This window comes from Nitrospirae bacterium YQR-1, assembly GCA_039908095.1.
Taxonomy (GTDB): Bacteria; Nitrospirota; Thermodesulfovibrionia; order Thermodesulfovibrionales; family Magnetobacteriaceae; genus Magnetomonas.
This window is the reverse complement of the sequence record JAMOBJ010000002.1, coordinates 1-57,671: the sequence shown is the minus strand read 5'-3', so window position 1 is coordinate 57,671 and position 57,671 is coordinate 1. Positions and strand designations below refer to the sequence as shown.

The window sequence follows — 57,671 nt, the reverse complement described above, 5'->3', positions numbered from 1 at the left end:
CGCTGATAAATTCATCTGGTATCTGAAGCAAGCTGAGGCAGCAGCAGCAGACAGCCACATTGTCACCTTTGGAATAAAGCCCACCAGAGCGGAAATGGGTTACGGTTATATAAAACGAGGCGCAGAGTTCAGTAAAACGAAAGATGGCGCTCAGGTTTACCAGGTAGCGGAATTCACTGAAAAACCTGATATGGAAACTGCCGAGACGTACCTCAGAGATGGTCAGCACTTCTGGAACTCAGGAATGTTTGCCTTTGGAATAGGTACTATGAAAGAGGAGTTTAACCGCTTTGAGCCTCAGATATCTGTTGCAATAAACACCCCATACCATGAAATGCTCACTAATTTCGTAAACTTACCGGATATTTCCATAGACTACTCCGTAATGGAAAAATCTGATAAAATCCTCACCCTCCCTATGGAAATCTACTGGAATGACATCGGCTCATGGGATTCCATGTTTGAAGTTAGGGAGGCCGATGAAAACGGAAATGTAATTAGCGGACTGGTTAAGCCGTATGATACAAAAAACACCATGGTTTTAGGCGACAGCCGGCTGATTGTTACCCTGGGACTTGAGGACTGCCTTATAGTTGAAACCCCTGACGTTGTATTTATATCAAAACGCGGACACACATGGAAGGTCAAGGAAATTGTAAACCTCCTTAAAAAAGAGGGTAGAGAGGAAACTAACGAACATGTAACCACATACAGACCATGGGGAAGTTACACACTCCTGGAAAGAGGAGAACGCTATCAAATTAAACGCCTGTTTGTTAAACCTCAGCACTCATTAAGCCTTCAATTACACCACCACCGCTCCGAACATTGGGTAGTGGTAAACGGCACGGCAAAGGTGACAATCGGCAGCCAAACAACATTTGTACATCCAAATGAATCGGCATATGTGCCCAAATCCACTCTCCACAGACTCGAAAACCCGGGGAAAATATCTTTAGAAGTCATCGAGGTCCAAAACGGCGAGTACCTTAGAGAAGACGATATTATCAGATTTGAAGATAAATATGAGAGGGAAAAGCCCACTTTGTAAGAGTGGCCGGAGTGAGAAGCCTCCCTTGAGGGAGGTTTGGTGGGTAGAAGTCTCCCTCATGGGAGATTTAGAGGGTGGTTTTTACTGTGTCATACGAATATTATTGGTACATATCGGACAGCTCAAGATTGTCTTACAATTTTGGTAAAGAAGAAAATGATTTTCCCCCGATTCAGTGGACACAAAGTTAAGGTACCCCATTATAGAGTTCGAAGTCAATAGGGCTTAACAATCCATTTTTGGAATGCCTTCTTTGACGGTTATAAAAAGCCTCTATATACTCGAATATACTACTCTTGGCTTGTGACGATGCCAACAAAGTTAGACGATTGAAGGCTACTTGGTATCACGTATCAACTAATTCTTTGTGGATGGGTGTATATATTAAATCTGTTTCCTCTTATGAAACCTACCATAGTTATTCCCAGCCTGTCGGCTATTTCCACTGAAAGTAAAGTTGGTGCGGTGCGGCTTGCCACTACCGGAATGAACCATTTACCGCATTTGGTTGCTATCTCCGATGATAACCTCCCGCTTAAGAGCATTAATTTATCGTCAAGGGCAATATCATTAATTATACAGTGCCCGATGGCTTTATCAACAGCATTATGCCGCCCGATGTCTTCCGTCATAACTAAAATTTCCAGTCCGTCTGAAATTGCGGCACTGTGAATGCACCCTGTAAGATTATAAGAGGTGCTACGGCTTTGAAATTCGTTAAAAAGCCGTTTTACATGCTCACCGTCTATACTAAAATTTTCTGTGTTCAATTTATCCCCAAATACTTTTTTTGTCGTTACTCCCCCTATGCAGCCTGATGTTACAGCCTTGCCCTCAAGCACTACCTCACCATCGGCCTCTATATCCACCTCTATGTCTTCTCTGTGATTTATCCGCATTTTATCCACACACCAACTGCCGCGTATTACCCCCTCTGTCATGATAAAACCAACTACCAGCTCTTTAACCATTAAGGGCGAACAGTACATTGCTAAAACTTCTGTTGCATTTATCCGTAACACAAGTTTTTTCTCTATCGCTATCGGATCAATTATCGGCTCACAGGTTTTTCCGTTTACCCGAAATATCTCTCTTTTTGCATATACTTCCATCAGCTACCCTTCTTTAAAGTGCAACACCATCAGTTATGCTATCAGTTTCATTTCTGATAAGTCAAACAGGTGCAGAGATAAACACGATGAATTTATTCAGGAAAAACAAATTTACTGCAGGAAAAGTAAAGTATGACTTGATTTTACCGATAAAGTTGTTATATGCTACGGCAGTGTGCCGTGATGTAGAGAAATGAGGGAATACCTCATAAAAACAACTGTTTAGTAAAAAAAGGAGGCAGTTAATGTCGGAAGAAAATGACCTTCAGTACGAGATAGAGAGGTTAAAATCGAGATTGGGTGAAATAGAAGCGCAGGGACCACCATCCGCTCCCCCAGCACCCTCATTCAGTGCACCACAACAGCCGCCGGCCTATGACAGGCCCGTGTCGGATGCACGTATTGAATCAGCCTACAGAACTACTGAAAAGGCTACAGTTATCAGTGATAAAGAGCCGGGTGCCGCCGCCGAAAGCCCCTTTGGCCCCATTGGTATGGATATAGGTACAAGTAATATCGTTATGGCACAAAACAAGGGAAACAGTATTCATGTAGTGAAGCAGGTTAATGCTTTTTTCACAATACCACAGTCACGGTTTACTAAATCAATTCTCAATAAAAATGAAGTCACTTTTATAGAATTTGATAAACAATACTATATAATAGGTTATTCTGCGGAAAACTTTGCAAATATGTTTAATACCAATACAAGACGGCCTATGGAAAAAGGCTTTCTTAGTTCACGAGAGAACGAGGGTATAACCCTCATGCAGTCAATAATAAAAACCGTTGTGCAAAAACCTAAGAAATTCGGAGAGATTCTTTGCTACAGCGTTCCGGGTGACCCAATCGGCAGCGCTGTGCTTTCAATAGGGCACCAGTCAATTTTGAAGATGTTTTTTGAAACCATGGGCTACACTCCGGTTCCAATAAATGAGGGGCTTGCCGTGGTTATGTCGGAGCTTGCCGACAATAATTTCACAGGCATAGGCATAAGTATGGGCGGGGGCATGTGTAACATTTGCCTGTCGTATTTATCCGTGCCGGTCATCACCTATAGCATCCAAAAAGGCGGAGATTATATTGATGAGATGGTAAGCAAAGACGTTAACGAATCCGCCACCAAGATAAAGGTAATAAAGGAAGAGGCTCTGGACCTTTCAATTCTGCCGGCCAACAAAGTGGAAATGTCTCTTCATATTTACTATATGGATGTTATTAACTCACTGGTTAAGAGCCTACAGCAGGTGATTGCATCCTCTGACAAGGTACCCAAGATAACGTCTCCTATTCCAATAGTTCTAAGCGGCGGAACATGTATGCCAAAGGGCTTAAGGGAAAGAGTGGAAAAAGCTATAGGGGCTATACGGCTGCCGATAGAAGTATCTGAGGTAAGGTCGGCAAAGGATCCGTTAAATGCCACATCCAAAGGTGCCCTTGTAATGGCAATGAGTGAGGAGCGGTAACTTTTTGAATGCAGGTTCCGGTTATAATTTTCTCGGCAGATGAACTCCGGGGGCATGTTTTATCGAAAGTATTTAAGAAAGGCGGCTGCGAGAGCTCATTATATAAGGCAATAGCGGACTTTGGAGCGTTATTGTTTACCTTGAAACCAGGTGTGGTGGTGTTGGATAGCGGTAGTTTTTTCCCAGGTGAGCTGGAGAGGTTATCCGACACTATCTCACCGGAGATAACCTCGCATATTGTGCTTTTATCTGAACCTGATGACAGTGTTTTAAGCTCTTATGCTTCAGCTTACTGCCCTTTAAGTCCTTTTGATCCAGAGGGAATTCTTGATGTGGCTCTAAAACTCCTTAAAACTGAAAAAAAGAAAGAACACTTTGGCGAATCCACCTCACTCACAGACACCCTGAAACTTTATCTTAAGTTGGATTAAAACAGTCTCACATGGCTTGTCTGTATGGATAAAAAAATAATATGCTCAATACTGGGGCCAAAGGGTGGCGTAGGAAAGTCAAATGTATCGGCAAACCTTGCCATCGCACTGGCACAGATGGGCAAGAGGGTTATTGCAGTTGATCTGGATTTGGGCGGGGCCAATCTTCATGCTATTTTAGGGGTAAAAGAGGTACGTTATACCCTTGAGGATTTGTTATTAAGGAAAGTTAAGACACTTCAGGAGACAGCTATAGATTCCGGCATTAAAAACCTCAGAGTCATATGCGGCGGCACAAATGTTCATAATATTGCAAACATATCGTTTCAACAGAAGGTCAAATTAATAAACCACATTGCGCGTCTTGACTGTGACATTGTTATTTTAGACCTTGCCGCAGGCTCCTCATACAACGTTGTTGATTTTGCCTTTATTGCAAACCGTAACCTTTTGGTGACAACACCGGAGGTCACCTCTTTAATGAAAGTCTATACCTTTATAAAAACTGCGGTTTTCAGGTTACTGACAGTGATCTTTAGGGATGCTAAAGTGGTTGACTTGCTTGACATTGTAGAGAGGGCTAAGGACGTTGTTGAAAATCCACATTTAAAATCCATTGAAAGCGTACTTAATGAGGCGGCAAAATTAAGTCCTGCCACTGCGGCTTTAGCCAGAGAGAAACTGCGTAGTTTCATTCCCGATATTGTGATAAACCGGCTTCAAAGCAAAAACGATGCTCAAGTCGGGAAAGTAATTTCAAAACTCCTTAAAGATTATGTGGGGATTGAGAGTAACGTATTAGAATATATCCCTGAGGATGACGCTGTAAAAAAAGCGATACTTACTCTCAAACCGGTTATGACGACAAGCCCTCAGTCGGAGTTTTCAAAATCAATCCTGAAAATAGCAATGGCACTAACCAGTAATACCAGGTTGCAGTCAAAAGAGTAACGAGGCGGCAAGGAGAAAGCGACACCTCCCTTTACAGGGGAATCCCCTTTTAGGGGAGACGTCAAGGAGGTTTCGACGAAGCCAACAAAGTTAATCGAATGAATGCAACCTGGTATAAGGTGTAGGTTTGAAGGACTAATGATATGCGTCAGCAGTATCATTTTGAGAGGTCATATCGCTCTCCATACCGTGTGTGAGAAAATGTTTTTCGCGGCACTATTAAAGGCTCGGTCATGTCTTTTTTTACAGTAAAAAAACAACCAAACTCAATGACAATTCCCTTTAAGTACTTTATGGCAAAAGGTATCGTAAGCCCTGCCTCCAGAATTTCATTTTCCACAGCAGGCTGGAGAACATAAACAATTTCGTTGAATAGCCATCGTTTTTTACCAAGCATATGATAGAATAAATCTCCGCTTGTAACGCAAAAATTCTCCCACACCAGCTCTGTTAAAAATACTTCATGTCTATACAAAAAAGCCTCATTTGAAAAAGCGTAAGGCGTCCATAACTCAATTGTTGCATTGTCTTTTGCAACCCTGCCCAATTCCGGCAGAACATTGTCAGGATATTTAACATGTTCTAAAAAATGTGAGGAATATATGTAGTCAACAGTGTCGTTATCAAAAGGAAGTTTTTCATGTTCTAAATTGATAACATAATCTACATCAGCTCCTGCCACTATGTCTATGCCGATAAAACCCTCTCTTTTTTTGCTTCCGCAGCCAATGTCAAGCTTCAAGATTCAATCCTTTACAAGTTTTATTTGTTTTTCAGCCAGGCTGAATAATTGTGAAATTTTCATCTGTGTGAGGATTAAAGTAAGGGTCTCTAAATGAATCTATGTTCCATCTGGATCTAAACAATTCCACCTCCCGAGCAAATAGCGTCTTGCAGCGATTGTCATCATCAAGTGTTCCAATTGATACGGATTCATGGTGGTAAAGCCTTGCATAAGGTGTATAAATGTTTGTATAGCCGGCTCTGCGGAGCCTCAGACAAAAATCAATATCATTAAAGGCGATTATAAAATCCGTATCAAATCCATTGACCTCATCAAAGACTTTTCTCTTGACCATAAGACAAGCTCCTGTTACCGCTGTTACATCTCTTACCACGTCTTTTGCGTTAAGAAATGGAAACCCCATCCAGTTCTTGTCATTAAAAAACCTGCCGACGTGAGCCGCCCCTCCCATTAGTCCTACCACAACACCCATGTGTTGAATCCTGTCGTCAGGGTACAGGAGTTTGCATCCTACTGAACCGACATTATCCATTGCGGCATATCCAGCCATCTCTTCTAACCAATCACTGTTTATTACTTTAGTATCATTGTTCAAAAAAAGGAGTATTTCGCCATTAGAATTCATTACGCCGAAATTATTTGACTCGGAGTAATTAAACACGTCTCTGTGAAATTGCACTAATTTAATATGTGAATGGTCTTTTATCGTACTATAGAAAATAAATGTTTTATCCTCTGTACTTCCGGTATCTACTATAATGATTTCATAGTTGTTGTATTTTGTCTTCTCTAAAATGGACTTAATACAAACACTTAAGTAATCAGCCTTATCCTTTGTCGGTATTATTATTGAGATCAAAGGGTTTTTCTTAAGATCATGCTTTAGATGGTAACATCCAAGCAAATTACTGAATTCAGCACTTGCCGGTATATTATTTCTATATAGATACTGATTAATTGCTTTTTTGGCGTTTTCATAAGCATATTTTTTGCTTTCTCCTACAACAGCAACTGAGCCTTGTATCTTCTTCCAGTGATATAAAATCAGAGGAATATGGGCTATTCTTTCAGGTATGGTTTGTTCGATAAATCTGAGTACCAAATCGTAGTCCTGAGAGCCCTCAAAACCTTTTCTAAAGCCACCGATTTTATCAATAATGGATTTCCTGTAAACACTTAAGTGTCCGGTGTACATCATACTAAGAAGTAAATGCAACGACCAGTCAGGCTTAAAAAACGGTTCCACCCTCTTGCCGTCCTCCTCCATTTTATCCTCATCGCTGAATATAAAATCAAGTTGTTGATTTGTATTAAGTGTCTTTGCAAATTCAAAGAGTGCTTGAGGAGCAAGCTCGTCATCGTTGTCAAGCAGAGCTATAAAGTCACCGGTTGCAAGTTTAAGTGCTTCATTAGAGGCCCCTGAAATATGCAGGTTTTTCTCTCCGTAAGAAATCTTTATGCGCTTATCTTTCCCCTCCCAACTCTTTAGACATTCCAGTGTTTCAGCTTTTGAGGAGGCGTCATCATAAAGACACAGTTCCCAATTGTCATAATATTGATTCAAAACCGAATTGATACATTGGTTAAGCCACTTTGGGTCTATATTATAAACAGGAGTTATTATTGAAAATACAGGTTTATAAGTAAAATTAGCTATTTCTCGCTGTGCTGTATCTCTGTCAGGCTCATGTAGATTAATTTTGTATTTGTCATATGAACCTTCAATATCATATATAGTGCAAAAATATTGCTTTTCGTTCAGCAGCCCGTCTTTTGACTTCGCTCTTATCGTAACAACACGGTTGCCGCCTTCAAGTTTTTTAAGCAGGCCGGCATAATAAGAAAATCCACAATCCTTTGAATCTTTGTAACACTTAAAGTTAGCCTCAATGTCAGGTCTTGAGACTGCTGGAAACACTATGCCGTAAGAAATACCGTCTATTAATATCTCCACCGCTGAAGTCCCACCCGGAAATACAACCCATCCTGCTATATAAATCTCCCGCGGCGTGAGGTAAACGAGATCAAGGGACATTAGTTCATTCAGCAGGCTGCTATTAAGATGTTGTTCATAAGTCTGCGACACCACCTTTAGTTGTGACAGCTCTTTTGTATCCCCTCTATTTGTTATTATTTTTAAGGTTAATATACAATCACCCTCCAACAGTTGATTATCCAAATCCTTTAAAATACAAATACCTGATTTTAACGCTTTGGTTTTACAAGGGAAAGACTCTACAACATCAGGTTTATCGAATCCGTAAAAGAGTTTGTCTGTGAATTTACCATTTAAATAAAACTCAACCTCTTTAATTCCGTCAGTGGAGAAAGCCCAACCGTTTATATATATCTTATCCAAACAAATGGTTGATACAAAATCAATGTCTATTTCCTGAGGTGCTTCTGTTGAAATATCTGAGTAGCTTTGGTTTACCTGTTGCGGTATATCAATTTGCCGTACAAATTCACATTCGCTTACGGCTCTTAGTGTAACAATATGATTGCCGGCAGGGACAGGTTCCCTGAGGTTTTTTAATAAACAAAAACACCCTTTCTCTATATCTTTCATACACTGATAGGTTCTCCAGACATCCAACCGGCTGCTGATAAATACAGCCTCTTCAATAAATTCCCCGTCTATATAAACCTCAAGAGTTGCAATCCCACTCTCTGATAACACCCAACCATAAATATCAATAACATCTGTACATAAAATCAAGTTATCGCAATGTAAGACAATATCCGGAGCCGGCATCCGGTCATAGGTCACATTGACTGCTATAAGCTCACTCAGGCAGGTTATAACCCCATGTTCAGTAACGGCCTTTATATCAACTGTGTGAAGCCCGGGTAAAAGCATAGGTTCTATTTTATCCCTGTAGCAAAATCCTGAGATCAAACTGTTTTTGTACGATGGAAATTTCTGATTAATGTCGGCTCTAAATAGTGTATGCTTAGCTTTTCCAATATATGTACCATCAACAAAAATCTGAATACTCTCTATATCACTCAGTGAGAAAGCCCATCCTGATACGCTGATATAGTCCATGGCAAGCACAATTTTTTCATGGTTGCTATAGATATTGGCATCAGTTTTAGATAATAGTGATGCCAGATTTTCACTTATTTTAAAAGGTATCTCTGTGCTTAAAGAGCGACCTGTGTTGGATACAACTGAGACAACTGCACTATGCCGCCCTGGAGCCAGGGCGGTGTCTAAATACTTAAAAAAAACAAAACCACCAATTATACTATCTTCTATTTCAGGGTAGGCCACAGCCAAATCCCTCCGGATTAACCCCAAAGATGCAAGACCAACGGGCTGTCCGTCTATTAAGATTTCAACTCTGTCCACACCATCTTTGGAAAGAGCCCAGCCTGATATCTCTATGGCATCAAAGGCAAACAGGGTTTTATCACAGTGGAAATTTATTCTGTCATCAGGTAACCTCTCTGCAACCTCCTGTAGCTTCTTAGGTTTTATTAACAGTTCTCTAACTTTTGCTTTTAATTTATTTAAACTCATATTGTTATTTAAACACAATGAAGTATGAAATCCCAATGTGCTCATTAAACATTAATATAACAGGGAATAAGAGCGGTGTGAAAACTCTTATCCCCTGTCTATAAAAATTACTTTTTATCAGTTAAAGCTGCAACGCCCGGCAACACTTTTCCCTCAAGAAGCTCAAGGGAAGCGCCGCCGCCGGTTGAAATAAATGACACCTTATCGGCAACACCGGCACGGTTAACTGCTAAAACAGAGTCACCGCCGCCGATTATGCTGGTACTGCCTGAGGCAGCTACAGCTTTTGCCAGCTCAAAGGTACCGCTTGAAAACGCCTCAATTTCAAACAACCCCATCGGGCCGTTCCAAACGATAGTCTTAGAGCTCCTTACGGCATCGGAATAAATCTTTGACGACTCAGGACCGATATCGAGAATCTTCCATCCTGCCGGCACATCCTTTACAGAGACAACCTTAGTGGCGGTTCCAGGCTCGGTATTTTGAGCGATTACGCAATCAACGGGCAAAAGCAGGTCAACGTTGTTGGCCTTCATTTTTTCCATAATGCTCTTAGCCGTATCAAGCATATCATCCTCACACAGTGAGTCTCCGATCTCAAAACCCTGGGCTTTGAAAAAGGTATTGGCCATGCCGCCGCCAACTATGATCTTGTTGACTTTAGAGCTGAGGTGCTCCAGTACACCGATCTTCCCGGATACCTTAGCGCCGCCGACAATAGCCGTAAAGGGCCGCGTCGGGTTTTCCACAGCATTAATAAGATAGTCAAGCTCTTTCTTCATCAGAAAACCGGCTGCCGCCTTTGGAAGGTGCCTTGTGATACCCTCTGTGGTGGCATGTGCCCTGTGGGCTGTGCCAAAGGCATCGTTTACGTAAACATCGGCCAGTTTTGACAACGATTTTGCAAACTCAGGATCGTTTTTCTCCTCCTCTGCATGAAACCTTACGTTTTCAAGGAGCAGTACGTCACCTTCTTTCATGGCGGAGACCATTTTCTCGACCTCCGGGCCGATACAGTCCGGGGCAAAGGCCACAGGTTTTCCAAGGAGTTCCTGAAGACGGGTTGCCACAGGTTTGAGGCTAAACTTTGGATTTATTTTACCCTTTGGTCTGCCAAGGTGTGAGGCTAAAATCACTTTAGCTCCCATCTCTATGGCTTTGTTTATAGTCGGAAGAGCGCTGAGAATCCTTGTGTTATCCGTAATGGCTCCGGCCTCATCAAAGGGAACATTGAAATCCACCCTTATGAAAACTCTCTTACCCTTAAGGTCTAAATCGGTTATTACTAATTTTTCCAGGGCCATATTGATTACCTCTTTGATACGAGATACAGGAGGAGGTCTCTTACACGGTTGCTATAACCCCACTCATTGTCATACCATGAAATTATCTTTATCATATTGCCGCCGATTACCTTTGTAAGGGCAGGATCAAAGATCGAGGAATGAGGATTGCCTTTGAAGTCAGCCGATACCAAAGGCTCGTCACAGTACTGGAGCACTCCCTTCATAGGGCCCTCAGCAGCAGCTTTAACAACTGAATTTATGGAATCTACTGTAGCCTCTTTTTTAAGTTCCGCCGTCAGGTCAACAACTGACACGTTAGGGGTAGGAACTCTTAATGCAAAGCCGTCAAGTTTACCCTTTAATTCAGGTAAAACAAGGCCGATTGCCTTTGCCGCACCGGTGCTTGAGGGGATAATTGAAAGAGCTGCCGCTCTTGCCCTTCTTAAATCCTTATGTGGAAGGTCTAAGAGTCTCTGGTCGTTGGTGTAGGAATGGACTGTGGTCATAAGGCCCTTAACAATACCAAACTCCTGATGTATTGCTTTAGCTACAGGGGACAGACAGTTGGTTGTACAGGAAGCGTTTGAAATGATTTTGTGCTTTGCCGGGTCAAGGAGCTCATTGTTGACGCCCATACATATGGTGATATCCTCATCAGTGGCTGGTGCTGAGATGATAACCCAGCCTGCTCCCGCCGCAAGGTGTTTGGAGGCGCCGTCTCTCTTTGTAAATATTCCGGTTGACTCCACTACGATATCCACACCAAAGCTCTTCCATGGAATATTTGCAGGGTCTCTCTCTGCGGTAATCTTAGTGGCTTTGCCATTTACCACTATTGAGTCGTCCTTGACCGATACGTCAGCTGTTAGGTTGCCTACAACCGAGTCGTATTTTAACAGATGGGCGAGAGTCTTTGTGTCGGTAATATCGTTTACCGCCACTATTTCTATGTCAGGGTTGCCCATACATGCCCTGTAGAAATTTCTGCCGATTCTTCCAAAACCGTTTACACCTACTTTGACTGCCATAAGTAAACCTCCGGAGATACACATAAATTATCAGGAGACAAGGTCTCCTCATCCTCTATATCCGGCACAGACACTATTATATTCAGTGTTTGTCCAGATAATTGATAACTATCCCAGTGGGAATTTTCGGATAAAAATATGTTGACTTTGGCGGCATCCTCACACCTGTCTTTGCTGAGAGCTCTACATCCTCAACCCTCGTGGGGTTTAAAAAAATAGCGGCGTCATATCGACCGCTTTTTACGCTTTCCACAGTTCTCTCCACGCTCATCTCATATCCGAAATCACTAACATTATACAACTTCCCGAGTATAATGTCATGCAAAATCATTACGTCTATACCGGCTAATCCATCCGGCCTGACTCCCTTGTACCTCAGAGCATAGTAGCCGCTCTGGCGCAGATAAAGACCAAAAGTCGTTGCCTTGCCGCTTATATAATCTGTAATTGGCACATCAACCCCAACGAATTGCACATCAAAATATTGGTTAAGACGCTCCAGTGTACTTGCCGTTATTCCGGCTACCATCCTGTGGGTAGGTAAAATGGTAATTCCTCCGTCTCTGATATTTGTTATAAGCATAAGTATGTAGTCACAGGGCTGCGGGCCCCGGGCCTGACCGTTGCTTCCTTTTATAAGCTTTTGATATTCAAGGGCGGTTTCATATCTGTGGTGGCCGTCGGCTATAAAAAAGCTCTCACCCTTAAGAGCTCTTGTTATTTTTGCTACACTGTCGCCGTTATCTATAATCCAGCACCGGTGTAAGATTTCATCTGAACCGGAGTACTGAAAATAAGGTGCAGTGGCGTTACAGGCATCCATAATGCCGATAAGAGTCATATCAGCACTGTTATAAAGGGAGAACACAGGGCTTGTGTTGGCTCTACAGGAGCGCATCAGATTAAGCCTGTCCTGCTTGGGTTTAGAATGTGTCTCCTCGTGTGGATAAATCCCGTCTCCGGGCTTAACCAGTTTCACGGCAGCAAAGAGTCCCCGCATTTTTTTTACCGCTGCCCTGTACTTATAGGAAACCTCATACAGGAAATAAGCCGGTTTATCTCTGAATTTCATAGTACCGGTGTTTATCCAGCTTTTGAGGGTTTCAGCGGCACGAACATACTTGTTAACCTCATCGTTATCTCCGGGCTTCTCCACAGCCCAGTCAACTCGCACTATATTAAACGGGCTCTTGTCGTAGAGCTGTGTCTGCATATCCGGCGTTATGACGTCATATGGCGGCGCAGTTACATCAGAGAGCGACACCCTCTGCGGATCATATAAAAGTCCTCTGAATGGAGCTACTTCAGTCATTTACCATCCTTAACAAAAATTGAATCTTGTCAGTATAACATTTTTTTTTTATTAATTCAAATTTCGGATGTAAAAAAATATCTTGACAAGCTAACAAAAAAGTTGTATAATGGTCCAGCCGTGAGATATATACTACAAATAGGGTTAGCCATGGTGCTTTTTATGTATCCTGCATTTACAGAGGCACTGTACTATTCCAATGAAAAGGCCGCCTTACCGGATACAGATGAGCAAAACATATCTTTCAGAATTCCTCATAAGGTTCTTGAGGACCAAACAACCAATTTAAATCTCAGCTCTAATGGAATCCGTGAATATGCGATACGTATCATGCCTGAGGGTTCCATTTTTGAGAAAGATGAGACTATTCCTTATAGCTTAACAAACACCGGTATAATTACCGGCGATGATAAGGGCTCAGCATCTGTATCCATGTTTCTGTCTTTTTTTTCAGAGAAGATGAAATCAAGTTTCACAAGGTGGATTAACCGGGGATCCAAATATATGCCGATGATGAAGAAGATTCTTGCAGAGAACAATCTTCCGGAGGACTTGGTGTATGTGCCTTTGATAGAGAGTGGCTACAATATGTTTGCGCTTTCACGGGCTCATGCGGTAGGGCCGTGGCAGTTTATGGAGCATACGGCAAGACAGTACAACCTCAAGATAAATCGTTGGGTGGATGAGAGGCGTGACCCTGTGAAGTCAACTCATGCGGCCTCTGATTATCTCAAGTTTCTGTATGCAAGGTATGGTTCATGGAACCTTGCCCTTGCGGCATATAATGCCGGAGAGGGACGCATAGATAAAGCAATGAAGCGCGCCAATACTGACAGCTTCTGGTCACTGGCGGAGACAAACCATATAGCTGAGGAAACCAAGCAGTATGTACCGAAATTCCTTGCCGCCAAGGAAATAGCGGCAGAGCCCGCAAAGTATGGCTTCGATGAATTTGAAAATGCCGCCCCGATTGACTATGATGTAGTATATATAACACCACCGGCAGCAATTAGCTTCATTGCCGCCGCTTCAGGAACCACTGTTGATAAAATATTATCACTGAACCCTGAATTGAAACAGTGGTGCATACCACCAAAAGTATCCCAATATAAACTCCGTATTCCCTATGGCACAAAAGATGCTTTTATGGAGGCGTATAACAACACCACTGATCTTCAGAGAGCTATGCTCAAACAATATCAAACCAGAAAGGCGGAGACGCTGAGAACTATTGCAAAGCGTTTGAAAGTTCCTGTTGACGTGCTCTCAGACATCAATTCCCACGGTATAAACGAAAGGTTAGCTAAAGACACGACCGTATTTGTACCGCCCCTTACGGCAATACCAAAAGCCCCCACCGAAGTGGAAACAGCATCAGTAAAAGGTAAAGCCACTTTGGCAAACAAACGGCACAAGGAAGTAGGCAAAGTTATTAAAATCTCTGATTCTAAGACAACTTCCTTTACAACAGCGTCCGTATCACTGAAGGGCAAATCGGGACATGCCGGAAATAAACACAAAGAGACTGTTAAAGCAGCAAAGCGCTCCGTTGATAACGCTAAGGCAAGGAAACCGGCTACCACTGATAAAAATGCCGCTGCAAAAGAACATAAGTCAGAAAAGGTTGCAAAAAGCGAAGCTACAAAGTCAAAACAGCCGTTAAAAAATCAAAACACTATAAAGCTGCACAAGTCATCAAGTAAAAAAGTCTGATTTTTAGAAGCCTTAAATTTCATCCTCATTCCCCCTGATATTTCTGATACCAAGCTGCAGTCAATCGTCTAATACCAAGTAGCAGTCAAAAAAGCAATATAATGATAAAAAGAAAAGACTGGATTGCCGCTTGTAGGCGGCTATGACAGAGGGGGTATCGGTCTGTTTTTTTGTCATTCCCGTGAAAACGGGAATCCAGTTTTAATTAGTAACATTAAACACAACAGATATTTTTTTGATTACATCTATGAACGCAACTCGGTATCAATCTGATAAAAAACCAAATTAACTCCGTGCTGTGGTATTATTAACGGTTGATTACAGATTTTGCTGTAAAAAAAATCTTTTGAGGTGGGAAAATGCCTCTGATAGGCGAATTATTTATTAGTGAGGTACTTAAGAAAACTGTTTATGACCATAAGGGTGAGGAACTTGGCAGGCTGCACGATATGGTGGTCATAAGGGGAACAACACTTCCACTGCTGGATGCTCTTATTGTAGAAGGAACACGGGACATATCTGACAAACGCAAGAAGTTTTACAGGGTTGATTTCAGCAGCCTCAGCATTTTTAACAAGAGAATTATCACAAGCACTTTAAACCGTGAGCAGCTTCAAGGGTATGACTTTGCAGAGGATGACCTCCTTGCCGTACGTGATGTGCTGGATAAGCAGGTGGTGGATATTAACGGAGCAAAAGTGGTCAGGGTTAACGATATAAAAATAGGCGGTTATCAAAGCCACGCAGTGTTGTTTGCCATTGACGTGGGTATAAGGGGAATATTACGGCGGCTGGGATTAGAGAAAAAAGGTGAGGAACTCCTCAAGTTTTTTAAAGCTTCCATCCCATATAATCTTATAGGGTGGAATTACCTTCAAACGATAAACCCAAGGCTTAAGTCCATATCGCTTACGCTTACACAGCAGATGCTTTCCAAAATGCATCCTGCTGATTTGGCTGAAATCATAAGCTCTCTGTCAAGGGAGGAGGGAGCAAACTTCTTTAGTAATCTGGATGTGGAATCCGCAGCCGAGACACTCCCAGAACTTGAACCTGAAACCCAAGCTGATATCATTGCAAGCATGGATACTAAGAAGATTGCCATGATTATCGAGGAAATGTCTCCCGATGACGCCGTTGATACCCTAAGCGACCTGCACAAAAGTAAAATCGGTGAGATTCTCGACACCCTGCAAAGGGATGATGCCGAAAACATCAGGGAGCTGCTGGGGCACGCAGAGGATACCGCAGGTGGTCTCATGACCACTGAGTTCCTGTCATACTCTCCTGATACCAAGGTCATAGAGGTCATTCAAAGCTTTAAGGTTGACGCAAAAGACGTGGAAACCATCTACTACGTCTATGTTGTTGATGATGAGGTGGAAGATAAACTTCTTGGTGTAATATCGCTTAAAGAGCTTCTTCTTTCAGACCCTGAACTAAAACTTTCAGACTGCATGAATACTAACATTAAGTGCCTTAAACCGGACGATGACGAGGACACTGTGGCGGCTATGATTTCAAAGTATAACCTTGTGGCAATACCGGTTGTTGATGATGAGGGCATAATCCTTGGGATTGTAACCGCCGATGACATCATAGACTGGATTTTACCGCCCAGTGCAAGAAAGAAGAGGAAAAAGATTTAAACAATGTCCTTAAAACGTCTGAAAACGTATCTTGCCGTCATAGGGCCGGGATTAATCACGGCGATGATTGATAACGATGCCGGCGGTGTTACCACGTTTTCCGTGGCCGGCGCCAGATACGGTTACGGCCTGTTGTGGACAATAATACCTATAACAGTATCTTTGGTGGTGGTGCAGGAGATGATTGCGCGCCTGGGGGTGGTAACCGGTAAGGGGCTTTCGGATTTAATCAGAGAACACTATGGTGTAAAGACCGCTGTTTTTCTGATGGTTGGCCTCTTTGTTGCCAACCTTGGTACAACGGTTGCTAATTTTGCAGGTTTTGCGGCAAGCATGGAGGTTATGGGCCTTACAAAATATGTTATGGTACCGGCAGGGGCTTTTGCAATCTGGTTGATAGTAACCAGGGGGACTTATAGTTCCGTGGAAAAAATCCTCCTTCTTGTCTGTATCATGTACGCCGGATATATAATCTCCGCCGTGCTTGCCAGACCTCAGTGGGGCGATGTCTTTAAAGCCGTTGTTTTTCCACCGCCGCAGACCATAAAAAATATAACTCATCCCCTTGATCCACAATACATAATGCTTTCAATTGCAATTATCGGCACTACGATAACTCCGTGGATGCAGTTTTATCTCCAGTCTTCAATAGTGGAAAAGGGAGTAAAAAAGGAAAACTTCCCGATGTCAAAACTTGAAATATTTGTGGGAAGCATAGTAACCGATTTAATATCTTTCTTTATAGTGGTGACATGTGGAGCGGTGTTGTTTCCGGCAGGGATTGTAATCAACGACGCCTCTGAGGCTGCCCTTGCACTTAAGCCGCTCTCCGGCCACTACGCCTCCGGTATTTTTGCTCTCAGCCTGGGAAGCGCTTCCCTTTTGGGTGCTATAATCGTGCCCCTTGCCACAGCCTACTACATATGCGAGGCAATGGGCTGGGAAACCGGTGTCAGCAAGAGATACTCCCAGGCTCCACAATTTATCTGGATTTATTCCGTCACGATTTTTCTTGCCGCTTTTTTTGTCATCATACCACACGCACCACTTGTTTTACTCATGGTGCTTTCCTCTTTTGTTAACGGCTTACTCCTGCCATTTGTGCTGGTTTATGCCGTTACGCTTATTAATAAGAAAACTCTGATGGGGGAGTATATAAATCCCACAGGATATAATATCATAACATGGATAACAATTATTCTGATAATTTCACTTACAATTTTGATGTTAATCGCCATGATAGTATAAGAGGGGGTTTTTGACAAAGAATATATGAAAAAGTTCTATAGCGGACATTATACCAAGCTGCTTGGTATAACGCCGCCCGCATATTTATAACTTCTTTCTAAATAATTTATAAAATAAATATTGGAAAAAACACCCGCTTTTATGTTACAATGCGATAGTACTTTGACTTGTAGCTCAGCAATTGTAAAAGGAGACAATAGATAATGAAGATCATTTTAAGAGAGGATGTAAACAACGTAGGGGAGATGGGCATGATTGTCAATGTGGCCCGCGGATATGCAAGAAACTATCTTATACCGAAAAAGTTTGCTGTTGAGGCTAATCCCAAGAACATGAAGGCCTTGCAGCATGAAACACGTATAATTACGGAAAAAGTTAAAAAACTGAAACTCAGCGCCGAGGACATGGCAAATAAGATTGCTGCAACTCCGGTTAATATAGCAGCCAAGGCCGGCGAGGAGGGCAAATTGTTTGGTTCCGTTACAAACAAAGACATTGCCGATGCTCTTGAAGCTTCAGGGTTTAATATTGACAAAAGGAAGATACTACTTGAGTCCCCCATTAAAAGAACCGGTGAGCATATCGTAAAGATTAGGATACACCCTGAGGTACATGCTGATTTAAAAGTGGAAGTTGTGCCGGAGTAACACTCCGGATAATCGGGAAAAGTATTTAAATACCATATATAGCCTCTTAATATAATATTAGGAGGTTTTTTTGTGTGTGTGCAGGAGACCGGTTTAAAATGGTAGAAGCAGCCCCAGATAAGATACAGCCCCAGAACGTCGAAGCGGAAATGTTCGTCCTGGGCGCAATCATGCTTGATAACGAGGCTATATATAAAGTCCTTGATGTTATAACAACAGCTGATTTTTATAAAGATCAACACCGCCGCATCTTTTCAGCTATGATTACCCTGATTGATAAAGCTGAGCCTATTGATCTGGTAACGGTATCAGACTACCTTAGAAACAAAAAAGAAATGGAACAGGCAGGCGGTGAATCATATTTATCGCAGCTCATCAACTCTGTTCCAACTGCCGCAAACATCGCCTATCATGCTAAGATTATGAGGGAAAAAGCCCTTATGAGAAACCTCCTGAGAGCCTCAACGGATATAATGTCCAGAGTCTATGGCCACGAAGGAGAGGCGGACGAATTAGTGGATTTTGCAGAAAAAACTATCTTTGAAATAGCTGAGTTCAGAATAAGGCCGTCCTTTTCCTCTCTTAATGAGGTGATAAAGGACAGCATTACAATGATAGAGGGCCTCTATGACCGGAAAGAGGCTATAACCGGAGTTCCCTCCGGCTTTAAAGACCTTGACGAACTGACAACCGGTTTTCAGCCCGGAGATTTAATCATAGTGGGCGGGCGCCCCTCAATGGGTAAAACAGCCTTCTGCTTAAACATTGCCCAACATGTGGGGATAAACATAAAGGAACCGGTTGCTGTATTCAGTCTTGAAATGTCTAAAAGGCAATTGGCGGTCAGAATGCTCTGTGCCGAGGCGATGGTGGATTCAAACCGGGTGAGAAAGGGACATCTGAGAAAAGATGACTGGCCAAAGCTGACCTCGGCAGCCGGTAAACTGGCGGAAGCGCCGATATACATAGATGATTCATCTGATATCGGTGCTCTGGAGATGCGTTCCAAGGCAAGGAGACTTAAAAAAGAGCGTGGACTGGGGCTTGTGGTGGTTGACTATCTTCAGCTTATGAGGGGCCGCTCCGGTGTTGACAGAAGAGAACAGGAGATATCGGAAATATCCCGCTCCTTAAAAGGTCTTGCCAAGGAGCTTGAAATACCTGTTATTGCCCTCAGCCAGCTCAACAGGCTGGTTGAACAGCGCCGTCCCCCTATTCCTACACTTGCCGACTTGCGTGAATCCGGCGCTATTGAGCAGGATGCGGATGTTATTCTTTTTCTGTACCGTGAGGAGGTATATAACCGTGACAACCCTGAGGCCAAAGGAAAGGCGGAACTCCACATAGCCAAACAGCGTAACGGTCCGGCAGGAATTAAAGTCACGTTATCTTTCCTCTCCGAGTACACAAAGTTTGCCGATTACGCTGAAGGTTACTACGAGGAAACTGATGAGGTATTTTAACAGCTTTAATAAAGATGGAGGTGTGCTATGAAAAGGCTGCCTGTTGTTGCCGGACAGTTTTATAAGGGAAGGGCTGCTGCTTTAGAAGAAGAGGTCGGAAGTTTAACCACTGAGTGTAAAGAAAAAATAAAAGCCATTGGAATAATAAGCCCTCATGCCGGCTTCATGTACTCAGGTTCTGTTGCAGGGGTTGTTTACTCTAAAATAGAATTCCCGGATACTTTTCTGCTCCTGGGACCAAATCACAGCGGGTTAGGCCAAAAGGTTTCCGTTATGAAAGAAGGCACGTGGGAAATCCCTACAAACTCATTTGAAACAGACACAGCGTTGGCGGATGCAATCTTAAAAAGCTCTCCGGTTTTTAACGATGATATTATAGCACACCGCTTCGAGCACTCCCTTGAGGTACAATTACCATTTATTGCTCATTTTTCAAAGACTGTAAAAGTTGTTCCTGTATGTATGATGTATATTTCCGTTGATAAATGCAAAGAGGCAGGGGCGGCGCTGGCTAAAGTGATACAAGAGTCCGGCAAAAACGTTATCATTGTGGCAAGCTCCGATATGAGCCACTATTTACCTGATTCCATTACAAGAGAAAAAGACAAGTTAGCTTTAGACAAAATTCTTGCCCTTGACCCGGAGGGACTCTATGATGTTGTAAAGAAAGAGGAAATAACCATGTGCGGGGTAACACCTGCAACAGTTATGATGTATGCGGCACTGGCTATGGGAGCTGTAGGCGCTGAAATCGTCAAGTATGCCACATCTGGTGAGTCCAGCGGCGACTATGACAGAGTCGTAGGGTATGTCGGCGTTGTAATCAGATAGAAGGGATGACGAATGAATGCAACTTGGTACTTTGGTGCTGTCCTTTTACTGTTATAATAAATCGCTCAATATCAGTATGAGGGATTTTGCACTGTACTATGTCAATCTTATAATCATCGGTATTTTGAGGGATTTCACTTTCATAGCCGGCGGCTTTACCGATTACAAGTGTGCCGTCTGTGTTTAGAAGCGGCAAGGCAAGTTTTATAAAATCTGAGAAACTAAAGAGAGCCCTCACTGTGATACAGTCCTGCGGAGGGAGTTTAACGTCTTGCAGCCTGCTTTCAATTACGTCTGTGCCGGAAAGTCTCAAAAGGTGTATCATATGTCTCAGGAATACGGCACGTTTTTTCCTTGGCTCTAAGAGAGTGGCCGTAAGGCCTGGGTGTACTATTTTTATTGGGATGCCGGGAAACCCTGCTCCACTTCCAACATCAAGGATGGTTTTTGCACCGGCTGGAACTCCTCTGAGGTATAACAGTGAATCAAGAAAATGTGTGGTGACAATACCGGCATCATCTTTAACAGCAGTAAGGTTGTGAATGCCCGACCACTTTTTAAGCTCATGCAGATACGTCAGAAACGAATTAATAATCCTGTCTGAGGGCTCTATGGACAGGGCGGCTAAGCCACCGGCTAAAATCTCTTCAGGGTTGGGTTTATTTTCTTTTTTCAAGGTATGCTAAAATCATTGAAATTGCGGAGGGGGTCACACCTGGAATCCTCTGTGCCTGCCCGACAGTCTCCGGCCTTATCTCAGTAAGTTTCATAAGTGACTCAGTTGAAAGGCCGCCGATTTCCCCATAATTAAAATCATCGGTGATACGTTTGTACTGAAGCCGCTGCATCTTATCAACAAGCATCTGCTGTTGCTTTATGTATCCCTCATATTTTATCTCCGCCTCCACAAGCAGTTTCAGATCAAGGGAAAGCTCAATTTCAGGCGGACTAATGCTCTCAAGAAATGTGTAATCTATGCCCGGCCTCTTCAGTAACTGCTCAAGCGTTGCCGGTTCATTAAGCTGGGACAGTTGCCTTTCCAGAAGCTTGCCGTTTATCATGGAAGGCTTAATACGAGTGCTTTTAAACCTCAGTACCTCGGCATTGAATGAAGCCAGTTTTTTTTGGTAGCGCCCGTACATGGTCTCATCAATTAGCCCTGAGGCAAAACCCTTGTCTTTTAAGCGCAGCTCGGCGTTGTCATTTCTAAGCAGCAACCTGTACTCAGCCCGTGAGGTAAACATCCGGTAGGGTTCGGTAATGCCAAGGGTTACAAGGTCATCAATCATAACCCCAATGTAGGCCTCATGGCGCATAAGTTCCATAGGCGGTTTACCTTTTATTTTCAGGGCGGCATTTATACCTGCGACAAGACCCTGAGCGGCAGCCTCCTCGTACCCTGAGGTGCCGTTTATTTGGCCGGCAAGGTAGAGCCCCCCGATATCTTTAACCTCCAGTGTATGCCTTAAACATGCCGGATACACAAAGTCATACTCCACGGCATACCCCGGGCGCATCAGCTCCGCCCCCTCAAGCCCCTCAATGCTGTGCACCAGCTCGGTTTGCACATCCAGGGGGAGGCTTGTTGAAATCCCGTTGGCATAGTACTCAGAGGTCTTAAGCCCATCGGGCTCCAAAAACACCTGATGCCGCTCTCTTTGTGAAAATCTCACAACTTTATCCTCTATGGAGGGACAATAACGAGGGCCGGCGCCGCTGATCTTACCACTATACAGAGGTGAGCGGTCAAGTGAATCCCGTATTATTTCATGGGTTTTTTCATTTGTGTAGGTGATGTAACAGGGCAGTTGAGTGTTTAGGATTTCCTCCGTGGAAAAGGAAAACGGCACAGGGGGAGTATCGCCCCACTGAGCCTCCATTTTATCAAAATTTATTGTTTTGGCGTCTAATCTGGGAGGCGTTCCGGTTTTAAGCCTGCCGATTTTCAACCCCAGAGCGCTTAACGACTCAGAAAGCCCCGATGATGGAAACTCCCAGGCTCTTCCCGCTGAAAAACTCCTCAATCCGATATGAATAAGACCGTTTAAAAACGTGCCGGTCGTTACAATTACAGCCTTACTCAGGTACTGAGTGCCAAGGGCTGTCACCACTCCGGTTACACGGTTTTTAGTGTTGTCACTGATGAGTTCCGTAACGGCGATTTGTTTGATATCGAGATTTTCCGCCTCCTCAAGTACCCGTTTTATGAATACCCTGTAAAGTACCCTATCGGCCTGTGCCCGTAAGGACCAGACAGCGGGCCCTTTGGAGCGGTTAAGCAGACGGAACTGAATACCTGAAAAATCGGCAGCCTTTGCCATTATACCGCCTATAGCGTCTATTTCTCTGACAATATGGCCTTTGGCAAGGCCTCCAATTGCGGGATTACAAGAGAGCTGCCCTATGGTGTCAAGACTCATAGTAAAAAGACAGGTACTAAGCCCCATCTTTGCAGCAGCAAGGGCAGCCTCAGTGCCGGCATGGCCGCCCCCGACAACTATTACATCGTAAGACTTAAGGTGCGGCACGTTTATTTTTTCTTTTTCTTTGTGAAATCCACCCTAAGCACATTATCGTAAGAGCTCTGCTGCCCGGCTGTCGTCTCATCCTTGCCTGTACCGTTTTCCACTGGGCTGTTTATATCTTCCCTTTGGTACATGGAAACAAACTGAACCTGGATTTCAGGGGAGTATATGGCCAGGATGTGCTCTGACGGAATTGAGCAGGTCTCGGGTTTGCCGTCAAACTGCAACACCGCCTCTATCAAGCCGTTTGCTCCCCATGTAAAGTCCATTCTCTGATTAAATACCAACACCAATCCGTTGTGCTTCTCGGTATCTAAAAAACCCCGCTGCCCGATTACAACATCAGGTGCATGCCGCACTATTACAAACACACGCCCCACGATATTTAAAATATCATAAAATATCCGGCTTTTCAGCCCATCCACGTCTTTTGAGAAATCCACTACCGTCCCATTGCTCATGCTATTTTATCCTCTTTGATATGGCTTTAAAGTTGTCGGTTGCCGCCTGTTTTAATATCTGAAAAATCGCCGTCTCGGCAGTTGTTATCACAGCCCCGGCGTCGTGCATAAAACTCAGGCCTGTTTCCTTATTATAACTCTTCCTGGATGAGACACAATCACTTACAACATGAACTACATAACCCTTGTTTAATAAATCCAGAGCAGTCTGCAGGACGCAGATGTGGGTCTCTATCCCACAGAGCAACACCTTAGGCCTCTTTTGAAGTTTTTCATAGAAATTGTCTATACCACAGGCGCTGAAAGTTATTTTTTCATAAATCTCTGTCCCTTCCAGCGCATCCTTAAGTTTCTTCACAGTATGCCCAATGCCCTTAGGGTACTGTTCGGTTACTATTATCGGCATATTATGAAGCCGTGCCGTCTCAATAAGATGGCCGGTATTAATTATAACGTCCTCCCTGCCCTCTGTAACCGCAGCTAACTTTTCCTGAATATCTACAATCAGTAAAGCAGTGTCGTCTGAGTTTAGCGTAAATATATTCATCGTATGCTAATTTACACAATTACCGGTTATTTACTCAAGATAAATTTTTTCAAAATGTACAACATAAATTCCTATCCTTTCCATATGTACAAAGTTTATTATACCACATTACAGCAGCTTTTTTTATACTTTATATAGCACCCGAAATCCGATATAAATGTTGAAATAATCGGATTTCGGCAGCATTTATCTGAAATAATACCAAGTAGCAGTCAAAAGAGTAACGAGGCGGCAAGGAGAAAGCGACACCTCCCCTTAACAGGGGATTTCCCCTTTAGGGGAGACGTCAAGGAGCTTTCGACGAAGCCAACAAAGTTAATCGAATGAATGCAACTTGGTATAAGTTTCGTGCAAATTCAACAGTATTTCAGATATAATATAAACACTGATGACTATGATGAAATCCACGGATAAGAACACCGATGAACTCATAGAGAGACTAAGTAAAGCTCACGAGGAATTAAAACAAGAGAAAGCATTGCGGCAGTATGCCGACAAATCACTTGAAATCTATCAGAAAAAGCTGCAATCGGTATTGGACACCGCCGGTGATGCGATTATAACAATAGACGGCAACCATGAGATAATCTATTGGAACAGAGCGGCGGAGTATATATTCGGTTATTCTGCACAAGAGGCAGTGAGTAATGATATTACAATAATAATTCCTGAGAAGTTCAGGCAAAAGCACAAAGAAGGAGTAAAGAGAGTATCGCAGACAGGGAAATCAAACCTGATAGGAAAGACCTTTGAGCTGGAAGCGCTAAAGAAAGACGGCAAGGAATTTCCGGTAGAAATATCTCTTGCCCTGTGGCAGGCAAAGGGCGATAGTTTTTATACAGGCATTATAAGAGACATAAGCAGACGTAAGCAAACTGAAGCAGAGCTGCACAAGGCTAAAGAGTCAGCCGAGGCTGCAAACAAAGCAAAAAGTGTATTTTTAGCTAACATGAGCCATGAGCTTCGCACCCCCTTAAACGGTATAATAGGGATGACTAACCTTGCACTGGATACTCTTGTTGATACGCAGCAGAGAGAGTATCTCACTATTGTTAAAAACTCGGCAGCTCACCTCCTTGATCTCTTAAACGGTATCCTGGATTTTTCTAAAATAGAAGCCGGTAAAATGGAGATAAAGGAAGCGGACTTTAATTTGATTAGTACAATAAAAACCACAACAGAGCCCTTAATTATTACGGCTGCAAACAAGGGGGTTATGTTTAGCACTGAAATCTCGCCAAATGTACCGGCAGCATTAAGAGGAGACTCAGGCCTGTTGAAACAGGTGTTGGTTAATCTTATCGGCAACGCAATAAAATTTACGGAGAAGGGTAAAATAGAGTTAAAGGCTGACATGGCACACCATATTACAAAAACAGAACCGCCGTTTGTGAACCAGCCGTATTTGTTACATTTTTCAGTCTCTGATACAGGGATAGGTATTCCAGGAGAAAAGCTGGGCATAATTTTTGACAGTTTTACCATGCTTGAGGAGTTTGCAACCAAAAAATATGAGGGCACGGGGCTTGGGCTTGCAATAGTGAAAAAAATAGTGGCAATGCTTGGTGGTGAGGTTTGGGTGGAAAGCAAACCAGGCAAGGGCAGCACTTTTCATTTCACTGCCGGGTTTTCAGCATCATCAGGGCCTGTTCTTTCAGCCTCGTCAACAGAAAAGATTGATGTAACCGGCAAGCGCATACTATTAGTGGATAGTAATGCCTCCACCTGCAGGAGATTGGCCGATATACTCAGAGGTGAGGGGTTTTACGTTGATACGGCCTCAGGGGGCTATGAGGCCTCCGGTATGCTTACATGGTCAACTGTACAATATAATATAGTTATTGTAGATTTCCAACTGACAGACATGGACGGATTTGCTTTTTCAAGAAATATGAAGTCTATGGAGAGGCTATCACAGGTAAAAGTGATTATGCTCATCTCATCAGGTTTAAATGTAGATGAGGCACAGTGCCGTGAGCTTGGCATTTCAGGGTTTTTAGTCAAACCGATTTACAAGTCTGATTTAATGGAAGTACTTTCTATACTGACTGAGAATTGGGATAACCCCATAGCGTTGCTTTTGAACCGCCACAGAGTGCTTGAGTCAAGAAGGGCACTTAGAGTTTTAATCGCTGATGATGATGTGGTAAATCAAACACTTACAGTGAAGTTGCTGCAGAGGCGGGGGATTTTCCCTGATGTGGCAGGAACCGGACGGGAGGCTATAGATAAGCTCTCTGAGAACTACTTCGATCTCATCATCATGGACGTACAGATGCCCGTTATGGACGGCTTAGAGGCAACACGGCACATAAGGGGTGCAAAAGAGTGTGAGATAAATAAAGATGTCCCGGTAATTATCATGACAGCCCATGCGCTAAAAGGAGATAGAGAGCATTGTCTTGAGGCGGGAGCTTCTGATTATATTTCAAAACCGGTGGATGCCGATGAGTTGTATAACATGATTGACAAGCATACAGCTTCAAGGCATGTAGCTGCTGAAACACCATTTATTAGGCAGCACTCCGGCACTGATTATCTTTCCAGGTCACAGCCCGCCGTTTTACATCAACCGGCTCAGAGAACCTCCGGCATGTCACTAAATGTAAAAAAGGTACTACAGAGAGTTCAAAATGATGAGAGGGTTCTCAGAGACATGTGGCAAGCCTTCACAGAGGATGCACCGGGGCGGATAGCTTTACTTAAATCGTTGTTTGAAGCCCGCAATTTGGAAGGATTAAAGAGTCACATACATTTGATTATTGGAATGTCTGCAAATGTGGGAGCTACAGGGCTCAGAAGTGAGGCTTTTAGAATGGAGCTTGCGCTTAAGGAATTAAAGGGTAGTTTTCAGAATGAAGAGGCAAAAATACTAAATTTTATAGAAAATATACAATTTGAATCAGAGAAAGTTATAAAAGAAATCACAACGCTGCTTTTAAAACCACAAGGTGAAATCCGCTGATGTGTCCTCTTGCATCCTCAGGCTCTGATGCCCCTTATCATCTCGATAAACCGTATTTTTCAAGTATTTCAGTAAGTTTTTGTAAATCAACAGGTTTTGTAGTATAATCGTTACACCTGTTTACCCCCTTGTAGAAAGCGTCAATTAAGTCTGAAGGGGCATCAAGGGTTGTAGTCATAATGATTTTGACCTCTTTGTCCGGTGTAATCCCCATCGCCTTTTCTTTGCTGCGAATGTGTGCTAAAGCGCTGATTCCATCCATCTCCGGCATCATAATATCAAGACAAATGAGGCCATAGGGATATCCGGCTTCAATGGCACTTAGAAAAGCAGCAATAGCTTCGGAGCCGTTTATAGTAACGTCAACATCCCCGTAGTTTTCCAGAAAGCTCTGCAGCATTGTACGGCTTGAATAGTCATCATCAGCTATCAGTATTTTCATAAAACAGACCTCCTGTTTTTATGCCGGCAAACCTATACCGAAACGACATCATAGTCATATAACCCACCATATATTTTATTATATCATAGTGAGCGAAAAAGAGGATACAGTTCAATAAAGGGGTCAAGGGGGCCTCGCTCCCTTGCGGATGGGGTTTAAGGGGAAGGCGGCGCCTTCCCATTCTCTCTCTTCCCTTCTTTTTCTCTCCTTCTCCTATTTACCTATCTCTAACTGCTTATTTGGAATTTCACCGAACATTTCGGGGGCATAGAGGGCTTCTACACGGCTCTCGGGCAGTATGAATGTTCCCTCGTTATTAAACCTGACGTTGTATGAGACGCTGAATTTCCCTTTTGGAACATACTGGTAGTAAGCTCTTAGGCCTTCAAATGAGTTTTCCCTGTAAACCTCTACGGCATATCCCATCGGAGTAGTTCCCTTACCGGAGGAGGTGGAAAGTATGGAGGAATCTCTTTTGAGGCCGGTGCCTAATATTGATGAGCCTGCGGGGATTGGGTCAGAGACAACCACCCAAGTCATATCACTTTGGGCATCTATCTCAAGTGTTACACTTGCAACATCACCCTTTGACCATTTGCTGCTGGTTTTTTGTTCAATCGCCTCTACAGTTTTCTTTATTTTGTATCCGGTTGAAACCGGCTCTTTAAGCGCTATAGCTGCAAGTGATGAAACAGTTACCCACGGTGCACCATCGCCGCTGTGAAGGACTTCTACTTTGCTTCCCTGCGCGGCAGGCCATTCAAAAGACATTGTGCCGCCTTTAGCGGATTTATTGAAGTCAATTTTTTTGCTCTTATCAGCTAAGGATGCAGACGTTGTTCCGGTTACCTTTAAGTTGTCAAATTTCTCTGAAAATCTGTCCATTGCCACAACTCCCCATGCATTGGCAACAGTGGTGCTCCAGTATCCTCGTTTCAGAGCCTGAATTGTACCGTTAGTTAGACGAGGGATGTCCTCCTTCCAGTCATCAAATGGAAGCACCGTAAGCAGGGTTTTAACCGTGTTTGTATCCGGTGAGGACATCAGCCAAAAGAGGTTTTGGTTGACATCCTTTGAAAGCAGCATGACTGTGCCCTGAATGTTCATTCTTGAACGCAGGATGGTTTTTGCCTCTTTAAGGAGTTTATCATGATTGGCAATACTTTGCTCCCTGCGCAGGATGTTTATCCAGTCAAGCAGGGCGGAAATCGGCCACAGGTTGGGCTCTATGGTTATCGGCTTAAGATGTTCGGGTTTAGCCATTGAGTAGCGGGAGAGAGCCTCAATTGCCGCAATCTTTCTTATTGATAAGTCAGCCGCCGGCAGCGCCGAAGTTCGTGTAACCTTTCCCTCAACAAAATTGATTAGTGCGCTAAGCATCTGCAATACAGCAGGCTCAGGGACCTTATATCCTCCCTCGTTAAGTATAGACAGTATGTATGAGGTCAGCACATCGCTGCCCTCAAGCATCGTTGGAAAGAACTTAGCGAAACCGTTAACGTCAAGATATGACGGGAGTGTGTCCATTATTTTGTTTAATTCTTTTTTGTCCCTTAGTGCTACAGCTTTAGATATCCTCTGTTCAAGGCATGTGTAGGGATATGTGTTCATGTAGCTTACAACCCCATCCAGCCCGTTTGACAGCTGCCCGGTGACTTTCACATTTATCCCGCCTTTATCTGAGACGGCATCCTTTGGTTTTTCAACCTCAAGCGTGTATTTCTTATCTTTAAGCTGAGTAAGAACGGCCTGAAATGTTCTCACCTTTACGGCCTCAAGCACTTTGGATGATTTTTTGAGTTTATCCACAGCCTCACCGCCAACTTCTTTGGCTTCAATCTCATAATCAATTTTTTTAACACCATAGGGAACCGTGATTTCCCATGCAGTCTCCTTTGCCTCACCCGGTGTTAACTTTTTTGTTATTTTACTAAGCGGAGTCCTCTCCCCTTTTCCATCCATCGTCAGGCTTAGTGCAACCTCCGTATCCATGTTGCGCTCTGAGCCGTTTCTTATGGTAAAGCCGGCCATGAATTTATCCCCTTCACGCACAATGGCAGGTGTACCGGCAAACAATATTAAATCCTGAGAGGATTTTATTGAGGTCTCACCCGTTCCAAACAGGTTTGCCCCTGACGTTGCCACCGCTACTATTTTAAATGAGGTAAGGGAATCGTTTAACGGAATTTCCACCGCAGCCTCTCCATTAGAGTCAACCTTAACAGTACCCTTCCAAAGCAGTAGTGTGTCAAAAAGCTCTCTGGTAATTTGTTTTCCACCACCGCCGCCATGCGGAAGCGCTTTCTTTCCGAAATGACGCTTACCGATTACCATCATCTGGGCGGTTGAGGTCAACACCTCATAGGGGCGCTCGCCCATCATAGCCTTTAATAAATTCCAACTGGTATTAGGGTAAAGCTCCAGCAGTCCCTCATCCACAGCCGCCACCGCTACCTCGGAACCGGCAGGTACGGTTTTTCCATCTGCTGTTGCCACCTTGATTTTAACATTTGCTTTGGTGCGGATTTTATAAGTCTGCCGGTCTGCTTTAACCTCCACGTTTAACGTGTTTGGTTTCCAGCCAACCCGGATTTTACTGAGGCCGAACTTATAGGCCGGTTTTCCGGGATCAAACAGAAACCCTGGCTTTTCGTCCCCTATGCGTCCCCGTACGGCAAAGACCGAAACATAAACATTCGGTGTATAGTTGCTCTTTACCGGAAGCTCAAACACAGGCTCCTTACCGCTTACTTTCTTTACAAAATATTCGATAACACCCTCACGCTCAACTGAGACCAGTACCGTGGCTTCCCTGAAAGGCATTCTAACCTGAAAGCGGGCAGTCTCACCGGCCTCGTACTTTCTCCTCTCAGGGATAACATCTATCCTGTCGCTGTTGCCTGTGCCGGAGAGCCACCAGTCTGTGCCGTCTGAGACCCAAACCTCAGCGTTTGAAAATGACTTGTTACCGGAGTCGTCCGTTGTCACAGCCTCTATTATAAGATTACCACCAACTGGAGCAACAGCCTCACAGAGCAAAAGCCCCATGTTGTTGGTTTTGCCCTCACAGGCCGTACCGGCTTTCTTTATTTCAGTCACATGGCTATAGCCATAAAACCCGCCGGTTATACGCCGCCTGTGGCTGTAGGTTTTTCTCTGAAAAAGATTGGATTTGACTGAGGCATTGGCTACAGGCTTACCCTGTGGATCCACTACCACAACCTGAAATCTGACCGTGTCTTTGACCATCGCCCAACTCTGAGTCTTTATTCCTGCTAAGTACCGGGAAGGATACACGTTGGTATGCGTGGAGACGGTCTGAACCTCACCGTTAGGATCGTTATACTGTAACTCCGCTGTAAGCATTGCCGGAGCTGTAATTTCAGGGATTTTATCAAAAACCGCCCTGCCTCCCCCTCCACCGTCAAGATTAAAACTCAAGGTCTCAAGTTTAAATGGTTTATCATTTGATATGCTCTCTCTGTGCATATCATCATCAGAGTTCCACTCATCACCCTCAGTTGCCACAATCCCCTCTTTCATCTCAGCGCCTGTGAAAATAAAATCCTCAAACTCAGGGAAATGCAGCAGATAAGCGCTGATCTCGGCTCTTACCTTTACCGGCAGCTTTGAAGCTCCACCACCGGAAAGATACGCAGCAGAGATGTTAAAAGCTACATCCTTTGGTTTTATAAGCGGAGCCCGGGGAGCAGTCAACTGCCCTCTCATAAGCGGCACCCGGAACTCCTCAACTTTAAACGAGCCGGTGGGGAACTCTGTTCCTTTCCCTGTACTTTTAGACAGAAGGGATTCATAATTTCCCAATTTTGCATCTTTTGGGATTTTCCACATACCCTCGGCATGGCCGCCTGGGTTCCACTTTAATGAGATGTTGTAACGTTGCTCGCTTCCACGATGAGTTATAGTCATCTGATTGGGAAGTTCCTCAGGTTTTACAAATCCAAACCCCTGACCGGTTCTCTCCCTGGCAACGTGTTTGAAGTGCACTGTCTCGCCTGCCCGGAAAAGTGTCCGGTCAAAAACCGTGTGAATAGTCATCTTATCCGGTGAAGAATAATCATCTGAATGTAGATTGAATCTCCACGGCTCTATGCCGTTGTCCCAACTGGAATGGATAAAGGTTACATCATTGTCTTTCCTTGCAAAAACAAACAGTCCGCCTCCAATGCTGTTTAGTGAATTGGGATTTTCAGTGTAATTTGATTTAAGGTTATTGTAGGGAAGATTTTTAGATGAAATCTCTTTATTAATTTTAGCAACTCCGCTTCCGTCTGTTTTACCCTGCCACAGGATTTTACCATTACAGTCTCTTAGGGTGACATCGGCGTCTTTAACCGGTTCAGCCGTATCGAGCGTTGTAACCCAGACAACGGATGATTCCCGTCCCCATTTAAAATGTGCCGCTAAATTAGTTACCAGCGCTCCGGCCTGCACATACATGGTTTTTTTATTTTCTAACAGGTGTAGGCCTAAGATATTACTCTGAAGCTCTATTATATGAAATCCGGGTGTTTTAAGAGGAATCCCTACAACTTCAAAATCTTTACCGGCTCCTGGAAGCGGAATTGACAGGTTTTCAGTTTCCTCTTTGCCTGTAAGTATAGGTTTTTCCCTTTCAGCCGCCGATAGAATCCTCAGCCACTTGATTATGGCCTCATCGTCACCTCTGGCAACATTGTGAATCTTACCTTTAACTCCCCCTGCTGCTGAGGCACCCTTAGTAGCGTGGGACATTTTAAGCAGACTTTCCACATTTCTGACAGTTATGGGAAGCGCAGGTGTTGCGTTTAACTCGACAATGCCAAAACGTGAGGCAAATTTCGCTAGTGGCGGGTACTCATCGGTAGATACTTTAAGCGGGAATTTATTAAGATTTGAAAGTACCCTGCCGGAGTCGTCTTTTATATTTGCAGGCAGATTAATTGTAAAGCCTGACTTTTCTGGAAACGGTCCTTCAAAATATGCGTAAGTCACACCTGTATCGTTGTTGTGCTCACCTTTGTCTTTGAGTTTCCATGTTTTACCATTGTCTGCTTTTAGAGTAATCTCTTTGGCCACACTCCACGGTATTGGGGCAGATGATAGTATTTTCATGTTTGTCAGGGGAATACATTGTTTTTCGGGGCGTTCTCTTTGGCACTCAAAAGTGATGGTAAACGGTGGGCGGGTTTTATAGGTAATGACCTGATCTGTAGTTGTGGCCACACCGCTTTTAGATTTTACCCCGGCACCCCACACTATTTTGACCTCTTTGTCAGGAGGCAGTGCCCGTTTGCACTGAAAAATCAGCTTCGGAGTTTTTCTGTCCTCTACCCACATGCTTTTTATAATTTCTTTTTTCTTTTTATCATCTACCGGCATCACACCGATTTTCTCACCTATCCCGCTGACAGAACAATAAACGTGTTCCAAAACCGATTTTTCATCCACTGTGGAATCAAGTAAAAACAGAAATGCTTGTTCCTCTTCTATCAAAGACCCTTCATAGGGGTCAGGCCGCACAACGGCTGGTCCGCCTGTAGAGAAACTAAACTCATTTTTGCCGTCGACGGTCTTACCGGAAAGGGTTTTAAGTCCGTCTTTTAATTTAAAGTCACACTTAACTCCGGCAGGTAAATCAGCGGCAAAATCGTAAGACCAGTTCTTACCGTCAATCCATCTGCCTGTGGCGTTATCCGTGCAATTGGTATCAAAGGGGTCTTTAAGAAAAGGGTCGCCAAAGGGAACAATCTGCTCGGAAAATCGCACCGCTACCTGTCTTATATTTTTAACAGCGCCCTCCGGTGTAAACACATCTACTTTAGCAAAGTCTTCACTATTGACAACACCTGAAAATATTGAAAAAAACAAAACCACAGCAGTCAACATAAATATTTGTAATTTTCTGCGTCCCACCACCATATACCAATCCCCCAATATACAGATAATATTGTTTTCGAAGTTCTGAGCTTTTATTTTATGCGTTTATGCTAATTAATGCAACTTGGTATATGTCACACATCTGAAAAATTGATCCGCACAGAGTTAAAATAAAGGCGGGGTGCATGCTATTGAACACCCCGCCGGTTACCTCAGCCTGTTACCATCTGTTAGTTCTTATTTGAAATCGTTACATATATAAAGGCGCCGTTGCGGTTTATCAGCAGAAGCAAGTCATCATCCTTTTTAATGGCGCTCAATATCTGTTCATAGTCCTTTATACTGTTTATACGTTTCTTGTTTATCTCCTGAATTACATCACCTTGCTTGAGAATTGAGGCGGCAGGGCTTTCATCGGAAACATTAGTAACAATAACACCGGTAACTTTTGCCGGCATATTGAATCTGTCCTTTATGGATTGGGTTAGGTCCTGAACACTAACGCCTTTTAATCTGCTCTGTTGTGATTGCCCTGACGGGGTTGAAAGTGCGGGCTGTTTTTCATCCGGTAACTCACCTACCACCACCTTTACGTTAATCTCCTTACCGTCACGAACTATTATCATTGAAACAGCAGAACCGGGTTGGGTACCAGCCACAGCATTTCTCAGAGCTCTTGTTGACTCAGCCTCTTTACCCTCAAAGGAAATAATAACATCCCCTCGCTTAAGTCCCGCCTTATCAGCCGGGCCTCCGTCCATAACATCTGCAATTAGAACCCCCTTTTGCACTTTCGTACCAAAAGACCTGGCCAGCTCCGGCGTCAGAGGTTGAATATTTACTCCCAGCCAGCCGCGTGTCACCTTACCAACTTTCATCAGGCTTTCCATAACAGTTTTGACCATGTTTGAGGGAATGGCAAAACCAATTCCCTGATAACCGCCGCTTGTTGAAAATATTGCCGTATTAACTCCCACAAGTTCGGCACGGCTGTTAACCAAAGCACCGCCTGAGTTGCCGGGATTTATTGCGGCGTCTATCTGGATAAAATCCTCATAGTCGGCTATACCGACATCTGATCTGCCCACGGCGCTGACTATCCCCATTGTGACTGTCTGGCTTAAACCATAAGGGTTGCCTATTGCCACCACTATCTCACCGACACGCAGCCTATCTGAGTCAGCCATCTTAAGCACCGGCAAATCTGTAGCATCTATTTTAATAACAGCAAGGTCAGTTTTAGGGTCAGAGCCTATCACCTTACCCTTGTACTCTTTCTTGTCAGAGAGCTTTACCATTATCTCATCCACTTCTCTTACCACATGGCTATTGGTTAGAATATAGCCATCCTGACGCACTATTACACCCGAGCCCAGTGCCTTGGATTCAAATTTCTTGTTATGCGGAGCATGAAAAGGGGATTCATCCCCAAAAAACCTCTTAAACATGGGGTCTTCAAAGAAATTTCCAAAAGAGTTCTGCATTGTAACTTTTTTAGTAATGGAGATATTAACAACAGAGGGCTTTGCAGCATCTGAAACCTCAGTAAGGGCGGTGCTGAGCTGCTCAAGAATAGACTTGCTCTGCGGGGATACTTCCTTATATTGAGCGATTGATTGGTTATGGATATTGAGGTTTGACGATAACACTAACCCCGCTACAATTCCGCTTAGTAACAACAAAACCCCAAAAAGGGTTTTTCTTGCAGATGACATCGTTATTCCTCCGTAATTTTTTTAATTTTGGGGTAAACCTCTCAGTCTTCCTCTCTGGAAAAAACTATTCAAGAAAACCCCTCTGAACATTATAATTATCTCAAAACACATCCTTGTGTGTCAACTGATACCAAATTGCATTCATTCGATTAACTTTGTTGGCGTGTGTCAAAAGCTCCTCAACGTCTCCTCTAAAAAAGGGAATCCCCTGTGAGGGGAGGCGTCGCTTGTTCCCAGCCGCCTCGTTACTCTTTTGACTGCTACTTGGTATGAGAGGTAATCTTATTTAAGATAATGGAACCGCTTGAAAAAAAAACATTAATTTGATTATTCTAAGCTGATGGAAATTCTAAACACTTTAGCGATAATTATAATCCTTGGCGGAATACTTGCCATCGTTTATCAGGTATATATATTTATGGAGCATAAGTCAAACCTGACGATAACTTGTGACCACCTGGATGCCGAAGTCTATGTGGATGAGATGCTCTTAGGGGAGCCTCCGGTTGAGACAAAGGTAGCCCCCGGCTCACACAATATTCTAATAAGAAAAACACTGGATGACGGTAGTTACTTCATTTATGAGGGAGTAGTGAATTTAGGGAAAGGAGTTATAAAGAATTTAGATTATAAACTTGAGCATAAGTTCACTGAAAAGTACTACTGGGATAACGCTTTAGCAAACGACGAGGTATCAGCTTATAGGGGTTATATGGAGCGTTTTCCAGAGGGCGCCTTTGTTGAAGAGGCTGAGGCCCGGATAGAGGATATTATATTCTCTAAAACTACCGATTTAAAAGCCTGTGAGGAATATCTACATCTTTATAGTACAGGAAAATATACGATTGAGATAAGAGAAAAAATGGAAGAGATGACCTATGCCTTGTGTGACACAATCAGGGGGTGCAAACTATACATTGATAAATATCCAAAGGGAAAATACACGAATGATCCAAAGATACGGCGGGTAAAGAAACTCATTTTAGCATCACATTATTTATCCACAAAGGTACTTGAGGGGCACAAGGGGCCGGTAAATTGTCTTGCTGTTTCCGAGCAAAGGGTTTTTTCCGGCTCAGACGACAAGTCCATTAAAATGTGGGATGTACCTACCAGTACGCTGATATACAGTTATGAGGGCCACTCAGACGGAGTGTCATCGATAGTGATTTCCGGTAAAACAATGGCTTCTTGCTCAGAGGACAAAAGTATCATTATCTGGAATCTTGAGGAAAACAGTATTCATCGCAGAATAACCGGCCATGACGGCTGGGTTACGTCGGTTGACATCACAGGTGGTTTTGTAGTGTCGGGGTCTGAGGACAAAACAATAAGAATATGGAATATGGAAAGTGGAGCACTTCTGAGGACTATCGAGGCCCATACCGGTACCATATGGAAAGTGGCGGTAGTTGGAGAGAAGATAATTTCCGCTTCAGAGGATAAAACCATAAAGGTATGGAATATAAAAACCGGCGAGTTGATGAAAACATTCGAGGGACATGCCGATAATGTTTGGTCTTTTGAGATAGCCGGTGACAGAATAATTTCTGTTTCATGGGATGATACGATAAGGGCGTGGGATTTAAAAACCGGCACAGCCCTTTATTCGGTAAGAGCGAACTCAGGTAGAATTTATGCTGTTACCGTGCATAACAACAGGGTATTTACAGGCTCATGGGATAGAAAAATACGTGTCTGGGACCTTAAAAGCGGAGACCATCTGAAAACATTGGATGGACATCAGGAGAGCGTTTATGATATTGTCCACATGGGCGAGAAAATAATCTCGGCCTCTTATGACAAAACACTGGTTGTATGGGAGGTTGAATCCGATGAGAAAGAAGAGCCCTCAAGTGACAGTTCATTTGTGTAAGTGTGGTGTTAAGAAAACCTCATCTCTAATGTTTTAGTTCTATGAAATATTTAGATAAGATAAAAGATTTCTTTACAGTAAAACCGGAGTCGGAGGACAGAAAGGAAGCCCTGAGGCTGAAGTATCAGGTGTATCGGGAGCTCCTTGGCCATAATAATGATTTCCTGAGTGTTGTTGCCGACATGGAGGAGAAGCTCTCCGGAGATTATATATTTGACAGGCGGTATATTGTTGATGGTGTGGAGAGTATAACTAATCACATTAAGGAGCTGGTAACTAAGATTAACGAACTTACAGGGGGTAGTTATCCGGGCCTGTACAGCACAATGAGTAACATTGCCGGTGAAATTGAAAAGCTACTGACAAGGAAAAAGATGGTTCCATCCGGTGAATTCACTACCACCTACGATAAACTTTCAAAGGATATGGTCAATCTTGCCGGTGGTAAGAACGCTAATCTTGGAGAGATCAAAAGCCGCCTTGGGCTTCCAATTCCCGAGGGGTTTGCCATAACCTCGGCCTCTTATGCAAGGTTTATGGCCCATAACGGATTTCTGGAAAAAATAAACGAAAAACTTGCAGACTTGTCTATTGAACACATGGATGAGATTACAAAAACAGGCCGTGAGATTCAGGAAATGGTAATAAACGCCGAAATTCCAAAGGATATGGAAGACTGCATCACGCATACTTTTAAGGAGGTTTTCGGGCAGCGTGATGTTAACCTATCGGTAAGAAGTAGTGCTATTGAGGAGGATGATGAGTTTAGCTTTGCCGGAGCATATGCTACTTTTTTAAGTGTGAAGCCTTCCATGATTCTGGAAAAATATAAAAGTGTTATAGCGAGCCTGTTTTCAAGCCGTGCTATCTTTTACTATAAGACAAAGGGATTTAAGGAAACCGACATAGCAATGGCGGTGGGAGTGCTTGAGATGGTAAATGCAAAGGCAGGCGGTGTTATGTATTCCCTGGACCCTAATGATCCCCAAAGTTCAACAATAATAATAAATGCCATACGCGGACTGGGTAAATGTGTGGTTGACGGCTGTGTGGAACCGGAGGCCTATACAATAAAGCGGACGGAACCGCTTCAAATAACAGACAAAAGAATCCCGGAGCAGTACACTATGGTTGTCTGTTCCTTAGACGGCACTATTGAGGAGAGCCCGATGCCGGATGAGCTTATTGGAAGCGCCACTCTTTCAGATGATGAAGTCCTCACACTTGCCCGATATGCCGTTGCACTTGAGGACCACTACGGCACTCCACAGGATGTCGAATGGGCTCTTGACCAAAACGGAAAACTTGTCATACTTCAGACAAGGCCGCTTGCAGGGATTTCATACGATATGGAGGACTCAGTGCCGCCTACCATCAATGGCCGCAATTTAATCATAAGTAACGGTGTCATCGCATGCAGAGGTGTCGGACATGGTAAGGCCTTTTTGTTGAGAACCGATGATGATTTAAAGAATTTTCCGGAGGGAGCCGTTTTGGTAGCCAGGAACACTTCCCCTAAATACGTTACCATTATGAATAAAGCCTCAGCCATCATAACTGATGTAGGAGGTAGCACAGGGCACATGGCCTCACTTGCCAGGGAATACCATGTACCGTCAGTGTTGGATACCGGAAATGCCACAGAGCTGATAAAGCCCGGGCAGGAGGTTACGGTTGATGCCGTTAACTGTAATATTTATGACGGATATGTTGAAGAGCTTATAAAATATGGGGAAAAGAAAAGAAATCCACTTAAGGAAACAGTTGTGTTTAAGACACTCGAGCATGTGTTAAAGCATGTGGTCCCGTTGAACCTGACTGACCCTGAAGCAGTGGAATTCACTGCCGAAAACTGTAAAACCTACCATGACATTACGCGTTTTATCCATGAAAAGGCCATGAATGAGATGTTTAAGATAACAGATGTTGACAGACTGGGCAGCGGCACCGGTGCAGTGAGAATGAATACAGGTCTGCCTGTGGAGATTCTGGTTATAGACCTTGGGGGCGGGTATGAGGGCACACCCAATATAGTGCAGCCGGAGCAGATACGCTCTGAGCCCTTTAACTCCTTCTTTAAAGGCATGGGTACAATGCGGTGGCCACAGGGTGCGCCTCTTGACGTTAAGGGATTTATCGGCCTGGTTGCTCACAGTGCTTCTATCCCTGAAAACCACTACGAAATAATGGCACAGTGCAGCTTTGTGTTTATCTCCGAGCACTATATGAATTTCTCCGTGAGACTGGGGTATCATCTGTCAACCGTTGAGGCTTTCTCATCCGACCACCTTAACGATAACTACATCCGGTTTCATTTCAAAGGGGGTGGCGCACACATAGACAGAAGGCTAAGGCGTGTGCGCCTTATTTCGGAAATTCTAAAGGCTTTGCACTTTGACTCCGTCTCCGTCAGAGACGACGTTATTGACGCCTCTCTTTCCAAATACAAGCGTTCATTTATCATGCGAAAACTCCTGCTTCTTGGAAAACTCACTGCATATACAAAGCAGCTTGATATGGTTATGTACAACGACTCAGTTACCGATATGTATATTAAAAGTTTTATCAAAGACCATATCGCAGAATAATGATTGATTTTGCGGTAAGCTCAAAGAAAAACAAATGGTTAAAAGATCAAATGGAGGCTCTTAACATTAAAGAAGCCGACCTGCTTGAGAAGTTTATCCGCTCATCGGGAAAGGGCGGCCAGAAGGTCAATAAATCCTCAACATGCGTCTATATTAAACATCTGCCATCCGGCATCGAGGTTAAGTGTATGAAAGACAGAAGCCAGTCGATCAACCGTTTTTTGGCAAGGCGCACTATTGTTGAAAAACTCATGGCAAAGACTAACCCTGCCGCCACCGGAGTACTCCAGGTTGAAATACCTGTTGATAAAAAACCGCATACTACTTCATAATAACAACAGGAGATTATTATAGTATATGATGATTGATACCGATTTAACATGGGTTTATAAACTAAAAAAGCGCATTGTTATAGGTTTGGTCTTACTTCTTGTTGTTACTTTCGCTTTAGTATTCAGTATTGTATTTTCCAAGTTAAAAAATAGTTTTCTAAAGGAGTTCAGAGGTAAATCGTCAGAGTTGAGCCATATTATCAAGCCGCTCCTTGAACACTATATGCTTGAGCGATCTACTGAGCTTCAGAGCTCTTTAGATGAATTGCAGGATTTGAAAAACCCGCTTAATTCCATCAAGATCATTGATACAGACGGCAGGGTGGCGTTTTCATCAAACAAAGCAGAGGTTGGAAAAGTGTTTGACAGAAAAACCGACACATCTTGTTTGCCCTGCCATGGAAATTTGAACCGCATCAAAGGTGGTGAGGCATCGGTAGTTGTAACCTCCTCCGGGGAGGATATACTCAGATGTGTGACAGTTATTTATAACGGAAGTAAGTGCTATGGCTGCCATAGCCCGCAAAACAGAATAAACGGTAAACTTATCATAGACCGCTCTCTTTCACAAAGTTCCAGATTTATAAATTCCATGAAAATCATGGTATTTGGCTCTGCTGCTTTTGCCATACTCCTTATTGTTCCATTTATTTCCATTATGATAAACCGGTATATTGATGAAATAATGAGCCAGAAAAAGGAAATAGGGATGCTCTACTCAATGGTTGACTCATTGAGCAAAACCATAGACGTCGAGGAATTAAAATATCTGGTATGCAGGATATTTAAAGAAACCTTCAAAGCTGATGAAATAGACATAATCTTACCTAAGGGAACCAACGATTTCCGGGCTTTTACCCGATATGCCGGTAAAGATGAAATTGTACGCCGAAAAATAGAAGTAAACACCAAACTTTATAATGTTATCATTCTGTGGCTAAGCGGACAATTGCCGGCAATCGATGGAATGAACAACAATAAAAATATCTACATGGACATATCGCTTGGCACTAACCGGCTTGCCCTTATTGTAATAAGAAAACTTATAGGCTCACTTAACCATAAAAAGGAAGAGTTTCTGAGTGCACTGTCAACACATATTGCAATTGCGTTTGAAAATGCACGGCTTTATTCCATTGCTATAGCTGATGAACTTACCGGTCTTTATACCCACAGATACTTCAAATACATAATGGAAAAGGAATATATCAACATAAGGACGAACTCAGGCAGTACCCTCTCCTTGTTGATTCTTGATCTTGATAATTTCAAGAAGGTCAATGACACATATGGCCACCTTATCGGAGACAAGGTACTTGAGGAGGCTGCTCTGACTCTCAGGGAATCTATAAGGGAAAATGACTACGCTTTCCGGTACGGAGGAGAGGAGTTTACAGTAGTTTTACACAACACCTCAATTGATCAGGCAATGGTGCTTGCACAAAGGATACGGGAGGCAATTGAAGAAATGGAGATTCCACATGAAACCGGTATTCTTAAGATAACAGTAAGCATTGGTGTAGCAGAGCATACGGAAAAAGATGAAACTACAAATCATTTAATTGCAAGGGCGGATGGGGCACTGTATGAGGCAAAAAGAACAGGCAAAAATAAGATTGTCAGAGCGGCAATGCCATGAAAAAACTGATACCAACTTGATATAAGCTTTTCGAGGAACAAGCATTTGGGTGGTTGAAACTATTCGTGAACAGCCTCTTTGTTGTTTCCGATATCGGCAGGAATTGTAGTTATCGGCAGCTTGACTGTAAAGGTTGTACCTCTTTTTTGCTTTGTACTGACGGTTATTTGTCCGCCGTGTTTTGCTATTATGCCCTGAGAAACTGAAAGACCCAACCCTGTCCCCTTACCTTTTGATTTAGTTGTAAAGAAGGGATCAAATATATGGTGTAAAATGTGGTCAGGTATTCCCTGACCAAAGTCTGCCACCTTAACGGCTACGAAGTTAGGTTCATCAGCCCTCTCCACCTCAAGGCGAATTTGCCCGCCTTTTATGGTTACATCCAAAGCGTTTAGTATGAGGTTTAAAAACACCTGCTCGAGTTGTTGTCTGTCGCCGTGGATTCTGGGCAGGTTGGGAACTACTGTCAGCTCGGCATGTACGCCTGATAATTTCAACTGGTTACCGGCCAGCTTAAGAGTCTCTCTTACCACGTCGGATATGCAAATCGGCTCCATGATGCTTTCACTTTCACGTGCAAAATCAAGGAGGTTTCTCACTATGGTTCTTGACCTGTCAGCCTCGTCTATCAGGTCTTTTATCATATCAAGACGTTCCTCTTCCTCTAAATCATGATAGTCCTCAAGGAGCATGTGAGCAGTAAGGGTTATGTTATTTATGGGATTGTTCAATTCATGTGCCACTCCGGCGGTAAGTGTGCCCACCGCCCTTAACTTATGCGACTGTGATATGATGTTTTGTTGTCTGTCAAATTCCCTCATCATTTGCTCCAGGGCCGATGCCAGATCGGAAAATTCGTCCTGATACACCTTACCGGGCATGAATTTGATTTGCTGTCCGGTTGAAAGGTGTTTTGCGTACTGCACTATCTGGCTCATTGTCCTTAACACCCTGAAAACCAGCAACTGCACTATAAAAAGCATGAAAACAAATAAAGATAACGTTGCCAAGGCAAAAACTATCTTGAAAAGCCACATGTCTTTTCTCATTGTGTGGCCTGTTTTTTCAGAGAAAACCTTGCCGTAATTGCTTATCACATTGCTCAGAAAGTATAATTCATCACGAATTTTTACTATCTTGGTGTTTGTCTGTTCGGTGGAGGCAAGGCTGTTAATTTCCGCTAAATCGTCTAAAAGTTTGCCGTATCTTTCTATGGTTGAAATCAATTTAGAATTGTCGAAAAATTTCCCGAAATCACTGTAACGCTCAAACACCAGCATTTCAAAAGATTTTATGCTCTCCTTACTTTCTTTAATGTCCTCCCAGCCGGCTACAAAGTTTTTTTCATGAAACATAGCCTTGTTTGAAAGGAGGATATAAGAGTTGGCAAGATTAACGTATTTCATGTCTCTGGTTATTAAATAGACTGTTACACCGAGAGCTGTTGTTATAATGCACGAGAGCACCACAGATACTACAAAGACCATGTAAATGTGGGACCTTATAGTGAATCGCTGATTTGCTTTTTTGCCGGCATCATGTTGGAGATCATTTTGAGCTTCTATTTGTTCAATTTTTTTATCAAGGAAGGTTTTTAACTTTTTAAGTAAACAGTTATACCATTTATCAAGACAGTTGTGAAACAGCATTATCTTATTTGGCTATATCTTTTAAGGCATCTGTTTTACCAAGCACTTCCGCCGCCTTTATAATAACATTGCGCAAATCATCCGGTTTAAAAGGCTTTGCAATAAAATCAAAAGCACCCTTTGTCATAGCCTGTTGTGCTAATTCCATCATAGCATAGCCCGTTATCATAATCACCTTTGTGCCGGTTGATTTATTCATTACGCTCTCCAGCACTTCCAGTCCGTCAAAGTCTTCCATCCTTATATCCGTTACCACTATGTCAAATTTCTTTTCTGATATTCTTTTCATGGCTTTCTTAGGGTCAGTGAACACCTCCACCTCGCAGCCGAGCTTTTCCAGCGCAGGTTTTAACCGTTTACCCACTATCAGTTCATCATCGAGCAAAAGCACATCCAGTCCACTACTCATAATCTAAACGTTAAATGAAAACATCATCGGTTGTCAAGTGCAATTATCTCAAAAGCATAGCCGGTTACTGTTCAGGTTTTTATTCTTTGCAGCATCTTACTCTGAAAATAGAGTCCTCAAGTCCATCATCGTAAGAATTACTGCCGCCACAAAACTGGTCAACATCGGTTTTCACCATAAATCTCTTCTTATCGTACAGAATACACTTGCCTTTTGCCGGTATAAACTTTGCCTTGCTATAGAAGGTCCCTTCATTTTCAAAAATTGTCTTATAGAAATTAACATAGGTTAAGGGCATTTGATGCATCTTAAAATCAGAGGGATTGTAATCTATCCCTTTTCTGAAAGCATATTTAAATCCATAACCATAAAAGGAACTGAGGCTTCTTTGAGGGTAAAGATAAAAATAATCATACAGATAGTAGCAGCACTGTAGAGCCGTCACGGAAAAAACAATCGTAACTAAAAGTATTTTTTTTTTGTACTTTAATATTTCGTTAAATCCGTAGCAGGAAAAAATAAGAATGAAAACACCGGTGAGTAACGCCCTCAGAGTGTGTGGAGCGTCAATGGTCAGAGCGCCGGTTACCGGTGAAACAATCAGAAAAAGAATCAACAATCTGGTAAAGGGTTCGTTACGGTACATTTTTCTTTTAAAAACTATAAAAATCGAAAAAATAAAAAGAATAAACACCGGTATAAAAAGTACTCCCATACTTGCTGTATTAAAAAGGAGATTTACATCACCTTTTAATACGAGAAAGTCTATACTGAAATAAAGCAGGTAGTTTTTTATAAACATGAATATTTTTTCAAAGATACCGGTTGAGTCGTCATACAGGTAGGTTGTGCTGTTAAACCTCGACATCACGGCGTCTGTGTTATTTACGGTAAAAACAAGAAACACTATTAAAGATGGAATGAGCCCTGCAATAAAGAAGAGATTTCTCCGGTAAAAATCCATGCCTCTGTAGGCAAAGACAAGCAGCATGGCCATTAAAAAGGCTAAAAGCCTCATGCTCGTATAAGTGTAGATGGAAAAGCCTAAAATTAAACCGGTTATAAAAGCATATATATGGAGTTTTCCTTTTTCGTATGTGATATAAGTAAAATAAAGAAACCAGACGATTAACGCCAACACTGATACAGCTTCAAAGGCAACTCTCGACACAGCAAAAAAACACGGTAAAAACCCGGCACTTACCAGTGCATAAAAATGAGTAAGCCGGCTTTCAGGAAAAACGGCCTTAACCAACATGTAAAAACCGGAGAGAAAAACCATAAAAAACACAACACTTGCAAGCCTTAAAGTGCCTTCCGAGAAAACTATAAATTTATATAAAAAAGCCGAAACATAAATATACACAGGGTTTTTGTACTCCCCGAACGCCCTAAAATAAAGTGGATACCTAAAGCCATACTCATCAGTGCCGGTTTTTGCTATAGCGTAGGCATTATTAGCTATTGAGGTCTCATCTATGTGAAACCCTGTGGGTATCTGACCTAGCTTGTAAACATGGAAAAACACAATTATTAAGATTAAAGACAGCAAAACCACTTTTCTGAACATCCGATATGTTACAAAAATTTACTGTTTGAGTCAAGAAACCGGTACAACCCGAAATCCGATATAGAAAATCGAGATACTTTACACCGGATGTTCCAGCGATAAAATTAGTAAGTATGTGGAATATATAGACAATATGGATTTTCCTCCATACATGTAGCCACTAATGTATTTAAAAAAGACTTGACAATATAGGCAAAATAGTGATCGGACTTTTGACAGACGGAGAAGGGTTGCCGGTATCAGTGGAGGTATTTAAGGGAAATACTAATGATACGAGCACCTTTTTGAATCAGGTGAAGAAGTTAACGTTAAGTTTTGCCTTCGCAAAACTGCTCCACTGTGTTACGCCCTGACATCCCCTACCTTGCGGCTATGTATAGTGTAGGCGACGGGGGAGGCCGTGGGGAAAGAACCCCAAACCCTGCAAAGGAAGTTTATAATCTTACAGCTCTGGGAAAAGCATGTATCTTAAGAAGGGTAAGGAGCTTTCGACGAAGCCAACAAAGTTAATCGAATGAATGCTACTTGGTATAACATTAGAAACTATTGATATTTTTTAGCTCAGAGTCCGGGATGAATATTTTAACCGTTGTGCCGTCACCCTCTTCACTTTCAAATTTAAATTCCCAGTCGTGGGCACGCACTATGTGTTTGACTATGGCAAGCCCCAGACCAGTTCCACCCAGTTCCCTTGACCGCGATGGATCAACCCGGTAAAACCTCTCCCCTAACCGTGTAAGGCTTTTTCTGGGGATTCCTATGCCAGTATCTTTAACGTAAAGACAACGTTTGGAATTATCCTCACTAAAACCTATTTCTATTGTCCCTGACTGTGTAAATTTTATAGCATTATCTACCAGATTAATCAACACCTGCACTATCCTGTCCTTATCAGCCACAAGCAAAATATTGTCACTTGCAAATGCCGTTTTAATGTTTAAATGTTTATCGGCTGCCTTTGCCCTCAGGGTCTCCACCACTGTATCAACAACCTCCATGAGGCTCATAGTCTGCTTGTTTATCCTTATAACGCCCAACTCTATTCTTGATATAGTGAGCAGGTCCTCAACAAGCCGGTTTAGGCGTTCGCTGTGAAAAACTATAGAGTTTAAAAACCGTGCGGCATTCTTTTTATCTGTCAATGCGCCTCCAATTAGTGTCTCGGCAAATCCCTTAATGGCCGTTACCGGCGTTCTTATCTCATGGGATACGTTTGCCACAAAGTCCTTCCTCATCGTTTCCAGTTTCTTTAACTCCGTAATATCGTGAAACAGGATAACCACTCCGGAAAGATCATTTTTTTTGTAAAACGGCGACATTCTTACCATAAGATATTTTTCCTGCGGATGTTCAAGAAATATCTCTCCTGATTCGCTCTTGTCAAACTTCTTTACTTTATCAAGCATGACATTGAGGTTAAAGCTCCTTATTATCTCTATCAGTTGGCGGGAAACTGTGGTGCTTTTATAATCAAACATATCCCTTGCCCTGTCGTTTAAATAAACAACGCCGTCACGGTTATCTATAATCAGGAGGGAATCAGGAATGCTCTCCAGTATTGCATCCAGTTGCGAGCGCTCCTCCTCGGTTTTTTCAAATTTCTTTTTCAGGTTTTTAGTTATATTATTTATGAAATGATACACCTCCGCCAGATCAGGGTAATCTTCAAAGTAAACCTTATCCTGAAAACTCCCGTGATAGACAATCTCAGAAAACAACTTGATTTCCTCAAGGAAACGTTTCTTTCTTTTATAATCCCTGTAAATAAAGATTATGGTTATACATGCCCCTATAAGCGAAAATGTCACAAAAGAATAGGTCAATATTCCAACCTTAAAACTATTATCATAAAGAGTGTTTTTAACAACTGATAAGGCAATTAAATAAAACAACGTTGCAGAGACAACCATGATGGCACAAACAGTTATGATGCGAAGACAGAGGCGCTTACCGGCTGTAATCATACACCTTCCTCAAAATAATAGCCGATGCCTCTGCGGGTTTTTATGTAGGCAGGACGACTGGTGTTGTCCTCAATCTGCGCTCTGAGTCTTCTGATGTGAACGTCAACAGTTCTGGGCTCAACGTATGCCTCATCACGCCACACGGCATCAAGGAGCATCTCCCGGGTCTGCACCTTGCCCCTTTTCTTTATCAAATGAAGCAAGAGTTTAAACTCTGTGGGACTTAATTTCAAAATCCTTCCATTTTTGGCAACTGAATACATTTCCATGTCTATTTGAAGATTACCTACTTCAAGAGTTTTCTCTGTAATCTCTTCATCGCTGCTTCTTCTGAGCACCGCTTTTATACGCGCTGTCAGCTCTCTTAAGCTAAATGGCTTTGTTAAATAGTCATCCGCTCCGGATTCAAGCCCTGCAACTTTATCAGATTCCTCAGACTTGGCCGTCAACATTATTATAGGAACCGCCGCCGTTTTCTTTGACGCCTTAACTGTCCTGCAGATTTCCATTCCATTGGTGCCAGGAAGCATCAAATCCAATATGATTAAATCAAAAGCACCATTGTTTATAGCCTTAAGCCCGTCTGTGCCGTTATGATAAACGATTACACTAAATCCCTCTTTTTTTAAATTATAGGACAGCAACTCCGCTATGTCCTTTTCATCCTCTATCACTATTATCTTTCTCACCTTTTTACCTTCTATGCTACCTATAATTTAACATAAAATAATTGTTTATACCAAGTAGCAGTCAAAAGAGTAACGAGGCGGCTGGGAGCTTTCGAACAAGCCAACAAAGTTAATCGAATGACTGCTACTTGGTATAAGACTTCAGCTGCCCAGACACATACTATAAACCGGGGGTTTTGGGGAATCGTTCTTCTAACCCTTTCTTGTCTTCTCTTCCTGTAGCTCTTCATTTATTAAATCAACTAAAGCGCTGATTAAGTCGGCTTCTTTTACCTTTCTTACGACGGTGCCCTTTTTAAACAGCAGTCCCTCACCGCCGCCACCTGCTATGCCATAGTCCGCCTCTTTGGCTTCACCCGGGCCGTTGACCTCACAGCCCATTATCGCCACAGTTACGGTGCTTTGCACTGTCTTAAGCCGCTGTGCGGCCTCATGTGCAAGTTTTACCAGATTAACACGCGTGCGGCCACACGTTGGGCACGATATAAAGTTGATACCCTTTTGCCGTATTCCGAGGGATTTTAGTATCTCATAAGCCACGTTTACTTCCAATTCAGGCTCACTTGTCAGAGACACTCTCATCGTATCCCCTATCCCGTCATACAACAGGGAGCCCAGGCCGGCCGCACTTTTTATTATTCCCGTCTCCGGTATCCCCGCCTCAGATATTCCTATGTGCAGGGGATAATCGTGGCGGCTGCTAAAGAGCCGGTATGCCTCTATTGTTATAGGCACGTTTGAGGCCTTAAGGGATACTTTTATCTCCTTAAAGTCCAGATTTTCAAGTATTCCGATATGGCGCTCGGCGCTTTCCACTATCGCCTCCGGTGTTGGATGCCCATACTTAGACAATATGTCTTTTTGAAGTGACCCGCCGTTTACTCCTATTCTTATCGGCACCCCTCTGTCCTTACACGCTGCAACCACCTCTTGAACCTTCCACAGGGGGCCTATATTGCCGGGGTTTATCCTGAGACCGTCCACACCCTGCGCCACCGCCTCCAGTGCCAGCTTCCAGTCAAAATGTATATCGGCTATCATCGGAATGTGGATTTGCTCCTTTATTTTCCCCAGACAACGTGCCGCTTCCATATTGGGTACGGCAAGACGTATTAGCTCACAGCCGGCTATCTCAAGGGAGTTAATCTGATATACGGTACTCTTAATATCGTCTGTTTTGGTCTTTGTCATTGACTGCACCGTTATGTGGGCATCGCCCCCTACAGCCACGTTTGACAGCTTTATCTGTCGTGTTTTTGCTCTCTTTGATATCATTGTTTCTTTCTGCCCCGGTGTTTCTTGCTATGACCTTCGCCGGATTTCCCCTTTTTTGTCATTTTAACAGGGTGCGGCGGCTTTTCTTCAACAGCCGCTTTCACGGTGGTGTTTCTGTATTTTCCAACATTCGTAAGATGTTCATCATAGGTCTCCGAAAACCTGTGAGTGCCGTCTCCTTTTGCTACAAAATACAGGTATGGTACAGCGGCCGGCTCAAGGGCCGCCACGATTGATTTCTGATGCGGCATGGCAATCGGCCCGGGCGGAAGCCCGTAAATTTTATATGTATTATAGGGGGTTACATTTTTTAAATCGTTTTTAGTGACCCCCTCCTTGTAACTCTTCACTCCATATATGGCCGTTGGGTCGGCCTGAAGCTGCATCTGCAACCTTAATCTGTTATGATAAACTGCTGAAATCAAAACACGCTCGCTGTCAACCTTTGCCTCTTTCTCTATTATGGAGGCCAAAGTCAGCACCTGATTTTCTGTCATTCCCAGAGCTGAAGCCTTATTTTTAAAGTCCGGCGGGTAGTGTTTTCTCAGATTGCTCACCATAGTATTTATTGCCTCTGAGGATGAAATCCCCTTTTCTATGACATATGTGTCAGGATACAAATAGCCCTCAAGAGACGGTGCTTTTACGCTTAAGCTGCTAATGAATGTTATGTCCTTTGTGTGTTTTAAAAAGTCCTCAGTCAGTTCATCTTTCTCTGTTACTGTCTCTGTTTTATTCACCTCACCAAACTTACGGGATACATCCGCCAGGGTCTCACCTGGGACAATGCAGATTTTTATTTTAACCGTCTCTCCCATCCCTAATGTGTCTATTACAGAAAGAGGTGACATGCCGCTTTCAAACTTGTAGAAGCCCGCATTAATGCGTCTGTCAAAGCCCTTAAATTTACCGGCAAAATAAATCAGTGAAAATTTTCTTAGTACACCGTTTTTAACAAGTTTATTGACCGCCCCCCTGAAAGAAGTCCCCTTTGCAATGAAAATCTCAACTTCCTTGTCTGCAAACTTAACCGGCATACGCAGTTCGATGTAAAAGTATGCAAAAAACAGCATTGTGCTTACAAGAATTGAAATGATGAGTTTTTTTTTCATCGCCGGGGATACATACAATCACTTACCGTTAATCTGAATGGTGTATCCGGCAAAGATGCCGGCAGTGCCTAGTCTGTCCGCCAGGCCGTCAGGATTAAAATTACCGTATGCCTGAGACGCCCCCCAAAGTGCCAAAAGCCTGTCTCTCTCATCAACTTTCCACATGCCGCCCCCCACCACTTTCCACCTTGTATCCTCTATTTCAAGGTACTTATCAGCCGCATTATGAGTGTATGCTATATCCTGCTGCTTACAGAAAATCACTAATATGTCGGCATGATAGGTGGTGTAGTCCTTAGGAGAGAACACCACAAACTCGGTGGTTTCATTTGTCAACTGGACAAACTTACCGGTGCGCTCCTGTGGAGTTGCCATCTTATGAGTGGTCTGATAAAAAAAATCCGAATAATCGAGAAATTTAAATTCCATAATTTTTCCTTACGTAACAACCCTGTTTTGGTATATACTGTAGCATGAGCAAGTATTTTTTGGCAATTTAACTAAAATGGAAACTAAAGAGAGTTATATATATATACATATACCTTTTTGTCTGAAAAAATGCAGATACTGCGATTTTTATTCCATCCCATATAGTACAGGGTTGGAAACGGCATATGTTAGTGCCCTGCTAAGGGAAATACAGATGCGCCGTAGTGAAATATCAAAAATCAGGACACTGTACTTTGGCGGAGGTACGCCCACGGTTATGTCAAAAGGCTCATTTTCAGCCATAATGAGCACGCTTTATGATAACTTTGATTTCCACCCCGACTCTGAAATCACAGTTGAGGCAAACCCTGTAACTTTAAAACACAGTGCTCATGGCATGACTGAGTGGTTAAGGCTCTCAGGTGTAAACCGGATAAGCCTTGGAGTGCAATCGTTTAATGATAAGATACTGAAATCCCTGGGCAGGCTACACAGCGGCAATGAGGCAAGGGAGGCAATGCGTGAGCTTAAAGATATTTATTCAAATGTTTCACTGGACCTGATGTATGCAATACCGGGGCAGAGTGTGGGTATGTGGAAGGACACCGTGTATGAGGCTCTTAGCTTTAACCCCACCCACATATCGGCATATGAGTTAACTCCTGAGGAGCACACGCCGCTGTGGGCGGAGCTGAGGGCCGGCGATGTCAGTCTTTTGGATGAGGAGACAATCATAGAGATGTATGAGTTTTTGACGGAAACACTAACGGCAACCGGTTTTGACCACTATGAGATATCAAACTATGCACTTAAAGAGAGGCAGTGCCTGCATAATTTAAATTATTGGAGTCGGGGGCTTTATACCGGGCTGGGTGCTGCGGCACACTCACACGTTGCGATAAACGGCTGTTGCTTAACAACAAGATATTCAAATGCGGCAAATGTACGCACATATACAGAGTCCGTTAATAATGGAACACTACCGGTTGAAGAAAAATACATAGTAACCGGTGGGCAGGCGCAGATGGAGAGAATTTTTTTAGGACTCAGAATGTGTTATGGGGTAAGGTTTGATAAGATTCCGGCAGAGGCTGCGGAGCTGATAAGTGCGGGGCTCATTGAAACAGACGGCCGGGTAATAAAACTAACTGAAAAGGGATTTTTGCTGAGTAACTATGTAATCGGACAGTTGAGTGAACAGGGGTTTTCTCATCCTGCTTTAGAGCAAGCCTCTCCCTTAGTAATACCAAGTTGCAGCTGTTGTTCAACAAAAAATTATAACTTAGCATCTTTTAATGTATTTTTGCATGAGCAGCCATAAAGCTCTCCGATTTCAGACACCACCTGAAACAATAGATTGTTCAGTTTCTGAGATACCTTCTTAACAGCATCAATCACCTCGGTAGTGGTGAGTTTTTCCTTGCTGATACCTGCCGCATAGTTAGTAACAGTGGCAATCACAGCATAGCATAATTCAAGTTCTCTTGCTAAAACAGCCTCCGGCATTTGAGTCATCCCTACTATGTCGGAGCCTATTTGCCCGTAGAGTTTGATTTCAGCCCTGGTTTCAAAACGTGGTCCCTCAGTGCAGACGTATGTGCTGCGCGGATAAACCGGTACGCTACAAAGTGATGCATTCTTTAAGATGAATTCCCTAAGTGCCGGACAGTAGGGTTCGGTGAAATCTACGTGATAGACCGCCTCCTCATCAAAGAACGTGGTAGGACGGTTTTTAGTCATATCTATGATCTGATCCGGCAGCACCAGGTCACCCGGGGTCAGAATTGGGCTTACAGAGCCCACCGACCCTGTGGCTATTATGGTTTTAACACCCAGTTTTTTCATTCCCCATATGTTAGCCCGATAGTTAATCATATGAGGCGGGATGTTGTGTGTTGAATTGTGTCTTGGTAAAAAGACCACGTCTTTACCGCCTATTTTCACAATCTTGAAAGAATCCGAGGGTTTACCGAAAGGGGTCTCAAGTGGAATATCTTTTACCTTTTGCAGTCCCTTCATCTCATATATGCCGCTTCCGCCTATAATTCCTATGTTTGCCATTAAACCTCTCCTTTATGTGAATAAACTCTCTGTTTTTATGTATAATTAAGTATTCTAAAAAAATACCTATATATAATATAGTCTAAAAGACGGCAAAAAAGCCAAAGGAGGCGGTTTAATGTTAAAAGAGGAACTTTGCAGTGATCTGATAAGGGCGGCATTGAGCAGCGGAGGGGATTACTGCGATGTTTTTTTTGAGTCCAAAACCCCCCTTTCCATCTCCCTTGAGGACGGCAATATAGAGAAGTTTTTTGTTGGCAATGATACCGGTGCCGGCATCAGGGTGATTAGCCGAGACAGGAGTTGCTATGCCTTCACAAATGATCTAAGCAGAGGCTCCCTTTTAGAGGCGGCAAAAGGCTTAAGCCATGCAGTGAAAGGCAGAGAGCCAAAAGATGTGACAATTAACCTTACGAGGACAAAACCTATAATTGATTTTCAGATAATTAAACCACCGTCTGCAGTCAGGGCGGATGAAAAAACAGAGTTAGTCAAACGAGCCGACTATGCAGCAAGAAAACACGGAACTAATATACGTCAGGTATCGGTCATCTATTATGATTACCTGCAAAGTGTGCTGATAGCTAATTCAGATGGTGCGGTGTGTGAGGATCAACGGCTGCAGTGTTTTTTTGCAGTAACAGTGGTAGCTTCAGACGGGGCGGTGATACAGAGTGCTTATGAGTCTGCGGGAGGGTTTACCGGCTTTGAGCTTTTTGAATCAGTTGACGTTGAGCACTTGGCGCTAAAGGCGGCGGAGCGCGCACTGAAAATGCTCAAAGCCGATAGAGTGCAGGGAGGGCGGATGCCGGTTGTGATATCCTCGGAGGCCGGGGGAACTATGATCCATGAGGCTATAGGGCACGGCCTTGAGGCTGACCTGGCCGGGCAGGGGCTCTCCGTCTATGCCGGCAAGCTTGGACAACAGGTGGCTTCAGAGGCTGTTACAGTCATAGATGACGGCACTATGGCAGGCAAAAGGGGTTCATACCGCTTCGATGATGAGGGAACCCCATCGGCCAGGAATGTATTGGTACAAAACGGAATTTTAACTAAATACATGTACGACCGCCTCAGGGCTACAAAAGACGGTGTGAGTCCTACGGGAAACGGCAGACGGGAATCCTACAGATACCAGCCGATACCGAGAATGACAAACACCTACCTTGCCTCCGGCACAGATATGCCGGGAGATGCCGTCAAGGGCATCAAAGAAGGCCTTTTTGTTACTAAAATGGGGGGCGGACAGGTTAATACAGTAAACGGTGATTTTGTTTTTGACGTTCAGGAGGGATATTTAATCAAAGACGGCCACAGGGGAGAGCTTGTAAGGGGTGCAACCCTTTGTGGAAACGGCCCTGATGTGCTGAAGTCAATAGACTTTATATCAGGAGACTTAGGGTTTTCTATAGGCACGTGCGGAAAGGACGGTCAGGGTGTGCCCGTCACAGATGCCCTCCCTACAATCAGAATACCGGAAATTGTAGTGGGTGGCGCTTCCGGTTGATATTTCCGGCAACTGGAAGGAGCTTTCGACGGAGCCAATAAAGTTAATCGAATGAATGCAACTTGGTATAAGATGTCCAGGACTCTCGGATAAGTGCTACTGTTTTTTTATGAGAAGCTGGTTGTTTGGAGGATGAGATACGTATGTTTACAGGATTGATAGCTAAGCGTAAGACGTTACTCTATGCTTTTGTTATTTTGCTTTTAATTACTACTATCGCTTTTATATTGTACAAAAAACGAGGAGTAACCAAGGTAATAAGGACTCCGAAAAAGGTTGTCATTGCTTACGTCAACACCTTACATAGTACACTTGTTCAGATTGCCTGGAAAAAGGGCTTTTTTAAAGATGAGGCTTTAGATATAACTCTTATGCCACACACACATGGTAAAACCGCTCTTGAAGCAGTGCTTGCAGGAAATGCCGATATTGCCACAGTTGCCGCCACTCCGGTAATGTTTAATATTGTAAAGGGTGAAAAGATATACGTTTTGTCGTCTATTTTAAACTCCGGTAAAGTCAATGTAATGATAGCACTAAAAGACAAAGGAATTTCAGATGTGGCCGGCTTCAGTGGAAAGACAATAGGCATAACAAGAGGAACGACAAGCGAATATTTTTTATATTTATTTTGCTTAATTCATGGTATAAAATATGACGGCCTTAAATTTATTGATAAAAAACCTGAAGAAATGTTAGAGCTGCTTACCGGCGGACAGGTTGATGCTGTATCAACATGGCAACCGTTTGCAACATTAATACTAAAGAAATTATCCAATAAAGTAAAGGTGTTTGATGGTGAAGGGATTTATTCCGAGAATTTTTATTTTGTAGCAAAACAATCTTTTGTTCATAGTGACCCTGAAGTTATTGAAAGGGTTTTGTCTGCAATGTACAAAGCGGAGCAGTATATAAAAAAAGAACCGGAAAAATCTCAGGAAATTATCGCAGACTCAGTCAGGATAGACCAGGCTTTAATTAAAGAAATTTGGGATTTATATAATTTTGAGTTAAATCTTGACCAGTATTTTGTCAGCTCGTTAGAAACTGTAACTCAATGGGCAATTATGGAAAAGAAAGTGAGCATCACAAATATGCCTGACTATCTGGAATACGTGTATCATGATGGTCTGAAAAAAATCAATCCTTATTCAATCACCCTTATACAATAGGCAATATAACCTTATGACGATTAAATCGAAATTATGGATAATAGTGTTATTACCGTTTATATCAGTAGTTACAGTAGGAACGCTGGTTATATTGGATTCATACTATGATGAAATAGCAGTCAATCAAAAATATGCTGTCATTGATTTACTAAAAAAAACCTTTGAGACAAGCATCATTGCAAATGAGATGTTACTCAGATGTGATAAAAACAAACTACAAAGGTTGGAATCTTTAAACAGCATGATAACTCAAATAATTTCCAGGCTACACTTTAAAGAATACCAACAACAGGAGTTATTGAGAGAAATAGCTGTGCAGCATAAAGAGCTTATAAACCTGTATTTGATTTATTATAATCTGTTTTTATCGCAAAATATGACAGACATGTTTTCCCCTGAATACATTAATAAAAAGAATATTATTGCAAATCATTTATTGTTAAAGGCACATACTATTGTAACAAAAGCTATATTCCTCAGAGAGATCGTTGAAAGTAAGCAAATAGAACTACAACGAAGATTTCATGTGTTTATCGTATCTGTTACAGGAGCGTTTGTAATAATTATCTTGTTTGTATCCGTCAAATTGGGTAAAAATATCTTAAGAGGACTAAAAAGACTACAAGAAGGGATAGAAATCATATCGTCCGGGAATCTGCAATACATAATTCCTCACAAGTCAACTGATGAGATAGGTGTGGTAGCTGATTATTTCAATACAATGACTGTAAAGCTCAGGGAAATTTATTTATCATTGGAAAAGGAAATACTCAGACGTAAACTGATGGAAGAGAACCTTAACACAGAAATATCAACACGAATAAAAATTGAGATAAAACTAAAAGAAGTCAGCAATCAACTCCAGTCAATAATGGACAGCTCAACAGCCGTTATTTTTCTTAAAGATATACAAGGCCGTTATATTCTTATAAATAGCCGTTATGAGACGCTTTTTCATATAAACAGACATGATGTCATCAGTAAAACTGATCATGATATTTTTCCAAAGGAAGCAGCCGATAGTTTCAGGGCAAATGATATTGATGTGATAGAAAAAAATATGTCTTTACAGTATGAAGAAATCGTTCCGCATGATGATGGTATGCACACCTATATTTCCATAAAGTTTCCACTGTATGATGTGAAAGGACAAATTTATGCCGTATGTGGCATAGCTACGGATATAACACAACGTAAACGCATGGAAGAGGAGCTGAAAAATTTAAATATAAATCTTGAGACAATGGTAGAGGCGGAAACTAAAAAAAGACATAAACACGAGCAAATGTTGATTCAACAATCCAAAATGGCTTCCATGGGTGAGATGATTGGCTTAATAGCCCACCAGTGGAAGCAGCCAATAAATGCAGTGGGATTAGTTATACAGGATTTGAAAGATTCTTATACTCACGGGGAGATTAATGGTAAATTCATTGATGATGTAGTGGGTTCTACGATGCAGCAAATAGATTTTATGGCAAAAACGATAGATGATTTCAAAAATTTCTTTATACCTTCAAAGAAAAAGGTCTTATTTGATGTAAAAACAACCATAGATGAACTTCTATCAATGTTTAAACATGTTTTTAGCAAAAGCAATATAGATATTTCTGTAAAAGCTGACCACAATGTATTAATGCTCACAGAAGGTTACCCTAATGAATTTAAACAAGTGGTGCTCAATATGTTAAATAATTCCAAAGATGCAATTGTTTCTAAAAAGATAAAAGATTCCGACCTTAAAGGAAGCATATTAATCAATATAGATAATTCTGAAGACAAATCCAGAGTTATCGTTTCTATCAGAGACAATGGCGGTGGAATTCCAGACGATGTTGTAGGGAGAATATTTGAACCCTATTTTACGACTAAAGAACAGGAAGGTACCGGCATAGGGCTTTATATGTCAAAAACGATAATTGAGACGAATATGGGTGGTAGTTTGATGGTTTATAATGTGGATGGTGGTGCTGAGTTTATGATAAGCCTGGATGTACATAAATCTGAGAGTGTTTAATAGTTGCCATAATTTATCGATAAACAAACTGGGGGTGCCGAGGGGCCTCCCCTTTTGGGATTTCTTAGTTGCTATTATCTCCTTTTATTTCAACTTCTTTACTCGTTTTTCTCTCCTCTATATCGGATTTCGGGGCACTAAAAGAATTTTTAAATGCGAAACTCAATAATAAGGTGTCAAAAATGGTTACTTTCAGCGGACAAAATATTTCTTTAGACAATGTTACGGTTGACTTGTCATCGGAGCTTGGCTCTGCTACCTCTTATGCAGGAACGCTGTCGCTTTACTCAACAAGTTCGGGTTTAAATTGTAACGGAAGTTCAGCGTAAAAAATGGCGTGAAGTGGCTATAAGTGGCTAATAAATAAGAAAAAAACAATAATGGAGGG

Annotated in this window: 41 protein-coding genes and 1 pseudogene (1 of these 42 running past the window's edge); 19 read left to right on the top strand and 23 right to left on the bottom strand. The window is 42.7% G+C overall.

Annotated features, from left to right (window positions below; genetic code table 11):
• A protein-coding gene (locus tag H7844_02120; GenBank protein ID MEO5356077.1) for a mannose-1-phosphate guanylyltransferase/mannose-6-phosphate isomerase crosses the window boundary here: on the top strand, positions 1-1,051 show its 3' portion. It extends 365 nt beyond the left edge of the window; the window shows 1,051 of its 1,416 coding nt (coding positions 366-1,416); its start codon lies off the left edge, out of view; the stop codon is at positions 1,049-1,051.
• A gap of 187 nt (positions 1,052-1,238) precedes the next feature.
• Here the strand turns inward: H7844_02120 and H7844_02115 are convergent.
• Positions 1,239-1,355: pseudogene (locus H7844_02115) on the bottom strand (IS3 family transposase).
• Between the two features lie 49 nt (positions 1,356-1,404).
• A complete protein-coding gene (gene fdhD, locus H7844_02110; GenBank protein MEO5356076.1) occupies positions 1,405-2,163 on the bottom strand; it encodes a formate dehydrogenase accessory sulfurtransferase FdhD in 759 nt (252 codons plus the stop codon).
• A gap of 245 nt (positions 2,164-2,408) precedes the next feature.
• Here fdhD and H7844_02105 point away from each other — a divergent pair, with 245 nt between their 5' ends.
• From H7844_02105 to H7844_02095, 3 genes are read left to right on the top strand one after another with little or no spacing between them, the layout of a single operon-like run.
• Positions 2,409-3,629: a hypothetical protein gene (locus H7844_02105; GenBank protein ID MEO5356075.1), complete on the top strand. Its 1,221-nt coding sequence runs from the start codon at positions 2,409-2,411 to the stop codon at positions 3,627-3,629.
• An 8-nt stretch (positions 3,630-3,637) separates the two neighbouring features.
• Positions 3,638-4,060, top strand: coding sequence for a hypothetical protein (locus H7844_02100; protein MEO5356074.1), 423 nt, complete (start codon positions 3,638-3,640; stop codon positions 4,058-4,060).
• 24 nt (positions 4,061-4,084) lie between these two features.
• Complete coding sequence (locus H7844_02095) at positions 4,085-5,011, top strand: P-loop NTPase (protein ID MEO5356073.1); 927 nt, start codon at positions 4,085-4,087, stop codon at positions 5,009-5,011.
• Between the two features lie 157 nt (positions 5,012-5,168).
• Here H7844_02095 and H7844_02090 read toward each other — a convergent pair whose 3' ends face one another.
• The 5 genes from H7844_02090 to H7844_02070 form a co-directional block, all read right to left on the bottom strand.
• Positions 5,169-5,753, bottom strand: coding sequence for a class I SAM-dependent methyltransferase (locus tag H7844_02090; protein MEO5356072.1), 585 nt, complete (start codon positions 5,751-5,753; stop codon positions 5,169-5,171).
• A 31-nt stretch (positions 5,754-5,784) separates the two neighbouring features.
• Complete coding sequence (locus tag H7844_02085; GenBank protein MEO5356071.1) at positions 5,785-9,282, bottom strand: glycosyltransferase family 2 protein; 3,498 nt, start codon at positions 9,280-9,282, stop codon at positions 5,785-5,787.
• Positions 9,283-9,389: 107 nt separating this feature from the next.
• Complete coding sequence (locus H7844_02080) at positions 9,390-10,580, bottom strand: phosphoglycerate kinase (protein MEO5356070.1); 1,191 nt, start codon at positions 10,578-10,580, stop codon at positions 9,390-9,392.
• Positions 10,581-10,591: 11 nt separating this feature from the next.
• Positions 10,592-11,596, bottom strand: coding sequence for a type I glyceraldehyde-3-phosphate dehydrogenase (gene gap / locus H7844_02075; protein ID MEO5356069.1), 1,005 nt, complete (start codon positions 11,594-11,596; stop codon positions 10,592-10,594).
• Positions 11,597-11,678: 82 nt separating this feature from the next.
• The gene (locus H7844_02070; protein ID MEO5356068.1) at positions 11,679-12,908 is read right to left on the bottom strand and encodes a DUF1015 domain-containing protein; all 1,230 of its coding nucleotides are present in this window, start codon (positions 12,906-12,908) and stop codon (positions 11,679-11,681) included.
• A 120-nt stretch (positions 12,909-13,028) separates the two neighbouring features.
• Between H7844_02070 and H7844_02065 the strand changes: the two genes are divergently transcribed.
• From H7844_02065 to amrB, 6 genes are all read left to right on the top strand, one after another.
• Positions 13,029-14,621: a transglycosylase SLT domain-containing protein gene (locus H7844_02065; protein MEO5356067.1), complete on the top strand. Its 1,593-nt coding sequence runs from the start codon at positions 13,029-13,031 to the stop codon at positions 14,619-14,621.
• Positions 14,622-14,980: 359 nt separating this feature from the next.
• Positions 14,981-16,270 carry a CBS domain-containing protein gene (locus H7844_02060; GenBank protein ID MEO5356066.1) on the top strand — a complete coding sequence of 430 codons (1,290 nt, stop codon included), beginning with the start codon at positions 14,981-14,983 and terminating at the stop codon, positions 16,268-16,270.
• Between the two features lie 3 nt (positions 16,271-16,273).
• Positions 16,274-17,518 carry an Nramp family divalent metal transporter gene (locus H7844_02055; protein ID MEO5356065.1) on the top strand — a complete coding sequence of 415 codons (1,245 nt, stop codon included), beginning with the start codon at positions 16,274-16,276 and terminating at the stop codon, positions 17,516-17,518.
• Between the two features lie 203 nt (positions 17,519-17,721).
• Positions 17,722-18,165, top strand: a complete 444-nt coding sequence (rplI, locus tag H7844_02050) for a 50S ribosomal protein L9 (protein MEO5356064.1) — start codon at positions 17,722-17,724, stop codon at positions 18,163-18,165.
• A 98-nt stretch (positions 18,166-18,263) separates the two neighbouring features.
• A complete protein-coding gene (dnaB, locus tag H7844_02045) occupies positions 18,264-19,628 on the top strand; it encodes a replicative DNA helicase (protein MEO5356063.1) in 1,365 nt (454 codons plus the stop codon).
• 27 nt (positions 19,629-19,655) lie between these two features.
• On the top strand, positions 19,656-20,459 hold the full coding sequence (gene amrB / locus H7844_02040) for an AmmeMemoRadiSam system protein B (protein MEO5356062.1): 804 nt from the start codon (positions 19,656-19,658) through the stop codon (positions 20,457-20,459).
• On the opposite strand, the gene rsmG is transcribed toward amrB, so the two are convergent.
• Genes rsmG through H7844_02020 form a run of 4 tightly spaced genes read right to left on the bottom strand, consistent with a single transcriptional unit; the run spans position 20,452 to position 23,992 of the window.
• Positions 20,452-21,135 carry a 16S rRNA (guanine(527)-N(7))-methyltransferase RsmG gene (gene rsmG, locus H7844_02035; GenBank protein ID MEO5356061.1) on the bottom strand — a complete coding sequence of 228 codons (684 nt, stop codon included), beginning with the start codon at positions 21,133-21,135 and terminating at the stop codon, positions 20,452-20,454. The genes amrB and rsmG overlap by 8 nt on opposite strands.
• Positions 21,119-22,993: a tRNA uridine-5-carboxymethylaminomethyl(34) synthesis enzyme MnmG gene (gene mnmG / locus H7844_02030; GenBank protein ID MEO5356060.1), complete on the bottom strand. Its 1,875-nt coding sequence runs from the start codon at positions 22,991-22,993 to the stop codon at positions 21,119-21,121. Before mnmG ends, rsmG begins: the two co-directional genes overlap by 17 nt.
• Entirely contained in the window at positions 22,990-23,445 is a 456-nt protein-coding gene (locus H7844_02025) for a ClpXP protease specificity-enhancing factor SspB (protein ID MEO5356059.1), read from the bottom strand. Before H7844_02025 ends, mnmG begins: the two co-directional genes overlap by 4 nt.
• A gap of 1 nt (position 23,446) precedes the next feature.
• Entirely contained in the window at positions 23,447-23,992 is a 546-nt protein-coding gene (locus tag H7844_02020; GenBank protein ID MEO5356058.1) for a hydrolase, read from the bottom strand.
• Positions 23,993-24,386: 394 nt separating this feature from the next.
• Between H7844_02020 and H7844_02015 the strand changes: the two genes are divergently transcribed.
• Positions 24,387-26,957, top strand: a complete 2,571-nt coding sequence (locus H7844_02015) for a response regulator (GenBank protein ID MEO5356057.1) — start codon at positions 24,387-24,389, stop codon at positions 26,955-26,957.
• Positions 26,958-26,994: 37 nt separating this feature from the next.
• Here the strand turns inward: H7844_02015 and H7844_02010 are convergent, their stop codons facing one another.
• The 3 genes from H7844_02010 to H7844_02000 all read right to left on the bottom strand — a co-directional run bounded on the left by H7844_02010 (position 26,995) and on the right by H7844_02000 (position 34,994).
• Complete coding sequence (locus H7844_02010) at positions 26,995-27,399, bottom strand: response regulator (protein ID MEO5356056.1); 405 nt, start codon at positions 27,397-27,399, stop codon at positions 26,995-26,997.
• A 213-nt stretch (positions 27,400-27,612) separates the two neighbouring features.
• Positions 27,613-33,321, bottom strand: coding sequence for an MG2 domain-containing protein (locus tag H7844_02005; protein MEO5356055.1), 5,709 nt, complete (start codon positions 33,319-33,321; stop codon positions 27,613-27,615).
• A 188-nt stretch (positions 33,322-33,509) separates the two neighbouring features.
• Positions 33,510-34,994, bottom strand: coding sequence for a DegQ family serine endoprotease (locus H7844_02000; GenBank protein ID MEO5356054.1), 1,485 nt, complete (start codon positions 34,992-34,994; stop codon positions 33,510-33,512).
• Between the two features lie 340 nt (positions 34,995-35,334).
• Between H7844_02000 and H7844_01995 the strand changes: the two genes are divergently transcribed.
• Genes H7844_01995 through H7844_01980 form a run of 4 tightly spaced genes read left to right on the top strand, consistent with a single transcriptional unit; the run spans position 35,335 to position 41,429 of the window.
• Positions 35,335-36,870 carry a PEGA domain-containing protein gene (locus H7844_01995; GenBank protein ID MEO5356053.1) on the top strand — a complete coding sequence of 512 codons (1,536 nt, stop codon included), beginning with the start codon at positions 35,335-35,337 and terminating at the stop codon, positions 36,868-36,870.
• A 41-nt stretch (positions 36,871-36,911) separates the two neighbouring features.
• Positions 36,912-39,458 carry a PEP-utilizing enzyme gene (locus H7844_01990; GenBank protein ID MEO5356052.1) on the top strand — a complete coding sequence of 849 codons (2,547 nt, stop codon included), beginning with the start codon at positions 36,912-36,914 and terminating at the stop codon, positions 39,456-39,458.
• Entirely contained in the window at positions 39,458-39,790 is a 333-nt protein-coding gene (locus tag H7844_01985) for a peptide chain release factor-like protein (protein MEO5356051.1), read from the top strand. The genes H7844_01990 and H7844_01985 overlap by 1 nt, the downstream gene beginning before the upstream one ends.
• Positions 39,791-39,815: 25 nt before the next feature.
• Positions 39,816-41,429 (top strand): GGDEF domain-containing protein, encoded by a 1,614-nt coding sequence (locus H7844_01980; protein MEO5356050.1) that lies wholly within the window; start codon positions 39,816-39,818, stop codon positions 41,427-41,429.
• A gap of 59 nt (positions 41,430-41,488) precedes the next feature.
• On the opposite strand, the gene H7844_01975 is transcribed toward H7844_01980, so the two are convergent.
• The 8 genes from H7844_01975 to H7844_01940 form a co-directional block, all read right to left on the bottom strand.
• Entirely contained in the window at positions 41,489-42,916 is a 1,428-nt protein-coding gene (locus H7844_01975; protein ID MEO5356049.1) for a HAMP domain-containing histidine kinase, read from the bottom strand.
• Between the two features lie 166 nt (positions 42,917-43,082).
• Entirely contained in the window at positions 43,083-43,487 is a 405-nt protein-coding gene (locus H7844_01970; protein MEO5356048.1) for a response regulator, read from the bottom strand.
• 79 nt (positions 43,488-43,566) lie between these two features.
• The gene (locus tag H7844_01965; GenBank protein ID MEO5356047.1) at positions 43,567-45,045 is read right to left on the bottom strand and encodes a hypothetical protein; all 1,479 of its coding nucleotides are present in this window, start codon (positions 45,043-45,045) and stop codon (positions 43,567-43,569) included.
• Between the two features lie 548 nt (positions 45,046-45,593).
• The gene (locus H7844_01960) at positions 45,594-47,021 is read right to left on the bottom strand and encodes an ATP-binding protein (GenBank protein ID MEO5356046.1); all 1,428 of its coding nucleotides are present in this window, start codon (positions 47,019-47,021) and stop codon (positions 45,594-45,596) included.
• A complete protein-coding gene (locus tag H7844_01955) occupies positions 47,018-47,710 on the bottom strand; it encodes a response regulator transcription factor (protein MEO5356045.1) in 693 nt (230 codons plus the stop codon). Before H7844_01955 ends, H7844_01960 begins: the two co-directional genes overlap by 4 nt.
• A 192-nt stretch (positions 47,711-47,902) precedes the next feature.
• Positions 47,903-48,985 (bottom strand): flavodoxin-dependent (E)-4-hydroxy-3-methylbut-2-enyl-diphosphate synthase, encoded by a 1,083-nt coding sequence (gene ispG / locus H7844_01950; protein MEO5356044.1) that lies wholly within the window; start codon positions 48,983-48,985, stop codon positions 47,903-47,905.
• Positions 48,982-50,097: an endolytic transglycosylase MltG gene (gene mltG, locus H7844_01945; GenBank protein ID MEO5356043.1), complete on the bottom strand. Its 1,116-nt coding sequence runs from the start codon at positions 50,095-50,097 to the stop codon at positions 48,982-48,984. The genes ispG and mltG overlap by 4 nt, the downstream gene beginning before the upstream one ends.
• Positions 50,098-50,115: 18 nt before the next feature.
• Entirely contained in the window at positions 50,116-50,526 is a 411-nt protein-coding gene (locus H7844_01940; protein ID MEO5356042.1) for a hypothetical protein, read from the bottom strand.
• Between the two features lie 76 nt (positions 50,527-50,602).
• Here H7844_01940 and hemW point away from each other — a divergent pair, with 76 nt between their 5' ends.
• Positions 50,603-51,847: a radical SAM family heme chaperone HemW gene (gene hemW / locus H7844_01935; protein MEO5356041.1), complete on the top strand. Its 1,245-nt coding sequence runs from the start codon at positions 50,603-50,605 to the stop codon at positions 51,845-51,847.
• Here hemW and mtnP read toward each other — a convergent pair.
• On the bottom strand, positions 51,802-52,587 hold the full coding sequence (mtnP, locus tag H7844_01930; GenBank protein ID MEO5356040.1) for an S-methyl-5'-thioadenosine phosphorylase: 786 nt from the start codon (positions 52,585-52,587) through the stop codon (positions 51,802-51,804). The two genes, hemW and mtnP, sit on opposite strands and share 46 nt — an antisense overlap.
• Positions 52,588-52,705: 118 nt before the next feature.
• On the opposite strand from mtnP, the gene H7844_01925 reads away from it, so the two are divergent.
• From H7844_01925 to H7844_01915, 3 genes are all read left to right on the top strand, one after another.
• Positions 52,706-54,094 carry a TldD/PmbA family protein gene (locus H7844_01925; GenBank protein ID MEO5356039.1) on the top strand — a complete coding sequence of 463 codons (1,389 nt, stop codon included), beginning with the start codon at positions 52,706-52,708 and terminating at the stop codon, positions 54,092-54,094.
• Positions 54,095-54,237: 143 nt separating this feature from the next.
• The gene (locus H7844_01920) at positions 54,238-55,266 is read left to right on the top strand and encodes an ABC transporter substrate-binding protein (GenBank protein MEO5356038.1); all 1,029 of its coding nucleotides are present in this window, start codon (positions 54,238-54,240) and stop codon (positions 55,264-55,266) included.
• Positions 55,267-55,279: 13 nt separating this feature from the next.
• Positions 55,280-57,283, top strand: a complete 2,004-nt coding sequence (locus H7844_01915; protein MEO5356037.1) for an ATP-binding protein — start codon at positions 55,280-55,282, stop codon at positions 57,281-57,283.
• Positions 57,284-57,671 lie beyond the last annotated feature (388 nt).

Excerpts from the sequence above, each read along its gene's own strand:
- fdhD (MEO5356076.1), bottom strand. The coding sequence starts at position 2,163 with ATGGAAGTATATGCAAAAAGAGAGATATTTCGGGTAAACGGAAAAACC.
- H7844_02105 (MEO5356075.1), top strand. The coding sequence starts at position 2,409 with ATGTCGGAAGAAAATGACCTTCAGTACGAGATAGAGAGGTTAAAATCG.
- H7844_02100 (MEO5356074.1), top strand. The coding sequence starts at position 3,638 with ATGCAGGTTCCGGTTATAATTTTCTCGGCAGATGAACTCCGGGGGCAT.
- H7844_02095 (MEO5356073.1), top strand. The coding sequence starts at position 4,085 with ATGGATAAAAAAATAATATGCTCAATACTGGGGCCAAAGGGTGGCGTA.
- H7844_02085 (MEO5356071.1), bottom strand. The coding sequence starts at position 9,282 with ATGAGTTTAAATAAATTAAAAGCAAAAGTTAGAGAACTGTTAATAAAA.
- gap (MEO5356069.1), bottom strand. The coding sequence starts at position 11,596 with ATGGCAGTCAAAGTAGGTGTAAACGGTTTTGGAAGAATCGGCAGAAAT.
- H7844_02070 (MEO5356068.1), bottom strand. The coding sequence starts at position 12,908 with ATGACTGAAGTAGCTCCATTCAGAGGACTTTTATATGATCCGCAGAGG.
- H7844_02060 (MEO5356066.1), top strand. The coding sequence starts at position 14,981 with ATGCCTCTGATAGGCGAATTATTTATTAGTGAGGTACTTAAGAAAACT.
- H7844_02055 (MEO5356065.1), top strand. The coding sequence starts at position 16,274 with ATGTCCTTAAAACGTCTGAAAACGTATCTTGCCGTCATAGGGCCGGGA.
- rplI (MEO5356064.1), top strand. The coding sequence starts at position 17,722 with ATGAAGATCATTTTAAGAGAGGATGTAAACAACGTAGGGGAGATGGGC.
- dnaB (MEO5356063.1), top strand. The coding sequence starts at position 18,264 with ATGGTAGAAGCAGCCCCAGATAAGATACAGCCCCAGAACGTCGAAGCG.
- amrB (MEO5356062.1), top strand. The coding sequence starts at position 19,656 with ATGAAAAGGCTGCCTGTTGTTGCCGGACAGTTTTATAAGGGAAGGGCT.
- H7844_02025 (MEO5356059.1), bottom strand. The coding sequence starts at position 23,445 with ATGAGCAATGGGACGGTAGTGGATTTCTCAAAAGACGTGGATGGGCTG.
- H7844_02020 (MEO5356058.1), bottom strand. The coding sequence starts at position 23,992 with ATGAATATATTTACGCTAAACTCAGACGACACTGCTTTACTGATTGTA.
- H7844_02015 (MEO5356057.1), top strand. The coding sequence starts at position 24,387 with ATGATGAAATCCACGGATAAGAACACCGATGAACTCATAGAGAGACTA.
- H7844_02010 (MEO5356056.1), bottom strand. The coding sequence starts at position 27,399 with ATGAAAATACTGATAGCTGATGATGACTATTCAAGCCGTACAATGCTG.
- H7844_02005 (MEO5356055.1), bottom strand. The coding sequence starts at position 33,321 with ATGGTGGTGGGACGCAGAAAATTACAAATATTTATGTTGACTGCTGTG.
- H7844_02000 (MEO5356054.1), bottom strand. The coding sequence starts at position 34,994 with ATGTCATCTGCAAGAAAAACCCTTTTTGGGGTTTTGTTGTTACTAAGC.
- H7844_01995 (MEO5356053.1), top strand. The coding sequence starts at position 35,335 with ATGGAAATTCTAAACACTTTAGCGATAATTATAATCCTTGGCGGAATA.
- H7844_01990 (MEO5356052.1), top strand. The coding sequence starts at position 36,912 with ATGAAATATTTAGATAAGATAAAAGATTTCTTTACAGTAAAACCGGAG.
- H7844_01985 (MEO5356051.1), top strand. The coding sequence starts at position 39,458 with ATGATTGATTTTGCGGTAAGCTCAAAGAAAAACAAATGGTTAAAAGAT.
- H7844_01980 (MEO5356050.1), top strand. The coding sequence starts at position 39,816 with ATGATGATTGATACCGATTTAACATGGGTTTATAAACTAAAAAAGCGC.
- H7844_01975 (MEO5356049.1), bottom strand. The coding sequence starts at position 42,916 with ATGGTCTTTGTAGTATCTGTGGTGCTCTCGTGCATTATAACAACAGCT.
- H7844_01970 (MEO5356048.1), bottom strand. The coding sequence starts at position 43,487 with ATGAGTAGTGGACTGGATGTGCTTTTGCTCGATGATGAACTGATAGTG.
- H7844_01960 (MEO5356046.1), bottom strand. The coding sequence starts at position 47,021 with ATGATTACAGCCGGTAAGCGCCTCTGTCTTCGCATCATAACTGTTTGT.
- ispG (MEO5356044.1), bottom strand. The coding sequence starts at position 48,985 with ATGATATCAAAGAGAGCAAAAACACGACAGATAAAGCTGTCAAACGTG.
- mltG (MEO5356043.1), bottom strand. The coding sequence starts at position 50,097 with ATGAAAAAAAAACTCATCATTTCAATTCTTGTAAGCACAATGCTGTTT.
- H7844_01940 (MEO5356042.1), bottom strand. The coding sequence starts at position 50,526 with ATGGAATTTAAATTTCTCGATTATTCGGATTTTTTTTATCAGACCACT.
- hemW (MEO5356041.1), top strand. The coding sequence starts at position 50,603 with ATGGAAACTAAAGAGAGTTATATATATATACATATACCTTTTTGTCTG.
- mtnP (MEO5356040.1), bottom strand. The coding sequence starts at position 52,587 with ATGGCAAACATAGGAATTATAGGCGGAAGCGGCATATATGAGATGAAG.
- H7844_01925 (MEO5356039.1), top strand. The coding sequence starts at position 52,706 with ATGTTAAAAGAGGAACTTTGCAGTGATCTGATAAGGGCGGCATTGAGC.
- H7844_01920 (MEO5356038.1), top strand. The coding sequence starts at position 54,238 with ATGTTTACAGGATTGATAGCTAAGCGTAAGACGTTACTCTATGCTTTT.
- H7844_01915 (MEO5356037.1), top strand. The coding sequence starts at position 55,280 with ATGACGATTAAATCGAAATTATGGATAATAGTGTTATTACCGTTTATA.